The sequence below is a fragment of the Marivita sp. genome (assembly GCF_020055635.1).
Lineage (GTDB): Bacteria > Pseudomonadota > Alphaproteobacteria > Rhodobacterales > Rhodobacteraceae > Marivita.
The window spans coordinates 172045-227843 of record NZ_JAIPUT010000001.1; the positions used below are offsets into that span (position 1 = coordinate 172045).

Here is a 55799-nt window from a genome sequence, read left to right on the forward strand (position 1 = left end):
CTACGTGAACACGCGCAACGACAAGATCGAGGCGATCACGCTGGAAGACATCAAGCGCGTCGCGGCCCGAATTCTCAAACCCGAGGCGCTGCGCTTTGTCGTGGTGGGTCAGCCGGAAGGGTTGGAGTCCTAAAGTTTCCACTGTCGGAAAAAGCAAGGCCGTGCTGACGATCCAGCACGGCCTTTGTCGGTTCGGTGACTGTCTGAGAGTATGTCACCGACACTCTTTTCGAAGCCAAGGTCCGTCTAGTTCAACAGGCCCGCATGACGCAGGCCGTTGTCGATCAGGTCGCGGGTCGGCTGCGACACCGGGAACAGCGGCGGGCGCATGTCCTCGTTGCACAGGCCAAGGCGGCTCATCGCGTATTTCGCGCCGCAGAGGCCGGGTTCGACAAAGATGCTGTGATGGAGCGGCATCAGGCGATCCTGCAATTCCAGCGCGGTCATGTAATCTCCGGCCAAGGTGGCCTCCTGCATCTGCGCGCACAATGCCGGGGCGACATTTGCGGTGACCGAGATCATGCCCACACCGCCTTGCGCGTTGAAGCCGTGTGCGGTGGCGTCTTCGCCCGAAAGCTGCACGAATTCCTTGCCGCAGGTCCGGCGCTGCGCACAGACGCGGGCGAGGTCGCCGGTGGCGTCCTTGACGCCGATGATGCGCGGCAGCTTGGCCAGTTCACCCATCGTGAGCGGCAGCATGTCGACAACCGACCGACCGGGAATGTTGTAGATTATGATCGGCAGGTCGCAGGCATCGTGCAGCATGGTGAAGTGCCGGATCAGCCCGTCCTGCGTCGGCTTGTTGTAATAGGGCGTCACCACAAGACCCGCCTGCGCACCGGCCTTCTCGGCGTGCTGGAGAAAGCGGATGGCTTCGTCGGTATTGTTCGATCCGGCCCCGGCGATCACCGGGATGCGGCCAGCGGCGGCTTCGACCACGAAGGAGACAACCTCCTCGTGTTCGGTATGGGTCAGGGTCGGACTTTCGCCCGTGGTGCCAACCGGGACCAGCCCGTGGCTTCCCTGATCCACATGCCAGTCGACCAACTGTTTGAGCGTGTCAAAATCCACTGCACCGTTCTTGAACGGTGTGACCAGTGCAGGCATCGACCCTTTGAACATCGTCACGCTCCTTTGGTTGTCGGCAGACTTGCCGTTGCGCCCGTGTCGCGAATGTGAGTTGAACACCACACGGCACGAGTTATCCTTTTGACGTGCGGTCTATCCTGTTTCAGTGGGGAAAATGCAAGTCATGTTTCGGCGTATCGCGATCCTGACGATGGTTCTGCTTGGCCTGCCTATGGCTGTGCTGGCGCAAGGCGGGGACCGGCCGCTCGAACGTGCGATGGACCTCATGCGGCAAGGCAACTGGGCCGCTGCCCAGATCGAGGCGCGGGGAGACGGGCAGGCGGCGCTGGACGTGATCCTGTGGCATTACCTGCGGGCCGGCCAGGGATCACCGCGCGAGGTTCAGGATTTTCTGACGCGCAATCCGGATTGGCCGGGCCTTCCTTACCTTCGTGAAAAGAGCGAAGCCGCGATGACCTCGGCCTCGGCGGAAGACATCCGCGCCTTCTATGCCGATCACGTTCCAGAAACCGGGGCGGGGGCGCTGTCGCTGGCGCGTGCGTTCCTGACGGCGGATGATCGCGAAGCGGCGAATGCGGTGGTCCTGCAAGCGTGGCAGACCCTGAGCCTGACGGCCGAAGAACAGGCGGCTTTCCTCGAGACCTATGGCGAGGTGTTGCGGCCGCACCATTCTGCGCGGTTGGACGCGATGCTTTGGCGTGGATATGCACAGAACGCCCGCGCCATGCTGCCCCTCGTGGATGAAGGCTGGCAGGCCCTGGCCCAGGCGCGCATGGCGCTGCGATCCGACGCACCCGGTGTCGACGTGCTGATCGAGGCGGTTCCGGGAAACCTCGGGGCCGATGCCGGGCTTGCCTACGAGCGGTTTGCCTGGCGCGCCCGCCGCAACCGGACTGACGACGCGATCGAACTGCTTCTGGCGCGGTCGACTTCGCCCGGGTCTCTGGGTCGGCCCGATATCTGGGCGCGGCAACGCGACGACCTAGTGCGGCAACTGATGCGGGCGGGGCAACACCATGTGGCCTACGACATCGCCTCGTCGCATCACCTTGACGAAGGGTCCGCCTTTGCCGATCTGGAATGGTTGTCGGGATACCTGTCGCTGCGGTTCCTGGAGGAACCAGAGCGCGCCGCAGGTCATTTCCGGGCCTTGCGCGGCGGCGTGGAAACACCGATTTCGCTGGGCCGCGCCGGGTATTGGCTGGGCCGCGCGCAAGAGGCTGCGGGCAATTCCGACGCCGCGGCGCAGGCCTATGCGTTCGGCGGCCAGTACCAGACGACGTTCTATGGATTGCTGGCCGCCGAGGCCGGGGACATTCCGCCCGATCCGCGTCTTGCGGGGGACGAGTCGTTTCCGGATTGGCGCGATGCGCCGTTCACGCGGTCGTCGGTCTTTACCGCGGCGATCCTGTTGCTGGATGCCGAAGAGCCGGTGCTGGCCGAACGGTTCCTGACACACTTGGCGGAATCGCTGGACCGGACGCAGATCGGGCAGATGGGCCAGATGCTCGATCATCTGAGGCTGCCGCATGTGCAGGTGATGCTGGGCAAGCGCGCGGCCCAATATGGCCACGAAGTTCATGCGCCCTACTACGCGCTGCACCCGCTGGCCGAGGTAGCGCATCCTGTCCCGACCGAGCTTGTGCTCGCCATCGCGCGGCGGGAATCCGAGTTCGACCCCCGGGTCGTGTCGCCCGTCGGTGCACGTGGCCTGATGCAGGTGATGCCTCGGACCGCGCAAGAGGTCGCCGGATGGCTGAACGTGGAGTATTCCGAAACCCGGCTGCTTGGCGATCCGGTCTATAACGCCGTGCTGGGAGCGGCCTATCTGGAACGGCTGGCGGCACAGTTCAACGGCAACCCGGTGATGATCGCGGCGGGTTACAACGCCGGACCCAGCAGGCCGGCACGCTGGATGGAGGAACGCGGCGATCCCCGGCAAGGCGAGATGGATGTCATCGACTGGATCGAGCACATCCCCTTCACCGAAACCCGGAATTACGTGATGCGTGTCGCCGAAAGCCTGCCGATCTACCGCGCGCGTTTGGGGCGCAATCCGCACCCGGTGCCGTTTTCGCAAGAGCTTGTCGGCTCAACCCTTCTGCCGCTGCCGCCAGAGGGTGAATAGGCCCGCGCCGACGATCAGGCCTGCACCGATCACCACGTTGGACCGGATGCTTTCTCCGAAGATCACGATGCCAAGGCTCGCAGCAAATGGCAGTTGCAGATAGGCAAAGGGCTGCACCGCGCTGGCTTCGGCCACATCGTAGCATTTGATCAGCAGGTAGTGTCCGGTGGCCCCCGTGACGCAAAGCATGGCCATCATGGCCCAGTCGAGCGGTATCATCGGTTCCCAGAACCAGATGCCGATCGCCGTCATGAAGGCCGCGCCAACCGTGCCGGTCCAGAAAAAACTGGTCGCGGCGCTGTCCTTGCGAGCGGCGTAGCGAGTGAGTAGGCCATAAAGCGCGAACATGAAGGCGGCGATGGTCGGGATGATGGCGAGCGGAGAGAACACGCCGAAGCCGGGTTGCAGGATGACCAGAATGCCGATGAAGCCCACGCCGATCGCGGTCCAGCGGCGCCAGCCCACCTGTTCGCCCAGGATCGGACCCGACAAAGCCGCGATGAGCAACGGGTAGCAGGCGAAGATCGCGTGGCTTTCGACAAGGCCCAGATAGGTGAAACCAAGCACCATGACGCAGATCTCGGCCGCCAGAAGAAGCCCGCGAAAGCCTTGCAGCCACGGTTGCGTGGTGGCGGCTGCGGCGCGCAGGCCCCCGGCGCGGCGGCTGGCGACGAACATGACGAAGGCGGCAAAGAACCAGTAGCGGATCATCACGACCATCAACACGTTGTATGCGCTGGCCAGGTGTTGTGACAGCCCGTCCTGAAGGGCGAAAACGAACGTGGTCGCCACCATGAGCCAGATGCCCAGGCGGTTGTTGGTCTCGGTCATGTCAGACGTCTTTCCGGGCGAGGGTCATGTGGCGTTTACGGCCAAAGCCGGGAACGCGGGTGGTGATGAGGCCCGCCGCATCCAGCGCGCGGCGCACGTGGCCTGCAGCGCTATAGGTGGCGGCGGTGCCGTTCGGGGCTGTCTTCTGCCCAACGAGGGCCAGGAGGTCCGGCTCCCACAGCTCGGGGTTCTTGGCGGGCGAAAAGCCGTCGAGGAACCACGCATCCACCGGTTGCGACAGCCCGTGCAGCGTCTTGCGCGCATCGCCCTCGACAAGGGTGAAGCGCAGGTCGGGCAGGGCGATCCGGCGGGCGCCGTCGGCCCAGAACGGAGCAAGCTCGTCGGCGATGGGTTTGAGCTCCGGGAAGGCCTGTTGCGCGCGGATCATGTCGTTGGCATTCATGGGGAACGCTTCGAAACTTGTGAAATGCAGCGTGCCCGTCTGCCCGCTGGACCGCCAGAGGTCGAGCGCCGCCAAGAGGTTCAGCCCGGTGCCGAAGCCCAGCTCTGCGATGTGGAACCCGTCCCTGAACCGTGCGGGCAGGTCGTTGCCCGCCAGAAACACGTGGCGCGTTTCGGCCAGCCCGTTGTCGAGCGAAAAATAGGGATCGTCGAACCGGCGGGAGACGGGAACGTCCCCGTCGCGCCAGTCGAGCGGTTCCGTCTGGAGTTCCATGATGACATACCTTAGCGACGGCGGCGACCTTGGCGAGGAGTAACCGGAATGGCAATGCCCGAAATCGCACCCGACATCACCGTGCGCGGAGCCGGAATTTTCGGCCTCAGCATCGCGTGGGTCCTGACCCGACGTGGCGCGCGGGTTCAGGTGGTCGATCCCCATGGCGCGGGGTCCGGGTCCAGCGGAGGGCTCGTGGGCGCTCTGGCGCCGCATGTGCCGGAAAACTGGAATGACAAGAAAGCGTTTCAGCTCGACAGCCTGCTGATGGCCGAAGCCTTCTGGACGGATGTGCAGGCGGCGGGGGGCGGTGATCCGGGTTATGCGCGGACCGGGCGGTTGCAGCCGATTGCCGATGATCACGGCTTGGCCTTGGCACTGGCACGGACCAAGGGCGCAAGAGACCTGTGGCAGGGGCACGCGGTGTGGGAGGTGATCCGCGCCAAGGAGGCCGGGGATTTCGCTCCGTACTCGCCAAGCGGTTACCTGATCCGCGATACGCTGACGGCGCGCATGCATCCGCGCCAGGCATGCGCGGCTTTGGTCGCCGCTTTGCAGGCAAAGGGTGTCGAGGTTGTTCCAGAAGCCCCGGATCGCGGCTCAGTGATCTGGGCCACGGGCTGGCGCGGGTTGCTGGAGGTGTCCGAGCAGGTCGGCAAATCCATCGGGGCCGGGATCAAGGGACAATCGGCGGCGCTGGCCCATGACGCAGGGCCGGTGCCGCAGGTGTTTGTCGACGGGTTGCACATCATCCCCCATGCCAATGGCACGGTTGCCATCGGATCGACCAGCGAACGGGAATTCGACACGCCTGACGGGCTGGACGGGCAGTGCGATGACCTGATCGCCCGGGCTGTTGCCGCGATGCCGGTTCTGGCGGAGGCGTCGGTGGTGGACCGCTGGGCCGGGGTGCGCCCCCGTGCCCGGTCCCGTGCGCCGATGCTGGGCGCGTGGCCGGGCCGCGACGGACATTTCATCGCCAATGGCGGGTTCAAGATCGGCTTTGGCATGGCGCCCAAGGTGGCCGAGGTCATGGCGGATCTCGTGCTGGACGGGAACGACGGCATCCCCGAGGGCTTTCGCGTCGAGGCGTCTATGTAGCGTCGATCGACCTGGCGATTTCGGCGACACCCGGGTCGATGCGTGCCTGCTGGATCGAACTGTAGGCAAGCCGGTAGAAATTGCGCGGCGGGGTCCGGTCGGCAAAGAACGCGGTGCCCGGTTCGATAAGCACGCTCGAGGCGCGCAGCCTTTGGGCGAGATCCTCGCAATCGACATGTTCGGGCGCGCGCATCCAGAAGCTCGATCCGCCATGGGTGCCTTTGCCGGCGAGGCTGAGACCGTGCTTGCCGATCGCGTGTTCCATGATCACGCGCCGGTCATGCAGGGCTTTGCCGATTCTGCGGATCAGGCTGTCGTAATGCCCGAGACTGAGGAAATAGGCTGTGGTGCGCTGGGTCAGACCCGGAGGGTGGCGCAGGACGGATGCCCTGAGCGCGCGCGCCTCACGGATGAAGGGCGCGGACCCCACGAGGTAGCCAAGGCGCAGACCAGGGAAGAGCGATTTGGAAAAGCTGCCTACGTAGATCACCCGTCCATCTGCATCGAGACTCTTGAGGGCCGGCATCGGTGGCTTCAGGTAGGCCAGCTCGAATTCGTAATCGTCTTCGACAATGAGCGCGTTCAAGTCCCGCGCGCGATCCAGCAACGCCTGCCGCCGTGCCAAGGGCATGGTGTGAGAGGTGGGGCATTGATGGCTGGGTGTCGTGAAGATCACGTCGGTGGTTTCGGGAATATCGCCGGGGGGCAAGCCGTCTTCGTCGACGTCGACGGCGCTCAGATGGCAGCGAGACCGCGTAAGGACATCACGCAGCGCCGGGTAGCAGGGGTTTTCGATCACGGCCTTGCGCCGTTGGGTCAGCAGAACCTGCGATGTCATCCAGAGCGCATTCTGCGCGCCCATGGTGATCAGGACTTCCTCGGGGTTGGCCGTGATGCCCCGCCGGGGCAGGGTATGCCGCAGAAGGAATTCCACCAGCTGAGGATCATCCTGGTCGTAGTAATCGCGCGTCAGCGCGGCGAAATCCCGCGCGCCCAGGGCCTGCAACGCGCATTGCCGCCAATTGGCATGGTCGAAAAGCTGCGGATCGGTCTGGCCATAGAGAAACGGATAGCGATACTGCGCCCAATCCGTCGGTTTGACCAATGTCGCGCCACCGGTAAATCTTTGCCCCAGCGCCCGTGTCCAATCGACCGCGTCTTCGCGCTGGGCGGATTTTTCGAAGCGGGGGGGCTCTGGCGCGTCGGGGGACACAAAATACCCGGAACGGCCTTTCGAGCTGAGAAAGTCGTTTGCAAGCAGTTCGGTATAGGCCAGCGTCACGGTGATCCGGCTGACCCCGAGATGCTGCGCCAGGCTTCGGGTCGAGGGCAGCTTTTCACCGCGCCGGAACCGTCCCGACAGGATGCCCTCGGCCACCATCTGCTGGATTCGCGATTGCAACGTGCCCTTGGTGTCGGGCTTGAGAAAGAAGGTTTCGACCGGAATTGCCATCGGGTGAGCCTAGGCTGGACTTATGCGCTTGGCAATCTGGTCTTACCTGCGCCAAGCCGCTTCGAAGCGGCTTGGTTGAAGGTCTTTCGAAAGACCTTTGGAACGCGATTTCGAAATCGCGTTTAGAAAGCGGTTTCGAAACCGCTTGCGCCCCTACTCGGACCAGCGCACGCCAGTCAGGTCCGTCGCCTGGGTCGGAGCGTTCTGCCAAAGCCCCTCGATCCGCGCATCCGCCACGGTGGGGAACGCCAGCTGGAACAGGTAGCCGTTGACGTAATCATCTGCGATCATCTTCTGGGCCTGTGCGATGAGATCGGATCGCGCCGCCGGATCGCTGGTCTCTCCCAGCGTGGACATCAGGTCCTGGAACTCCGGATTGTCATACTGGAAATAATAATCCGGACGCGCATAGATTCCGATGTCGAAGGGTTCGGTATGGCTGACGATGGTCAGGCCGAAATCCTTGCCGCGGAACACTTCCTCGAGCCACTGGGCCCATTCGAGATTGGTGATCTCGGTCTCGATACCCACGGCGCGCAGCTGCGCCGCGATGATCTCGCCGCCGCGCCGGGCATAGGAGGGCGGGGGCAGCTTGAGCGTCGTGGTGAAGCCGTCGGCAAAACCGGCCTCGGCCAGCAGCGCTCTGGCGGTTTCGACATCATGGGCGGATTGCCCGGTCAGATCGACGTAATCGGGATTGTGCGGTGCGAAATGTGTGCCGATCGGGGTGCCAAGACCGAACATCGCGCCGTCGATGATCGTCTGGCGGTCGATGGCATGGGACACGGCCTGACGCACCAGCAAATTGTCGAAGGGCGGTTGCTTGTTGTTCATCGCAAGGATCGTTTCGCCCTCGGTCGATCCGACAAGCACCTGGAAGCGCGGATCGGCTTCGAACTGGGGCAGGTTTTCCGGCGCCGGGAAACCCGCGAAGGCGTCGATATCCTGTGCCATCATGGCGGCGAAGGCGGCGGTGGGATCGGAGATGAACTTGAAAGTGGCGCCTTCGAGCGCGGGCGCGTCACCCCAATAATCGGGATTGCGGGCAAGCTCGATCCGGTCGCCCTGCACCCATTCCTCGAAGGTGAAAGGGCCGGTGCCAATCGGCGTCTGCTTGATGCCCTCGATGCTTTCGGGTGCCACGATCACCGCGTCGCCCCAGGCCATGTTGAAGAGGAAATTGCCATCGGGCGCGGAAAGTTGCACCTCGACCGTGGTCGGGTCGAGGACCGTCACCTCTTCGATGCCTTCGAAAAGCGCCTTCTGCGCGTTCGCGCTGTCTTCGGCGCGGGCGCGGTCGAGGCTGAACTTGACGTCTTCGGCGTCCATCGTGGTGCCGTCATGAAAGGTCACGCCATCGCGCAGGGTGAAGGTGTAGGTGGTGCCGTCTTCGCTGATGTCCCAGCTTTCGGCGAGGCCGGCCACAACCGAGCCATCCGACATGAAGCGCGTCAGGCCTTCGAACACGTTGGCATAGAGCACCGAGTCGATTGCGCCCGCGGCGGCACTGGTCGGATCGAGATGTGGCGGTTCAAGTTGCAGCGCGATGGTGAGGTCGGTTTGCTGCGCCAGTGCAGGCGTCGTCAGCAGCGCGGCCAAGGCGGCCCCGCGAAGAAAATGAGCGGTCATGGTATCCCTCCAGTTGTCGGAAGGAGTGTCAGGGCAAAACCCGCCGTGATCAAGTCTCTGCTTTTCGGTCGCGGGATGCGCGTTTGACTCGGGTCGGAGCGAGGAGCATTGCCCAAGGTGCGTGAGCACATGACGAACATCGTCCAATCCCTCGCGCGGTCCGGGATATTTATGAACCAGAGAAGCCTAGGGCAGCAGCAAGGTTTCGAGCGCGCGGCCCATGACCTTGGCGCTGTCGAGCATGTCGGTGATGCCGATCCATTCATCCGGTTTATGCGCAAGTTCCAGCACACCGGGTCCGTAGGCGATGCAGTTTTTCAGCTTGCCGATCCGGTCGATATGTTTCTGGTCGTAGCTGCCGGGTGACGCCACATAGGTCGGGTCATGGCCCAGCACATCGCGGATGGCGTCATGCACGGTGGTGACGATGGCCGCGGTCTTGTCGGTCATCGACGGGATCACGCGGTTGATCTCGCGGATTTCGTAGTCGAAGTTTTCACGCCGCGCCTTGAGGTCTTCGAGCAGGTCGATCACCTCTTGCCGGACCGCGTCGATGGGTTCTTCCATCAGGAAGCGGCGGTCGATGACGATGCGGCAGCTGTCGGGCACGCAATGGGCGGGCAGGCCGGTATAGTCGGTGGCCTGCTCGTGCTGGCCGCCATGCACCGAGTTGATGTTCATGGTCGATTGGCGCGCGCCTTCGGGGACCACGGGCATCTCGGTCCAACGCGACGCCATGGCGGGAAACAGCGAATCCTCGAAGGCTTGCAGCACGGCACCCATGTGGCGGACCGCGCAATCGCCGAGAAAGGGCATGGAGCCATGGGCGATCTCGCCTTTGGTTTCGATCTCGGCCCACCAGCCACCGCGATGACCCAGGCAGATGCGGTCCTTGTTCAGCGGTTCCGGGATGATCACGTGCTGCACGCGGTCAGGCGCGAACCAGCCCTGTTCGGCCAGATGGGCGACACCGCCATAACCGCCGGATTCTTCGTCTGCGGTGCCGCTGATCTCGATGGCGCCGGCATAGTCCGGATGCTGGGCGATGAACGCTTCGGCGGCGATGATCGAGGCGGCGAGGCCGCCTTTCATGTCACAGGCGCCGCGCCCGTAGATCCTGTCACCTTCCACCGCGGCCTTGAACGGATCGCGGGTCCACCCATGGCCGACCTCGACCACATCGGTATGCGCGTTGAAATGAACGCAGGGACCGGGGCGGGCGCCGTCGTGGCGGGCCACCAGGTTCCAACGGGGATAGCGGTCGCTGTCGCCGGGGGCGCCTTCGGCCCGGACCCAGGTGGTCTCGAAACCCGATCGGGTCAGCCGCGCATCCAGCAGGTCGCAGATCGCGGCATAGTTTTCGCCCGGCGGATTCAGCGTCGGGATGCGGATCAGTTCCTGCGTCAGTCCGATCAGATCATCGCGCGCGTCATCAATCCGTTGGAAGAGCCCGTCGCCCATGAGTCACCTCGTGTTTTCGGCCCAGTGTCGCGGCGTGCGGCAGGGTTTGCAAGGCTCAGCGCCACGATAGCGGCGGCAGTTTTCCGACCGGGACCGGGCCCAGCAGCACTGTGCCCCGCTCAAGACCCAGGGTCACATCGAGACTGTCCCGCGTTCCGTTGAACATGGCGAGCATGGAGAGCATTTCGGCCAGGAGATCGACCATTTCGGCAGGCAGGTCGCCGTTTTGCCGGGCAGCCTCAAGACCCTCGCGCCAGTTGTCCGCCGCGATATCGATTTCGCCGGTGGCGCGCCCCTGGTCATCGAATGTTGCAGCGCCCGTCACCTGGAACGTCACGGGCCCGTAGCTGATCTCGGACCGGGTCAGGTCCACCGAGCGAAGGCGGGGCGTCGGGTCGGCCAGGCCGTCGAGTGTCAGCGGGTCCTCGAACGTGACGTTCATCTGAGCGCGCAGGGAGCCGAGCGAGTCGGGGCCGATATCGGCGGACACCCGCGGTGTCGTTGCGGCGATGCTGCCGACCGATACCGCCAGACGGTAGCTGGACTGCGACAGGTCGATTCTTTGCAGGGCTGCGTTGACCTCGGCCATTGCGACCGCTTGGTCGGGGCCGGTGATGTTGAGAACCGCCGCTTCGACATTGCTGCGCACCAGCGCATCGTCGTCATGGATGACGCTGGCGCGCAGGCCGTCCGACGTCACCGTGGTCTCGCCAGCAGGGGTTGTGATCGTCTGGGTATCCGGCCATGCCACGATCACATGACCCTGCCGGTAGCTCAGGCCAAGCACCTGGAAAAATGGCGCGCGCCACCCGAGCGATCCGTCGGGCGAAATCAGGACCGGCTCGGTGATCGTCAGATCGGTCCGGTTCGGAAATCCGCGCACGGTCAGGTCGGCATAATCGGCCTGCCAGCCCTTGGCGCGCTGGTCAGCAAACCAGGCCGCGGTCTCGGTGCGCATGGCGTGCGCGGCATAGAACCACCATCCGCCATAGGCCAGCGCCGCCACGATGATCACAACCAGCAAACGTTTCACCGCGCCCCCCTTTTTTCTGCCGCGCCTTTGGTGTTTACCGCGCCCATGACAACAGGACCAGCAGCATGACACTTTGGGTGTTCGGATACGGATCGCTTTTGTGGAACCCGGGCTTTACCCCGGTCGAGACCGCGCATGCGCGGCTGGAAGGCTATGCGCGCAGTTTCTGCATGCGGTCGATCCATCACCGGGGCACCGATGACAAGCCCGGCCTCGTGCTGGCCCTTGATGCGCAGCTCGGAAGCACCTGCGACGGCTTGGCGATGCTGATGCAAGAAGCCGAACTGGACGCCACCATGGCGTATCTGCGCGAACGGGAACTGGTGTCGTCGGCCTATCTGGAAAAGACGCTGCCGCTGAGACTTGCCGATGGGCGCGACGTCACGGCGGTGACCTATGTGATCGACCCGGAACATGTGCAATATTGCGGTTCGCTGGAACTTGAGGAACAGGCGCAGATCATCGCAACGGCCATCGGCGGGCGCGGACCGAACAGCGAATACCTGTTCAATACCGCGGCACATCTGTCGGAACTGGGCATTCCGGATGCGGAACTCGACTGGCTCTGTGCCCGTGTGCGCAGCTTGATCGCTTAACGGCTTGGCGATTGGCGGCGAACCGCCTAGTGTGCCTGCGAAGAAAAAGAAACGCGTCAGGAACTGTCCGAATGGATCAGCCGGACATCGAGGCCGAGCCACATTTCTCCCAGCCTGTTCGACAGGTGCTGATGATGCTGCTTGTCCTGGGCCTTACGGGGTTCGGGGGATTTCTGGCGTTGCCGCGGGTCTTGCCCGTGTTCGAGGCGAACCCCTATCTCAATGGGTTCATTGGCTTTGTGTTCGTGATCGGGGTGCTGGCCTGTTTCTGGCAGGTCTGGCAGCTGATCCAGTCCGTCCGCTGGATCGAGCAATTCGCCCAGGAGCGCGAGCGCGGCGTCCAGAGCAAGGCCCCGCTTCTGCTGGCCCCGTTGGCCACGCTCTTGAAATCGCGTGGCCGTCGCATGCAGATCAACACGGCCTCGACCCGGTCGATCCTTGATTCCGTTGCGACGCGGATCGACGAAGCGCGCGAGATCACGCGGTATATCGTCAATTTGCTGATTTTTCTCGGCCTTCTGGGCACGTTCTACGGTCTGGCCACCACGGTCCCGGCGCTTGTCGATACGATCCGCGGCTTGGCGCCCGAAGACGGCGAAAGCGGCGTCGAGGTGTTCGCCCGGCTCATGGACGGGATGGACAACCAGCTGTCTGGCATGGGGGTCGCCTTTGCGTCTTCCCTGCTGGGGCTGGCCGGGTCGCTGGTGGTTGGATTGCTCGAACTGTTCGCCGGGCACGGGCAGAACCGGTTCTACCGCGAGCTTGAGGAATGGCTGAGCTCGATCACCAAGCTGGGTTTTGCCAGTGGCGAGGCCGATGGCGGCGGCGACATGGGGATGACCGGTGTCGTGCTGGATCAGCTTGTCGAGCAGATGGAGGCGATGCAGCTTCTGTTCGCGCGATCCGAAGAGGGCCGGTCCGAGGTGGAATACCGGCTTGGTCAGCTGAGCGACTCGCTCGAGCGGATGACCGAACGCATGGAGGCCACAGCCCCGAGTGCCACCGCCTTTGCGCGCATTGCCGACAGCCAGGATCGCCTGATCGACGTGCTGACGCAGAAGTCCGAGAATGAGGGCCTGGATGCGGAAAGCCGCATGCGGCTGAGGTCGATCGACGTTCAGATGCTGCGCATCCTCGAAGAGGTGGCGGCGGGGCGTCAGGAAACCATGGCCGAGTTGCGAACCGATCTGTCCACGATCGGACGCGCGCTGGAGCGCATGGCCCGCAGCGCTGGCCGCCCCAGCGACAAGAAGGGCGAGGGCTAGGCCATGGCTCTGTCGCGGCGCACCGGATCCCGGTTCCAGGCCTCGATCTGGCCCGGGTTCGTGGATGCAATGACCGGACTTCTGCTGGTGCTGATGTTCGTTCTGACCATCTTCATGGTGGTGCAGGCGGTGCTGCGCGATACCATCACCGGGCAGGAAAACGAACTCAACTCGCTGTCCTCCGAGATCGCCGAACTGGCCCGTGCGCTGGGGCTCGAGCAGCAGCGCTCCACATCGCTGACCAACCAGCTCGGCGCGCTGAATGCGACGCTGGAAGACACCCAGGCGCGGCTGACCGAACAGGAGGCGATCATCGAGTCGCTGTCGGCCACGCGCGACCGGCAGGCGGCTGCGCTCGACGCGGCGGATGCGCGGATCGCGTCTTTCGAGGAACAGGTGGCGGGCCTCTTGGCCGAACGCGATACCGCGCGGGATCGGGCGGACACACTGCTTTCGGAACGCGATACCGCGCGGGTCCAGGTCGCGGATCTGGAGGCGGCTCAAGAGCGGTTGATGTCGGAGCAGGATGCGCTGAACCTGGCGCTTGCAACGGCCCGCAGCGAAGTCGACGAACAGGCCGAAGCGGCGCGCTTGGCAGCGGCACGGCGCGAGGCGCTCGAGGCACTGGTTGCCGATCTGCGCGCCGATAACGCCGAGGCGACGGAGCAGGTCAGTTCGCTGACCGCACAGGTCGATACGCTCGAAACGGAACTGAGCGAAGAGGAAGCCGCCAAGCTCGCCGAAGCCGCGGCGGCCGAGGCCTTGCGCGAACGTTTGGAAAACGCGGATGCCGAGCTGACCGCGATGACCATGGCGCTCGAAGAGCAGCGTGCGCGGGCGGAGGAAACGCTGACCTTGCTGGCTGCGGCGCGTGACGCCGAGGACGATCTGAACGCACGGCTGGCGGCGGCTTTGCTTGAAGGCGAAGAAACAGCGTCGGCCTTGCAGGCGCGGCTGGATGCACAGGCCGACCGGATCGAAGGGCTGCAGTCCGAACTCGATGGGGCAGCGGTCGATCAATCCACATTGTCGTCGCTGGAGGCGCAATTGTCCGCCGCCTTGAGCCGCGTTTCCGAGGCCGATGCGCTGGAAGCGCGGCTAGAAGACTTGCGCGCCGAGAACGCCAACCTTTCCGCCGACCTGACCGAATCCGAACAGACCACCGCCGAGATGCAGGCGTCGTTAGAGGCGCTGCGTCAGGCTTTGGCCGAGGCTCAGGCAGACGCGGCGGCGCGGACCGAGACCGAGCAGACCCTGGAGCAACGACTGGCCGCAGCCCTGGCGCAGCAAAACTCGACCGAAGCGACGCTGGACGAGACGCGCGACCAGCTTGCGGCCGCATTGGCAGCGCAGGTGGCGGCAGAGACCGCCCTCCAGGACCGCCTGTCCGATGCGGAGCAACGGCGTGTTCTGCTTGAGCAGGCGCGGGAGAGGTTGGAAGAGGAGACACAACGTGCCAGCGAGGCGCAGCAGCAGACGGAACTGCTGAACCAGCAGGTTGGCGCGCTGCGCAGACAATTGTCATCCTTGCAGGGGCTTCTGGACGAAGCCGCAGCAAAGGATGTGGAAGCGCAGATCCAGTTGGAGAGCCTGGGCAGCGAGTTGAACTCCGCGCTGGCGCGGGTTGCGTCAGAGGAACGGCGGCGGCGGCAGCTTGAGGAGGCCGAACGCCAACGGCTCGAGGAAGAGCGGCAGCGCCTGGAGGAGGAAAGGCAACGGCTGGCCGGTCAAAACCAGGATCTCGAACGTTATCGGTCCGAGTTCTTTGGCCGCCTGCGGGAAGTCCTGGGCAACCGGGAAGGCGTGCGCATCGAAGGGGACCGGTTCGTGTTTTCGTCCGAGGTGCTCTTCCCGCCTGCCGAGGCCGGGCTGTCGCCGGGAGGCCGCGCGCAGATCGCCAACGTTGCGGAAATCCTGCGCGATGTGGCCGAGGACATTCCCGCCGGGATCAACTGGATCATCCGCGTCGACGGGCATACCGACAACCTGCCGCTTTCGGGCCAGGGGGTCTATGCCGACAACTGGGAACTGTCGCAGGCGCGGGCGCTTTCGGTGGTGCGCTACATGATCGAAGAGCTGGAGATCCCGCCGCAGCGGCTCTCGGCCAACGGGTTCGGAGAATACCAGCCGGTGAACACCGCTGACACAGCCGAAGCCCGGGCACAGAACCGGCGGATCGAGTTGAAGCTGACCGAGCAGTAAGCGCTATTCGACGGTGACATCCGCATGGCGCACCGCGACGATCACGTCACCCCGGATCATCCGCGCATAGCCGCGATAGGCGCCCTTGGGCCAACCCTCGCCGGGCGCACGACGCCCGTAGGCACGCATCAACTGGGCCTGATCGACATCAAGACGCGCGGTGTGTTCGAAAATCATCCCATCGGGGCCGAACATCTCGAAGTCGATCCGGTCGTATCTGTTGCCATGAAAGGCGTGGGCGTAGAGAACCAGCGCATCCGCCGGTGACAGGGTCGTTCGACGCGCCGCGCCGGATTGAACCGCGTCCAGTTCCGGCACGCCATCCGACACACCGACGGTGAAGAGACCGGCATCGGTGTATTTCGGCGTATCGACCCAGAGGGTTTGCAGCGGTGTGCTGCAGGCATTGTCCTGTCCCGGTGCGAAGGGGTCCACAAGTGCGTCGCCCTGCGTGATGGTCAGGTGAAGATGCGGGTAATTGGTCAGACCGCTCAGCCCGACCTCCCCGAGGAGTTGCCCCTTGAGCACGCGTTGCCCCGGTGTCACGCGGACCGAGCCAAGCTTCATGTGGCAGTAGACCGACTGGTAGCCGTTGCCGTGGTCGATCCGCACCGCGTTGCCGCATTCCTGACCGTGCAGATCCGTGCCGGGCACATAGGGCTGATCGGGGCGGGAGTTGCGGATGGCTTGAACCCGTCCGGCGGCGGCGGCGATCACGCGCACGCCCTGGTCCATCTGGTCAAAGTCGATAAGGGCAAAGTCCGTGCCACTATGGCCGTCGCGCGTTTTCAGGCCGCAGTGGTAATCCGAAAACGCGTCGGTCGGATCGACATCCGGGTAGTCTTCGATCACGCAGGTTTCGCCCAGTACGCAATCAAGCGGCATGCCCAGAAAAGAAACGTCCGCCACAACAGGTGTGGCGGACGCGAGGATCAGTGCAAGGGCGCGGCGAATCACTCCGCCGTCAGAAGAGGGGGTTTCTTGCTCGACAGGCGCGGATTATCCGGCCCCGCGGTTTCGAGCAGGAGTTTGCCATCCTGCATCGAGACCCGGACGACGCCACCCTTGGCAAGCTTGCCGAACAAGAGTTCTTCCGCGAGCGGTTTCTTGATCTCTTCCTGGATGACCCGGCCCAGCGGCCGCGCGCCCATCTTGTCGTCATAGCCCTTTTCGGCCAGCCATTCGGCGGCAGGCTGGGTCAGTTCGATGGTCACGTTGCGATCCATCAGCTGAGCCTCAAGCTGAAGCACGAACTTTTCGACCACTTGCAGGATCACCGACTTCGGCAGCGGCGCGAAGGAAATAACCGCGTCCAGACGGTTGCGGAATTCCGGCGTGAACGTGCGTTCGATGGCCGCCGTATCCTCGCCCTCGCGACGGTCACGACCAAAGCCGATGGCCGCTTTCGCCTGTTCGGTCGCCCCGGCATTCGAGGTCATGATCAGCACCACGTTGCGGAAGCTGACGGTGCGTCCGTTGTGATCGGTGAGCGCGCCGTGATCCATCACCTGCAACAGGATATTGTAGACATCCGGGTGCGCCTTTTCGATCTCGTCGAGCAAGAGCACGCAATGCGGGTGCTGATCCACGCCATCGGTCAGCTGACCGCCCTGGTCGAACCCGACATAACCCGGAGGTGCACCGATCAGACGGCTGACCGCGTGTTTCTCCATGTATTCGGACATGTCGAAGCGGAGCAGTTCCACACCCAGCGTATCCGCCAGCTGTTTCGCCACCTCGGTCTTGCCGACGCCGGTCGGACCCGCGAACAGGTAGTTGCCGATCGGCTTTTCGGGTTCCCGCAGGCCGGCCCGCGACAGCTTGATCGCCGAGGACAAGGCGTCGATCGCCGCGTCCTGACCGAAGACCACGCGCTTCAGGCTGCCTTCGAGATCCTTGAGCACCTCCGCATCGTCCTTGGAGACGTTCTTCGGCGGGATGCGAGCAATCTTGGCGACCACGGCTTCGATCTCTTTCGCGCCAAGCGATTTGCGGCGCTTGGATTCAGCGACCAGATGCTGTGCCGCACCGGCTTCGTCGATCACGTCGATGGCCTTGTCGGGCAGCTTGCGGTCATTGATGTACCGCGCCGACAGTTCCACCGCCGTCTTGATCGCATCAGCCGTGTATTTCACGCTGTGATGCTGTTCGAAGTAGGGCTTCAGACCCTTGAGGATCTTGATCGTGTCTTCCACCGACGGCTCGTTCACGTCGATCTTCTGGAACCGGCGCGACAGCGCGCGATCCTTCTCGAAGTGCTGGCGGAATTCCTTGTAGGTGGTCGATCCCATCGTGCGAAGCTTGCCCCCCTGAAGCGCGGGCTTCAGCAGGTTGGATGCATCCATTGCGCCGCCCGAGGTGGCACCGGCACCGATCACGGTGTGAATCTCGTCGATGAACAACACGGCGTCGGGGTGTTCCTCGAGTTCGTTCACCACCGCCTTCAGCCGCTCTTCGAAATCACCGCGATAGCGGGTTCCGGCCAGAAGCGCGCCCATATCGAGCGAGAAGATCGTCGTGTTCTTGAGCACATCCGGCGTTTCACCGGACACGATCTTGCGCGCCAGGCCCTCGGCAATTGCGGTCTTGCCCACGCCGGGATCCCCCACGAGGAGCGGGTTGTTCTTGCGGCGGCGGCACAGCACCTGGATGCAGCGCTCGACCTCGGAATCGCGGCCGATGAGCGGGTCGATATCGCCTTCGCGCGATTTGGCGTTCAGGTCGACACAGTACTTGGCCAGCGCCGATTCCTTCTGTTCGCCTTGCGGTTCCTGCGCCTGCGATTCTTCCTCGTGGTCGGTGGACCCGCTGACCGGGCGGCTTTCGCCATAGGCGGGATTCTTCGCGACCCCGTGTGCAATGAAGTTGACCGCGTCGTAGCGAGTCATGTCCTGGTCCTGAAGGAAATAGGCCGCGTTGCTTTCGCGTTCGGCAAAGATCGCGACCAGAACGTTGGCCCCGGTCACTTCGCTGCGGCCCGAGCTTTGGACATGAATCGCGGCGCGCTGGATCACCCGCTGGAACGCGGCTGTCGGCACCGCTTCGGAGCCTTCGATGTCCGTGACGAGGTTGGACAGGTCGTCGTCGATATAGTCGACCAGCGTGGTGCGCAGTTCTTCGGTATCGACAGAACATGCCTTCATCACGCGCACGGCGTCCGGTTCATCGATCAACGCCAGAAGAAGATGCTCCAGCGTTGCGAATTCGTGTGATCGGGAATTGGCCACCGCCAATGCCGAGTGGATGGCCTGCTCAAGGGTATTCGAGAATGAAGGCACGGTTGAGTGCTCCTTCTTTTTGCGTTGCGCCGCAGGGTACGGAACAACTGTCATCTTAGTATTAAAGTTTGGTCGTTAACGACGAAGCTTCAAGTTTTTTCTTGCTCTTGACAGGTCACATCCGTCCGATTGGTCGCAAGTTCTTGTGAATTTGCCTCAGAAGCGATCCTTGCGGGCGCGAATTTCGGCAAAGACATCAACCGGCTGTGCGCCGATCATGTCGAGATGGGCCTGTATGGCGGGGTCAGTGGCGCGCAGGAAGGGGTTGGTCGCCACTTCTTCGGAGAGTTTGCTGGGAACCGTCGGTTCATTGCTGTCACGAGCAGAATTTATGCGTTTGATGCGGGCTTTCAAGGCGTCATTGTCAGGATCGACGGTGATCGCGAATTTCGCGTTGGCCTGGGTGTACTCATGGCCCGAGCAGATCAGCGTCTCGGGATCGAGCGCGGCAAGTTTCTGCAAGCTCTCCCACATCTGTTCCGCACTGCCTTCAAACAGGCGGCCGCAACCCAGTGCCATCAGGCTGTCGGCGGTGAAGGCATAGCCGGAATCCGGCACGACGAAGGCGATGTGTCCAACCGTGTGGCCCGACACGTCAAGCACCTCGACCCGTTCACCGCCGAATTCGAACGCGTCGCCATCGCCGACCTCGCGGTTGAGCGATGGCAGCCGGTGCCGGTCTGCGCGGGCTCCCGTGACCTTGGCGTCGTGCTTGTGCAAGAGATCGTCGACGCCGCCGATATGGTCGTGGTGATGATGCGTCAGCCAGATGTCGGTCAAGGACCATCCCCGGCTGGACAATTCGCTCAGGATCGGTGCGGCCTCGGGCACGTCGATACAGGCCGTGTCGCCGCTGTCGCTGTCATGCAGGAGAAAGGTGTAATTATCGGACAGGGCCGGGATCGTGACAAGTTCAAGGGGCATGGCGTTTCTTTCCGTGGTCGTTACATTCAAATCAACTTAGGCCAAAACAACCGGAGGCCAAAATGCATCTCGATGTGCAGCGGCTGCACAGTTTTTATTACCGCAGTGCCATCGGACGTGTGGCGCAGCGCGTGGTGCGGGACAAGGTCAGGACATTCTGGCCTGAAGCCAAGCAACAGTCCGTCGGCGGCTTCGGCTTCGCGGTGCCCCTGTTGCGGCCATACCTGCACGATGCGCGGCGGGTCATCGGCTTGATGCCGGCGCAGCAGGGGGTGATGCAATGGCCGGCCGGCATGCCCAACGTGTCGGTCCTGTGCGAAGAGACGTTGTGGCCGATCGAAAACGGACGCTTCGACAAGCTGGTCCTGATGCACGGGCTGGAAACGTCCGAGCGGCCCTCGGCGCTGCTCGAGGAATGCTGGCGGGTGCTGGGGCCGGGGGGCAAGGCCCTGTTCATCGTACCGAACCGCTCGGGCCTTTGGGCGCGATCCGACGCGACGCCGTTCGGTTATGGGCGCCCTTATTCGATGGGACAGCTTGAAGCGCAGTTGAAAGCGCATAATTTCGAACCTCAGCGTCACACTGCGGTCTTGTATCAGCCGCCATCGACGCGCCGCTTCTGGATGAAAACCGGGCCGTTCTGGGAACAGATGGGGCGCAGCGTTTCTGCGCTGGTGGCGGGAGGCGTGCTGATGGTGGAGGTCACCAAGACGAGCCCGACCCCGCGTGGCACGCGCGCCGAAAGCCGCGTTCTCAATCCGCTGGGCATCCTCGTGCCCAAACCCGCCAAGCCCGCGCGGGCGCGCGTCGAAGGCAGTCGGCCGGCCTGACTACGGCATCAGCGCGGAGAGATCGGCGGCGCGCTGTCGCGAACGCGGACAATTCAGGCAGGTTTCGGGGCTTTGCTGACAGGCCGTAGAAAAGGAATTGTCCGACCAAAGACGCGGGTTGGCGCTAACAGGAATCGGCAAAGGTGACCTATGCATAGATAAATGCAGCAATTTTCTTGCGCGCATTAGGTCGCACTTGGCGTTAACGCCTTGTAAACAAGGGGGATGGCGCGGTTTTCAAAATCACCATACCGTGTTGCGGGCTGAGGAAGCCTCTGCTACATCCGCGCTGATTTCTATGCCTTGCGGCATTTGCCAAACTGAAAACGCCTCTGACCACCGGACTGCGGGGGATCGGAGGCAGAATAGCGGAAGGGTGGACGTGTCTGAAACAGCATCCATTTCCTCTGGCATCGCGGATCGCTATGCCACGGCGGTCTTTGATCTCGCCAAAGAGGGTAAAGAGCTCGACAAGCTCGAAGCCAACCTCGACGATCTGTCGGCCGCGCTCTCGAGCAGCCCGGAACTGACCGACCTGATCCACTCTCCGGTCTACAGCCGCGACGCGCAATCCAACGCGATCACCGCAGTAGCCGCCAAGATGGGCCTGACCCAGACAATGCAGAACGTTCTGGCGCTGATGGCGTCCAAGCGTCGCCTGTTTGTCCTGCCGCAGATGATCAATCGCCTGCGGGACCTGATTGCCGAAGAAAAGGGCGAAGTGACCGCGGATGTGGTATCCGCTGTCAAGCTGACAGCCGCCCAGTCGAAAGACCTTGCCAAGACGCTCAAGGAAAAAGTCGGCAAGGACGTCAAGATCAATGCCACCGTTGATGAAAGCCTCATCGGCGGTCTAATCGTTAAAGTGGGTTCGAAGATGATCGACACGTCGGTCCGCTCCAAGCTCAACTCCCTGAAAAATGCTATGAAAGAGGTCGGATAAATGGGTATCCAAGCAGCCGAGATTTCTGCGATCCTGAAGGAGCAGATCAAGAACTTCGGGCAGGACGCCGAAGTCACCGAGGTGGGCCGCGTCCTTTCCGTTGGTGACGGTATCGCGCGCGTTTACGGCCTCGACAACATCCAGGCCGGCGAGATGGTCGAATTCCCGGGTGGAATTCGCGGCATGGCGCTGAACCTCGAAGCCGACAACGTCGGTATCGTGATCTTCGGTTCCGACCGCGACATCAAGGAAGGCGACACGGTCAAGCGCACCAAGGCCATCGTGGACGTGCCCGTGGGCGACGAACTGCTGGGCCGCGTTGTCGACGGTCTGGGCAACCCGATCGACGGCAAGGGTCCGATCAAGACCTCCAACCGCTCGATCGCGGACGTGAAGGCACCGGGCATCATCCCGCGCAAATCGGTTCACGAGCCGATGGCGACCGGCCTCAAGGCCGTGGACTCGATGATCCCGATCGGCCGTGGCCAGCGCGAACTCATCATCGGTGACCGTCAGACCGGCAAGACCGCCGTGGCCCTGGACGCGATCCTGAACCAGAAATCCTACAACGACGCCGCCGGCGACGACGAGAGCAAGAAGCTTTACTGCATCTACGTCGCGGTGGGCCAGAAGCGCTCCACCGTTGCGCAGCTGGTGAAGAAGCTCGAGGAAAGCGGCGCGATCGAATACACGATCGTGGTCGCGGCCACCGCGTCCGACCCCGCTCCGATGCAGTTCCTCGCGCCCTACGCGGCGACCTCGATGGCCGAGCATTTCCGCGACAACGGCCGTCACGCGCTGATCATCTATGATGACCTGTCCAAGCAGGCCGTGGCCTATCGCCAGATGTCCCTGCTGCTGCGCCGCCCGCCGGGCCGCGAAGCCTATCCGGGTGACGTGTTCTATCTCCACTCGCGCCTGCTCGAGCGGTCGGCCAAGCTGAACGAGGACAACGGCTCCGGGTCGCTGACGGCACTGCCGATCATCGAAACCCAGGGTGGCGACGTTTCGGCGTTCATTCCGACCAACGTGATCTCGATCACCGACGGCCAGATCTTCCTTGAAACCGAACTCTTCTATCAGGGCATCCGTCCCGCCGTGAACACCGGTCTGTCGGTGTCTCGTGTGGGGTCGTCCGCGCAGACCAAGGCGATGTCCTCGGTGGCGGGCCCGGTGAAGCTGTCCCTCGCCCAGTACCGCGAAATGGCGGCCTTCGCGCAGTTCGGCTCCGACCTCGACGCCTCGACCCAGCAGCTGCTGAACCGGGGTGCGCGTCTGACCGAGCTGATGAAGCAGCCGCAATATTCGCCGCTGACCAACGCGGAAATCGTCTGCGTCATCTTTGCCGGCACCAACGGGTATCTCGACAAGTTCCCGGTCGACCGCGTCAAGGATTTCGAGCATGGGCTTCTGAACCACATGCGCGGAAAGCGGAAGGATATCCTCGACTGGATCACCAACGAAGATCCGAAGATCAAGGGCGATGCCGCCGATAAGCTCAAGGCTGCAATCGACGAATACGCCGCCGACTTCTCGTAAGGAGACGAGGCCATGCCAAATCTCAAGGATTTGAAAACACGGATCGCGTCGGTCAAATCGACCCGCAAGATCACCAAGGCCATGCAGATGGTGGCCGCCGCGAAACTGCGGCGGGCACAGGATGCTGCCGAAATGGCGCGCCCCTATACCGAGCGGTTCAACGCCGTGATGGCGGCCCTGGCGTCAAGCGTCGGGGACAGCGACAGCGCGCCGAAACTGCTCAGCGGCACCGGCAAGGAAGACGTGCATCTGCTTGTCGTCCTGACGGCGGAACGCGGCCTGTGCGGCGGCTTCAACGCGAATATCGCGAAGCTCGCCAAGCAGAAAGCCCGAGAGCTCAAGGGTCAGGGCAAGACGGTGAAGATCCTCACCGTCGGCAAGAAAGGCCGTGACGCGATGAAGCGTGACTATGGCGATCTGTTCGTCGGTCACATCGACCTGAGCGACGTCAAGCGGATCGGGTACGCCGATGCGCAGGGCATCGCCAAGGACGTCCTCGGTCGTTTCGATGCGGGTGAATTCGACGTTGCGACGATCTTCTTCGCGGAATTCGTCAATGTCGTGAGCCAGATCCCGACGGCGCAGCAGATCATTCCCGCAGCCTACGAGGCCGATGAGGATGCGTCCGACAGTGCCAGCACGCTCTACGATTACGAGCCGGACGAGGAATCCATCCTCGCCGATCTTCTGCCGCGTGGCGTGGCGACACAGATTTTCGCCGCCCTGCTGGAGAACGGTGCGTCCGAACAGGGCGCCCGGATGAGCGCGATGGACAACGCGACGCGCAACGCGGGCGAAATGATCGACAAGCTCACCATCGAATACAACCGTTCGCGTCAGGCCGTGATTACCAACGAACTGATCGAAATTATCTCGGGCGCCGAGGCGCTCTAAGGACCGGAGACGAAACATGGCAAACGCAAAAGGCAAAATCACCCAGGTGATCGGTGCCGTCGTGGACGTTCAGTTCGACGACCACCTGCCGGCTATCTTGAACGCGCTGAACACGGACAACAACGGCAAGAAGCTTGTGCTCGAAGTGGCGCAGCACCTTGGCGAAAACACCGTGCGCACCATCGCGATGGACGCGACCGAGGGCCTCGTGCGCGGTCAGGAAGTTGTCGACACCGACGGACCGATTTCCGTGCCGGTCGGCAACGCAACGCTGGGACGCATCCTCAACGTCGTGGGCGAGCCCGTCGATGAAGGTGGCCCGGTCGAAGCAGACGAATATCGCCCGATCCACGCTCCTGCGCCGGAATTCGACGAACAGTCGACCGAGTCCGAGATTCTCGTGACCGGCATCAAGGTGATCGACCTGCTCGCGCCCTACTCCAAGGGCGGCAAGATCGGCCTCTTCGGCGGTGCCGGTGTCGGCAAGACCGTTCTCATCATGGAACTGATCAACAACATCGCCAAGGTGCACTCCGGGTATTCGGTGTTCGCGGGTGTTGGCGAACGGACCCGTGAAGGCAACGACCTGTATCACGAGATGATCGAATCCAACGTGATCAAGCCGGACAACCTCAAGGACAGCCAGGTGGCCCTGGTTTACGGCCAGATGAACGAGCCTCCGGGCGCGCGTGCCCGTGTGGCCCTGACCGGTCTGACATTGGCCGAACAGTTCCGCGACCAGTCCGGGACCGACGTTCTGTTCTTCGTGGACAACATCTTCCGCTTCACGCAGGCTGGCTCCGAAGTGTCCGCCCTGCTGGGTCGTATCCCCTCCGCCGTGGGCTACCAGCCGACGCTGGCCACCGACATGGGCCAGATGCAGGAACGCATCACCTCGACCAAGGCCGGTTCGATCACCTCGATCCAGGCCGTATACGTGCCTGCGGACGACCTGACCGACCCCGCACCTGCGACGACCTTTGCGCACCTCGACGCGACAACGGTTCTCAACCGGGCGATTTCCGAGCTGGGCATCTACCCGGCCGTGGACCCGCTCGATTCCAACTCGCGCCTGATGGATCCGCAGATCGTCGGCGAAGAGCATTACCAGGTCGCGCGCGACGTGCAGGGTATCCTGCAACGCTACAAGTCGCTTCAGGACATCATCGCGATCCTCGGCATGGACGAACTGTCCGAAGAGGACAAGATGACCGTGGCCCGTGCCCGCAAGATCCAGCGTTTCCTGTCGCAGCCGTTCGACGTGGCGAAGGTCTTTACCGGGTCTGACGGTGTCCAGGTTCCGCTGGAAGACACGATCTCGTCCTTCAAGGCGGTTGTTGCCGGCGAATACGACCACCTTCCCGAAGGCGCCTTCTACATGGTTGGCGGCATCGAGGAAGTGAAGGCCAAGGCCGAAAAGATGGCTGCCGACGCTGCATAATCCGGGCGCTCATCAACTCTCGCGGGCTTCCTCGCGAGGGTGCCCGTAAGGGCCGACGAGCGCGCCACCCAAAAGGAGATCACACATGGCAGAGACCATGCAATTCGATCTGGTCAGCCCCGAGCGCAGCCTGATGTCGGCGCAGGTCAAATCTGTGCAGATCCCGGGTGCCGACGGCGACATGACGGCGATGCCGAACCATGCGCCGCTGATCACCACGCTGCGTCCCGGTATCCTGACGGTCGAAACCGACAAGGGAACCGAGGAATTCGTCGTGACCGGCGGATTCGCGGAAATGGGCGAAGGACTGTCGGTTCTGGCCGAGCGCGCGGTTCCCACCAAGGACGTCGACCAGACGACGTACGAGACGATGGTCGACGAGGCACATGCGGCCTACCAGCAGACCAAGGAAACCTTCCAGAACGAGCCGGGCCCCGTCGACGATGCGGCCAAGCTTCTTGCGGACATGGTCGCGGTGGGCGGTCGTATCGGCCTGTCTCCGAAGCAGCCGAACCTCTGACCGGGCGATCCCGTCGCTTCCTTCAAGGCCCCGCAGGCTTGCGGGGCTTTTTTCGTTTGGCCGGGCCCTGTGCTGGGGTAGAAGGGCCGGACTACATGAGACGGCGAAATGCAGATCATCAAAAGTTCACGACTTGGAATCGCGCAGGGCTCTGTCGATCTTTTCTCGGATTACGAGGAAGGCGGAGAGATGTGGACCGGCGAGGGCACACGCGCCCGAAGCCAGTGGATCGCGTTCGAACAGCCCTTCGCGGTGCCGCCGGTCGTCCATGTTGCGCTGTCGCTCTGGGACATGGACAGCGCCCATAACGTGCGCGCGGATCTGGTGGCGGACAAGGTCGGCACAGACGGGTTCGAGGCGGTGTTCCGGACATGGCTGGATACGCGGGTCGCCCGGGTTCGGATTTCCTGGATCGCGATGGGAGCGATGTCTGACGAAGATGCCTGGGACGTCGACTGAAAGTCGACACCGCAGCCGATTCATATCGGCGCCTATCGACTGGGGCCGTCATCCCGGCTTTGGAATGGGTTAGCGATGCCCGACCCAGCCGCGGTCATCGGTGAACGCGCGGCCCTGTGGGAGAGACACGATGTCGTACCCGCGGGGCAAATCCTCCAGCGCAGGCAGCGGCGTGTCAGAGGCCGCAAGCAGGATGTTGGCGCGCCCGCGCCCGCTGACCGGTCCTTGCACGGCGCGCACATGGGGGTAAAGTTCAGTCAGGATCGCGTGCAGCCCGCGCGCCAGTGACCCGTCCGGAGCGTCGATCAGGTTTACATAGACCGGCCCGTCGACGATGGACCTGAGGCGTTTGTATGTCTCCGACGTCGCCAAGTGGGCAGGCACCGACGCCGACGAGAACGCATCCATGACGGCGGCGTCGAACCGCCGATCGGTTTCGTTGAGATAGACCCTCCCGTCAGCGTGCACGATGCCCAGTCGGCCCTCCCGTGCGCCGGTCGATCCATCCTGCGCTGCGTCAAAGCCCGTCTGTTCGATCATCGAAGCCGCGCGCGGCAGGTTGTCCCGGACAACTGCGGTGACAAGCGGATCGATCTCGACCGCCACGGCCTGCGCGGACGGGCGCGAGGCAAGCAACCGAGTGGGCAGGGTATAGCCTCCGCCACCGATGAACAGAATCGACGGTGAAGGTCCAAGATCGCGATCCATGCGCGCCCAGATCCATTCGGCATATGGCATGACCAGTCCGGGAAGATCGGCGCCTTCGTCATCGGTGCCGCCGATCCGTTCCGCGGCCTGCGGGGTGCGGTCGGAATACAGGTGGACCGTGCTGCCCTGTCGCACGACGTCGATGCAGGACAGACCGGATTCGTATTGGCAGACCGGTCCGCCAAGCAGGCTCAACGCCACGACGGCGGCGGCCGGACCGATCGACCCGTTGGACCCGTTATCGTCCTGGGATTCTTCGGTGGCATCCCGATCTTCGGGTGGGTCGCCTTTGAGGAAGGGCATGCACAAAAGCGCCACCGCCCCGCATCCGGCAAAGGTTGCCGCCGATCCGATCAGGGGGAGGGCGACGAACCCGGCAAGGATGGCGCCCGCGATGGCCCCTAACGAGCCAGCCGCAAGCACGAGGCCAAGCGATGATCCTTCCCGCCCCGGTCGCGCCTCGACGGCGCATTTGGCAAGGAAGGGCGTCGGGAGTGTGACCAGCACCGAAGCCGGGAAAAACGCCACGAAAACGGTGAGCAGCATCCCCCCAAGCCCCCGCGCGCCAAGGGCATAGATCGCACCCAGGATCGTCGGCGACAGGGCCATGAGCACGGCTGTTGCAATCAACGCAGCCCGAACCTGGCGCACGGCCTTGGCGCGCGGGCGCTCCGCAACCAGCCCGCCCAGGGCGCTGCCAAGCGAAAACCCGGCAAGGACCGTTGCGATGACGGCTGTCCAGGTCAGCAAGGACGTGCCGAAGAACGGCGCCAGCACGCGACCAGCCGCGATCTCGTAGGTCAGCCCGACAATGGACAGAACAAGGATTAGGTTGATCGTTGTCCAGAACCGCATGGTGGCCTTTCCGTTAGGTGCCTCTGGACGGTCCGGAACCGTCCGTCAGTGTTGTTCCCTGGGGAACGACATGTGGCACAAAACGATCAGGTCACGCGCCGGCACGAATTTCGCGCCTTGGGTTCGGCAGACATGCATGTCGCCGGGTCAGAGGATCCCCTCGTAGATCGGTCCAAGCGTGTCGGTTTCGAACAGCGACGAGACCGAGGTGCCATTCCAGATGTTCAGGATCGCCTGCGCGAACATCGGGGCCGTCGGCACGATGCGGATGTTCGGCGCGTCCGCGACGGATGCCGTGGGCTGAATGGAATCGGTGATGACCAAAGATTTCATCACGGATTTGGTGATCCGTTCGACCGCCGGCCCCGACAGCACCCCATGCGTGATATAGGAATGAACTTCGGTCGCACCATGCTCCATCAGAACCTCGGCGGCCTTGCACAAAGTGCCGGCGGTGTCGCAGATGTCGTCGACGATGATGCACTTCTTCCCCGACACGTCGCCGATCACTGTCATCTCTGCAATCTCGCCCGGCTTTTCGCGGCGCTTGTCCACGATGGCCAGCGGCGCTGTAATCCGCTTGGCCAGCTCACGGGCGCGGGCCACGCCACCGACATCCGGCGACACGACCATGACGTCGGTCGTGTCGCGATTGAATTGCTCGAGGATATCCAGCGCGAAGATCGGCGAGGCATAGAGGTTGTCGACCGGAATATCGAAAAAGCCCTGGATCTGCGCCGCGTGCAGGTCCATCGTCAGAACGCGTTCGATGCCCGCCTCGACGATCATGTTGGCCACCAGCTTGGCGCTGATCGGCGTGCGCGCCTTGGAGCGGCGATCCTGACGCGCATAGCCGAAATAGGGGATCACGGCGGTGATGCGCGCCGCCGACGACCGGCGCAACGCATCGGACATGATGAGAAGTTCCATCAGGTTGTCGTTTGCCGGGTTCGAGGTCGGCTGGATGATGAACATGTCCTCGCCACGGACGTTCTCGTAGACCTCGACAAAGATTTCCTGGTCGTTGAAGCGTTCGACGCGGGCATCGACAAGGCCGACATTCATGCCGCGATACATCGTCATGCGTCGGGCGATGCCCTTGGCCAATGGCATGTTCGCATTGCCGGAGATCAGTTTGGGTTCAACAATGCTGGGCATACAGGGGGGCTCCGTGGCGGTCAGGTATGACAGATTCGTGACGTTGCGCTCGCCTTAGCATGGGCCTACCGTCGCGCAAAGTGACACGCGCCCGGAGGGACCAAATGGCTCACATTGACTACTTTTTCTCAACACTGTCGCCCTATGCCTATCTTGCGGGCACCCGGATGGAAGAGGTCGCGGCCAAACATGGCGCGACCGTGACTTACAAACCGCTGGACCTGGTCACACTGTTCGGCCGCACCGGGGGGGTGCCCCCGAAAGAACGGCATCCCAGCCGGCAGGAATTGCGCGCGCAAGAACTCACCCGGCAATCGAAAAAGCTGGGAAAACCCCTGAACCTGAAACCCGCCTTCTGGCCGACCAATGCCGCGCCCTCCGCCTATGCGATCATATCGGCGCAGAATGCTGGCGGGGGCGATCTTGGCAAGCTGGTGCACGGGTTCCTGCGGGGGGTCTGGGCCGAGGACAAGGATATCGCCCAGGACGAAGTGGTGCGCGAGACCCTCGAAGCCGCCGGATTTGACGCCTCGCTGGCCGATAGCGGCCTTTTGACGGGCGCTGAAACCTATGCCGCCAACCTTGAAGAGGCAGCGTCGCGCGGTGTGTTCGGGGCGCCGTTCTACATCACCGACACGGACGAAAGGTTCTGGGGACAGGATCGGATCGAGGATCTGGATCTGCATCTCGCCGGCAAGCTCTGATGGTCGAGGACGCTCTGGTGGATGACCGCGTCTTTACGCGCCGCTTCGGCACGGGGCCCGACCGTGCGGTCTTGCTGCACTGTGCGCTGGCGCATTCCAAGGTCTGGACGCGGCTGGCCGAGGCGCTGTCGGACCGGCTCTGCATGGTCGCGCCGGACATGCCGGGACATGGGCGCAGTGCCGCGCCTGAACCCGGAGGCGACATGCACGATCAGGTGGCCGCGATCGCTCTGGAATGTCTTGGCGACGAAGGACATCTGATCGGCCACAGTTTCGGTGCGACCGTGGCTCTGCGGATTGCCATTCAGGCACCAGAGCGGGTGAAGACCGTGACACTGATCGAACCCGTCCTGTTCGCAGCCGCCGGTCAGAGCGCGCCGCAGGTGCTCCGTGACTATGTCGAGGCCTCCGAGGAGTTCGGTGCGGCGATGGACCGGGAGGACTGGGTCGCCGCGGCTCGGGATTTCATCGGCATGTGGGGTGACGGGCGACCGTGGGACACCCTGAGCGAACGGGAACAGACGATGTTCGCATCGCTGATGCCCTTCATCAAGGAAACCGAGCCGGCCTTGCTGCAGGACGCCAAGGGGCTGCTGCGCGAGGGTAGCCTGGAGGCGATCTCCAGCCCTGTGCTTCTCGTGCGGGGGCGGGACAGCGAGCCCGTGATCGCCGCCATCCACGACACGCTGGAGCGGCGCATCCCCGCCGCAAGGGCTGTCGTCGTCGACGGTGCGGGGCACATGGTGCCGATCACCCATCCCGGCCCGGTGGCACATCATATCCGTGCCTTGCTCGACGCGGCAGGCCACTGACCCCTTGCAACACGCGAATGTGTGCGCCATCTACGCGGGGACACCAGCGTAGCGGCGACAGGAGAACGACATGATCGAGCTTGGACAAGGCCCGGCACAAACCGACCTGATCAAGGACGTGCCCCAGGAGGCCTTCATGGCCGACGTGGTCGAGGCGAGCATGGAGACCCCGGTCATCGTCGATTTCTGGGCGCCGTGGTGCGGCCCCTGCAAGACACTGGGTCCGCAGCTCGAGGCCGAGGTCATGGCGGCGCGCGGTGCCGTCAAGATGGCCAAGGTCAATGTCGATGCGGCCGAGGGGCTGGTCCAGGCACTGGCCCAGCAAGGCCTGCCTATCCAGTCGATCCCGACGGTCGTGGCCTTCGTCAAGGGCCGCCCGGTGGACATGTTCCAGGGCGCGCAACCGGCGTCCGAGGTCAAGGCCTTTGTCGAACGCGTCGTCAAGGCGGCGGGCGGCGATGCGAGCGGCGGTCTCGACGACGCGGTGGCAGCCGCCGAAGAGATGCTCGACACCGGGGCGGCGGCAGACGCGTTGCAGACCTTCGCGGCGGTGCTCGAGGAAGACCCCAACCATCCGCGGGCCTATGCCGGCCTTGTCAGCGCAACGCTTGCGCTTGGCGATCTTGAACAGGCCGAGGCCATTCTGAACGGAGCGCCCGCCGAAATCACCCAGACTGCCGAGATCGAGGCGGCGCGGGCGCAGATCGCACTGGCCAGACAGGCCAGCAATTCCGGGCCCGTGGCCGACCTTCAGGCAGCGGTCGACGCGGACGAGAACGACCATCAGGCGCGCTTCGACCTTGCCCAGGCGCTTTATGCCCAGGGTGAAGCACAGGCTGCGGTGGATCATCTGCTCGAGCTGTTTCGCCGTGATCGCGAATGGAACGAGGGTGCGGCAAAGGCGCAATTGATGACGATTTTCGACGCGCTCAAGCCGAACGATCCGGTGGCGCTGAACGGTCGTCGTCGGCTGAGTTCAATGATATTTGCCTGATCGTCCGGTCAGGCTAATTCAACCGACATGACAAGAGTCTCCGAATTGCCGGGATCAATCCCCGTGTTCCCGTTGCCTGGGGCGCTGCTTCTGCCTCGGGCACGGCTTCCGCTGCATCTGTTCGAGCCGCGCTACCTGCAAATGCTTGAAGACGCCATGAAAACGCCCTCCCGCCTGATCGGGATGGTGCAACCGAATGTTCGTCCGAACGGCGACAAGGATGCCCTGCACCGGATCGGGTGTGCCGGGCGCGTGACCCAGTTTTCCGAAACGGAAGACGGGCGCTACATGATCACCCTGACCGGGATATCGCGCTTCCGTGTCGGCGACGAGGTCGAGGGCTTCACGCCGTATCGCAAGTTCGACGTGAACTGGGACGGGTTCGACCGGGACCAAGGCGGCCCGGAGCACGATCGCGGCTTCGATCGTGACGGCTTTCTCGACCTGCTCGACCGCTATTTCGCGGCACGCGACCTTTCGGCGGACTGGCCGACGCTCAAGGATGCGGATGATGAATTGCTGATCAACTCGCTGTCGATGCTTCTGGATTTCGAACCCGAGGAAAAGCAGGCGCTTCTGGAGGCGCCATCGCTGTCGACGCGGCGGGAAACCTTGATCACGCTGCTCGAATATGCCCTGCGCGGCGGCCAATCCGAGAACATCCTTCAATGACGGACGTGACCGAACCGACCGGACCGGGCTTTGATCGCAAGATGCTCGAAGCACTTGTCTGTCCCCAGACCCAGGGACGCCTGGAATACGACTTCGCGCGGCAGGAGCTGATCAGCCATACAGCGCATCTGGCCTATCCGATCCGAAACGGGATCCCCGTCATGCTGATCGACGAGGCGCGCGAGATCGACTGATCCTTCGCGGAATTGACAGGCCGTGACCCCTGCGATACCTCGCCGGTCTTCTAGACATGCGAGGGTGACATGGGACGCAAACGCAAAGGCCGCGACATTTCCGGCTGGCTGGTGGTGGACAAGCCGGCGGGCATCACCTCGACCGCGGTGGTGAACAAGGTGCGGTGGGCCTTTGATGCCAACAAGGCCGGCCATGCCGGAACGCTTGACCCTGACGCGACAGGCGTTCTTGCCGTTGCTTTGGGCGAGGCCACGAAGACAGTGCCCTATATCACGGACGCGCTCAAAGCGTACGCGTTCACCGTCCGGTTCGGACAGGCGACCCGTACGGATGACGCCGAGGGCGACGTGATCGCGTCGTCGGACCTGCGGCCCGGCGACGATGAGATCAAGGAGGCGCTGCACGCCTTCGTCGGCGACATCATGCAGGTGCCGCCGCAATTCTCGGCCGTCAAGATTGATGGAGAACGCGCCTACAAGCGCGCGCGGGACGGCGAAGAGATGGAGATCGCCGCGCGACCGCTTTTTGTCGACGAACTGACCCTGCTGGACCGCCCGGACCCGGATCATGCCGAACTGATGCTGGTCTGTGGCAAGGGCGGCTATGTGCGGTCGATCGCCCGTGATCTGGGCGAGGCGCTGGGATGTCTGGGCCATGTCCTGCGGTTGCGCAGGGTCTGGTCCGGCCCGTTCGATGCAGAGGACGGGTTGAGCCTCGAGCGGATCGACGCGATGGCGCGGACACCGGAGCTCGACAGCTTTCTCAGGCCGCTGGAAGAGGGGCTGACCGACCTGCCAGAGTTGCCCTGCGGCCCGGAATCGGCCGTGAAGCTGCGAAACGGGAACCCCGCGATGGTGATCGCCTCGGGGGTCGACTACGGGGACGAATGCTGGGTTTCTCATGACGGCGTGCCGATTGCGGTGGGCCGCTACAAGTCAGGCGAAGTGCATCCGTCGCGGGTCTTCGTCACCCCGTGACGGACCTGCCGGCAAAGCTTCACGACGCGATGGTTTTCCGCGCTCACGAATCGGACGGCTGCCTGTCGCGCGTGTGGTATTCCGAGTGCGACCGGTATCGGTACGGGCTGTCGCGCGTCTGGAACAAGGAGCGGCCTGCGGTTCTGTTCCTGATGCTGAACCCGTCCACGGCAGATGAGCATCGCAACGATCCGACGGTGGCGCGATGCGAGACGCGGGCGCGGACGATGGGGTTCGGCGGCGTGATGATTGCCAACATCTTTGCTTTCCGCGCGACCCGGCCTGCGGATCTCAAGAAGGCTGACGCGCCCGTCGGGGACCAGAACGATGCGCTTCTGGATATCTGGATCGCCCAAGCCGGAATGACCGTCGCGGCCTGGGGCGTGCATGGCAATTTTCAGGGCCGGGGCAGGCTGGTGGCGCAGCGATGCGCCGGAGCCCTGCACCACCTCGGCCTGACCAGGGACGGCCATCCGCGTCATCCGCTCTACGTGCCATTCGGAACCGACCCCACGGAATGGCCTCCGCAGAACCGCTATCCGATGCGGTGATCGGTAAAAATTTCATGGTTTTTCCCGATTGTGCAGAGACCGCGCCAATCAGTTCTTTACGGTTGGGCGGCAGGATCACGGCACTGCACTGACGGCTTGATCCCATGTTTCTCCTTCTTGCTCTCTTCGGCCTGACCGGCGTTTCGCTTCTGACGTTTCTTGTACCCTTTCCGCAGGGGCGACAGACGCGCGACTCCGGTCGGGCCGTATACGCAAGCCCGCCTGCGGATTGGCCGGACATTCCGGTCGCCGCCCTGCGCCTGTTCGACCGGGCGGGGCAGATCAATACGCCGGTGCTGATCGCCCGGCCTCCTGTCCGGGTGACAAGCTTTGCTGCGGCGCAGGATATCCTGCTGGCGCAGGTGCGATCGCGTTCCGCAGACCGGCCCGAAATCGCGTTGCGCCTGTCACCCGATGATGGGGGGTGGACAGATGTGCTTCTGGACGGGGCGGTCCTGGCTCAGGTCCCGACCTCTGCGATGATCGCGCACGGGTCTGGTGGGTCGCGCGCTGCCTGAACTTGCGCAGGGTCGGCCGCTGCGCTCGGAGGGGCTTTCCAAGGCCGGTTTTATCGCCTATACGCCCGCATCCGCATGACGTGCGGAGATTCTCCATGGGCCCTGCTGGACGACATCCCGGCTTGCGCCATTCACACAAACCTTCGAAAGGAGACCCCGATGTCGATCACCGTCGAAGAAAAGAACCGTCTGATCAAGGAATTCGCGACCAAGGAAGGCGACACCGGTTCGCCCGAAGTCCAGGTTGCCATCCTGACCAGCCGCATCGGCACCCTGACCGAGCACTTCAAGACCCACAAGAAAGACAACCACTCGCGTCGTGGTCTGCTCAAGCTTGTGGCGCAGCGTCGTAAACTGCTGGATTACACCAAGGCCAAGGATGAAGCGCGCTATCAGGATCTGATCAAGCGTCTGGGCATTCGCCGCTAAGGCACGCCGCTATCCGGTTTCAAAGGGCTCGCTATGCGGGCCCTTTTTCGTTCCGGGGCCGCGTGCTGTGCCGGAATCCCGGACGGGAGCCTGATTTTGGGCTCTGCATGCGCATCTGGTTCACGGGCCGGAAAGGCGACAAAACGAACGGTTTTCTTTGCTGGAAAATTCCTGTAAGGCGCAAGGATCTGAGACGTGACGCTTTGACCCCGGCGCATGGAACGATGAAAGGGGTCGGCGGCAATGGGGCCGCCATGAAAACGGGAGACCCGGAGGGCCGGGAGTGCTCCCTTACAGGATACGAAGATGTTCAACATTTCGAAGAAAAGCATGCAGTGGGGCGAAGAGACGCTCACACTGGAAACGGGCAAGGTTGCCCGTCAGGCCGATGGCAGCGTGATTGCCACCCTCGGCGAAACCTCGGTCATGGCCAACGTGACGTTTGCCAAGCAGCCGAAACCCGGTCAGGATTTCTTTCCGCTGACCGTCCACTACCAGGAAAAATACTATGCTGCCGGCAAGGTGCCGGGTGGCTTTTTCAAGCGCGAGGCACGTCCGACCGAAAAGGAAACGCTGACTGCGCGCCTGATCGACCGTCCGATCCGTCCGCTATTCGTGCCCGGCTTCAAGAATGAAGTTCTGGTGATGTGCACCGTGCTGTCGCACGATCTGGTCAACGATCCGGATATCGTCGCTATGATCGCGGCTTCGGCGGCGCTGACAATTTCCGGCGCGCCGTTCATGGGTCCGATCGCGGGCTGCCGCGTCGGCTATGCAAATGGCGACTACATCCTCAACCCGGATGTCGAGGATATGGACCGGCTGCGCAACAACCCCGAGCAGCGGCTCGATCTGGTTGTCGCAGGCACCAAGGACGCCGTGATGATGGTGGAATCGGAAGCTTACGAGCTGACCGAGGACGAGATGCTGGGCGCCGTGACCTTTGCGCATGAGCAGATCCAGCCGGTGATCGACCTCATCATCGATCTGGCGGAATCTGCGGCGAAAGAGCCGTTCGACTTCCAGCCGCCGGATTATTCCGCCCTCTACGAGGCCGTGAAAGCCGCCGGCGAAGACAAGATCCGTGCTGCCTATGCGATCACCGACAAGCAGGAGCGCACCACCGCCGTGTCCGAGGCGAAGGCTGCGATCCAGGAAGCTCTGAGCGAAGAGCAACTGGAAGATCCGAACCTCGGCTCTGCCCTGAAAAAGCTGGAAGCGTCCGTTCTGCGCGGCGATGTCGTCAAGACAGGCAAGCGGATTGACGGGCGTGCGCTGGACAAGGTGCGTGACATCGTGTGCGAAACCGGCTTCTTGCCGCGGACACACGGCTCGGCGCTTTTCACCCGTGGTGAGACCCAGGGCCTTGTCGTGACCACGCTGGGCACCGGCGATGATGAACAGATCATCGACGCGCTGCATGGCAATTACCGCTCCAACTTCCTGCTGCATTACAACTTCCCGCCCTATTCGGTTGGTGAAGCCGGTCGCGTGGGCCCTCCGGGACGGCGTGAAATCGGCCACGGCAAGCTCGCGTGGCGCGCGCTTCAGGCGGTTCTGCCGGCGGCCACGGATTTCCCGTACACTGTTCGCGTGGTCTCCGAGATCACCGAATCCAACGGCTCAAGCTCGATGGCGTCGGTCTGCGGTGGCTCCCTGTCGATGATGGACGCGGGCGTGCCGCTCAAATCGGCAGTGGCCGGTGTGGCGATGGGCCTGATCCTCGAAGAGGACGGATCCTACGCGATTCTGACCGACATCCTGGGTGACGAAGACCACCTGGGCGACATGGACTTCAAGGTCGCGGGTACCGAGAACGGCATCACGTCGCTTCAGATGGACATCAAGGTCGCTGGCATCACGCCCGAGATCATGAAGAAGGCCCTGGCGCAAGCCAAGGAAGGCCGTCTGCACATTCTTGGCGAGATGAACAAGGCGCTGACCGGTGCTGCGGAATTCAGCGTCCACGCACCGCGGATCGAGACGATGCAGATCCCGACCGACAAGATCCGCGAAGTGATCGGGTCGGGCGGCAAGGTCATCCGCGAGATCGTGGAAGTGTCCGGTGCCAAGGTCGACATCAACGACGAAGGCGTCATCAAGATCGCCAGCCCGAACGGCGAGGCCATCCAGAAGGCGTATGACATGATCTATTCGATCGTGGCAGAACCGGAAGAAGGCCAGGTCTACAAGGGCAAGGTCGTGAAGATCGTCGATTTCGGCGCCTTCGTGAACTTCTTCGGCAAGCGCGATGGCCTGGTGCATGTCAGCCAGATCGAGAACCGCCGCCTGAACCATCCGTCGGATGTGCTCAAGGAAGGCCAGGAAGTCTATGTGAAGCTTCTTGGGTTCGACGACCGTGGCAAGGTGCGCCTTGCGATGAAGATGGTCGATCAGGAAACCGGCGAAGAGCTGGCACCCGAGAAGAAGACCGAAGACGCCGAGTGATCGGTCGGTTCTGAAAACACGAAAAAAGGCGTCCTGAATGGGGCGCCTTTTTTCGTTGGGGCGATGGGCTAGGTTTGATCCATGCGGGTAATCGCACTCATATTTGCTGTGACACTGGCGGGGCAGGCGATGGCGGAGACGACATTCGATGACTTTTCCGGAGATGCCGAGGCGCGCTGGGATTACGTGGCCGACCGCGTGATGGGCGGCGTGTCGTCCGGCCGCGCCGAGGTGATCGGGACGGGCCCGGACTCGGTGCTGCGACTGACCGGCACGGTGAGTACCGCCAACAATGGCGGCTTCCTGCAAGCGCGGCGGAGGTTTTCGGACCCATGGCCCGAGGGCGTGCAGGGGCTGGATCTGCGGGTCCGTGGCAATGGCGCCAGATATTACGTGTTCCTGAAGACGCCAGACCTGTCACGCGTGTGGTATTCCTATCGCGCGTCCTTTGTCGCATCGCCGGACTGGACCGATGTACGGCTTGCCTTTGCCGCCTTCGAGGCGTCGCATGACGCCATGCCAACCCGCTTCGATCCGTCCGAGGTGCGCAGCATCGGGATCGTCGCCTATGGCGATGATTTTCAGGCGGATGTGACGGTGGCGCGGATCAGTCTCTACTGAGAAAAAAAGACCCGGGCAAAAGCCCGGGCCAGGTCCAACAGGGAGGTGCATATGATAACCCGCATATGCGACGGGAACTGTTGTGACCCAGATAAAAGATGCGCTCGGCATGTTTCTTTGATCTGAATCAAAATAGACTAAGGTCCTATGAGACCAGCCGATAGCCCCCGGACTCTGTAACAAGCAAACGCGCGTTCGAGGGATCTGGTTCAATTTTTTGACGCAAACGATAAATATGCGTTTCGAGCGTGTGCGTCGTCACCCCCGCATTGTAGCCCCAGACCTCGTGCAGCAGCGTATCGCGCGGCACCACGCCCTCGGTCGAGCGGTAGAGGAACTTGAGGATGTTTGTCTCTTTCTCGGTCAGGCGGATTTTCTTGTCGTCTTCGGTGACAAGCAATTTCATCGACGGCTTGAACGTATACGGCCCAAGCGTGAAGACGGCATCCTCGGACTGTTCATGCTGGCGCAGCTGCGCGCGGATGCGGGCCAGAAGCACCGGGAATTTGAACGGTTTCGTGACGTAGTCATTTGCTCCGGCATCCAGACCCAGGATGGTGTCGGCGTCAGAATCGTGTCCCGTCAGCATCAGCACCGGGGCCTTCACGCCCTGTTTGCGCATCAGGCGGCAAAGCTCGCGCCCGTCGGTGTCGGGCAGCCCCACGTCGAGGATGATCAGGTCGAAAAGCTGTTCCTTGACGCGGCCCATGGCGGCGGTGCCGCTATCGGCTTCGAAAACTTCGAAATCTTCCGTCATCACGAGCTGCTCGGCCAGAGCCTCGCGGAGGTCGTCATCGTCATCGACCAGAAGAATATTCTTCAACTGTGCCATAAGCTTGTCTCTCCATTGGTTTAACGACACATGGTCGGGGCGTTGCACGGCGACAAGAATTGCTGCAAGTGTCTCACGGCCTCGTGTATGCAGGGGCCGAATGTTTCATGAATCGGGGCCTATTGTTGCAGAACGCCCCTATCGGAGTTCCCGGACAACATGAGCCTGTCGCCGGACATCACTGACCTTCTTGCCCGCGCCCGTGCCGATTTGCGCATGGGTGTGCCGGTTGTTCTGGGGCGCGGGCAAGGGCTTCTGATCCTGGCGGCCGAGACCCTCAAGGCGGCGCGGCTGGCCGAGGTGATCGCCCTGGAGGGCGTGTCCGATCTCGTGTTGACCGGGCGCCGGGCGCAGACATTGAAGGCGCGCGCCTATGATGGCGATGTCGCGCGGGTGGTCCTGCCCCGGGATGCCACGGTGCGTTGGGTGCAGGCGCTGGCGGATCCGGCGGATGACCTGACCCATCCGATGAAAGGCCCCTTGGAAACCCGGCGCAGCGGGGATGCCACGCTGCACCGGCTTGCCGTGGCGTTGGCAAAGTCTGCGCGGCTGCTGCCCGCCGTGGTCGCCCTTCCGGTCAAGGAGGCCTCGGTCTTTGCCGACCGGCATGGCCTGACCTGTCTGGACGCGGACGCGGCGGGGCCGCGGATCGGCGCGTCGATCGTCTTTGACGAGGTGATCTCGGCCCGGGTGCCGCTGCGCGCGGCCGAGGATGCGCGCCTGCACGTGTTCCGGCCCGAGGACGGGTCGGAAGAGCATTACGCCATCGAGATCGGCCGCCCGGACCGGGCTGCGCCTGTGTTGGCGCGGTTGCATTCGGCCTGTTTCACCGGCGATCTCCTGGGTAGCCTGAAATGCGATTGCGGGCCGCAGTTGAACGGCGCTCTGACCGCAATGGGCGCGGCGGGCGAAGGCATCCTGTTATACCTGAACCAGGAAGGGCGCGGGATCGGTCTGGCCAACAAGATGCGCGCCTACGCGTTGCAGGATCAGGGCTTCGACACGGTCGAGGCCAATCACCGCCTGGGCTTCGAGGATGACGAGCGGGATTTCCGCATCGGGTCGGAATTGCTGCGCAGGCTCGGATTTTCGGCTGTGCGGCTGATGACGAACAACCCGGCCAAGATCGACATGATGACACGCAACGGCATCGAAGTGGCAGAGCGTGTGCCGCTGCGCGTGGGCGAGAACCCGCACAACGCCGCCTACCTGGCGACGAAGATGCGCAAGTCCGGGCATATCCTGTGAGCGCCGCGTCGAGCATGGTTCTCACCCGGCAGGGAATGCGCTTCATGGGGCGGATGTGGCCCTGCACCATCGGGCGCGGCGGCGTGCGCGCTGACAAGCGCGAAGGCGATGGCGCGACGCCGGTCGGGGTGCACCGCATCGTCGGCCTGCTGTACCGGCCCGACCGCATGGCGCGGCCCACCGACTGGGCGGTGCCGATCCGGCCCGGTGACCTGTGGTCCGACGATCCGGCGCACGAGGATTACAACCTGATGGTCCGCGTGCCCTATCCGCACAGTCACGAGGCGCTGCGCCGGGGGGATCCCTTGTATGACCTGGTGCTGCTGACCGACTGGAACTGGCCCGATGCTCAGCGCGGCAAGGGGTCGGCGATCTTTCTTCATCGCTGGCGCAGGCCGGGCTTTCCGACCGAGGGCTGCGTGGCGTTTCGACCTGACCATCTGCGCCGGATCGCCGGGCTGATCCGCTACGAGACAAGATTGATCGTTCCCGCCTCTTTGGTTTGAGACAGGACGCATTACATGTCGGCGCATGACTGTTCATGACCGCCTCATGGCCTGCACGTTGTGCGCCGACCGCTTTGCCGCAACCGCCACGCGCCACCGTCCCAAACCCGTCGTCTGGTTCCGGCCCGGCGCGCGGCTTCTGATCTCGTCTCAGGCGCCGGGATTGCGCGCGCATACCAGCCGTATTCCCTTCGATGATCCGTCGGGCGACCGTCTGCGCGACTGGCTTGGCCTGGACCGCGCGGCATTCTACGACCAGAGCCGCGTCGCGATCGTGCCGATGGGCTTCTGCTTTCCCGGCTATGACGCGGCGGGATCGGACCTGCCGCCGCCAGCGATCTGCCGGCAGACGTGGCATCCCGAAGTGCTGGATCATGTCGGGGACGTGCCGTTGAAGCTTGTGATCGGCGGGTATGCGCAGAAATACCACCTCGGCACCAAGGCCGGTGTGACAGAGATCGTGCGCAACTGGCGCGACCATTGGCCGGGATGTCTGCCCTTGCCCCATCCCAGCTGGCGCAATACCGCTTGGCTGAAGAAAAACCCGTGGTTCGAGGCCGAGGTGCTTCCGGTTCTGCGCGCGCGGGTGAAAGAGGTGATGGCATGAGTTTGCAAACCCCGCTGGACCACGCGCATGCGGCGATGGAGGCGGCCCCCGAGGCTGATGCTCCGCGCCTGCGGTTCTATGACCGGCTGGCCGAGGCCGAGTTGTTCCTGATGCTGGCGCGCGAGGCCGAGGGGGATCAGGCGGAACCCGAACTGTTCGATCTGGGCGATGCCCGGTTTGTTCTGGTCTTCGACACCGAGGACCGGTTGAGCCAGTTCGCCGGGCGGGCGGTGCCCTACGCGGCCTTGTCGGGTCGGTCGGTCGTGGGGATGCTGGCCGGGCAAGGGATCGGCATCGCCTTGAACCCCGAAGTTGCACCTTCCTCGATCCTCTTGCCCTCCGAAGCGGTGGACTGGTTGGCGGAAACCGTGGCGCAGGGACCATCGGAAGCCGAAGCGCGGCCCGAGGAGTTTCGGGCCCCGCGGGCTTTGCCGGACGGGCTGTTGGAGGCGATCGACGCCAAGCTGCGCACCGCGACCGGGTTGGCCCGGCGCGGCTATCTCGCCGAGGTGCTCTATGACAGCGGCGTGCGTGGTCATCTGATCGGCTTTACTGGGGCTGTGCCGGGGGCCGAGGGCGCCCTGGCGCGGGCGATACAAGAGGCGCTGGTGTTCTCGGGGCTGGAGGCCGCGGCGCTCGATGTGGTGTTCCTGCGCGACAGTGATCCGGTGACGGCCCAGCTCGCTCGTGTCGGGTTGCGCTTCGATCTGCCGGAGTCGGAGGCGCCTGCGCGTGTCGAACGGATGGCTCCGGGAAGCGATCCGGAAAAACCGCCGATCCTGCGGTGAGAAAAATCCGATGACGGATTTTGCAAAACTGCAAAGTCAGTTTTGCAACCGCGCCCGACGAAAGGTCGGCAAGGCGTCACCGTCGCTGGGCGTTGCCTCCCAGATCGCGCGGGCAATCGCGCGGGCCATGCAGACGGACGCGAAGTGACCAAGCATCGGCATCACCTCGTCTGACGGCGGGCCGCGCCGCGCCGTGCTGGAGGCGAAGATCAGGTCGCCGTCATAAGGCGTGTGCGACGGTACCAGCGCGCGGGCGAACCCGTCATGCGCGGCGGTGGCCAGACGTTTGCACGCCGCCTTGTCGAGCGTTGCATCGGTCGCCACCACGCCGATCGTGGTGTTGCCATGCCGCGCCATCGCCGCGGCTTTGCGGCTGGGAGGCAAGGGTTGAAGGCCCGCCGTCGGGTCCGGACCAAGCCCCCCGAATTCCGCGCCGATCTCGAAGGGGGCGGCCCAGAAATGTTTTCCTGACGGCGTGGTCGCGCTGCCCAGAGCGTTCACCACTACCAGGGCGCCGATCGTGGTGCCGTCGGGCAGGAGGAGGGAGGCCGAACCAAGCCCACCCTTGTGCTGCGCGTCCGTTGCGCCGGTGCCCGCGCCTGTGGTGCCGAGGGCGAAGTCGTGGCGTGTTTGCGCAAGCGCCTGACGGCCAAGCCCCGGATACGGGTTTTGTGACCATCCCTTGTCGCCATTGTTGAGCAGATCGAAAATGATCGCGGCCGGCACGATGGGAACGCGGGCGGAATGGATCCGGAACCCGCGCCCCTGTTCGGCAAGCGCCTCCATCACGCCTTGTGCTGCGGCCAGACCGAAGGCCGATCCGCCCGAGAGCACGAGGGCATCGACGCCGGGCACGGTCTTGTCCGGCTCCAGCAGATCGGTGTCCCGGGTGCCCGGCGCGCCGCCCATCACGGCGTAGCTGCTGGTCATGGGACCGTTTTCGGACAAGAGGACGGTTGTGCCGGATTTCAGGTTTGCGTCTTGGGCATTGCCGACGGCGAGGCCCGGAACATCCGTGATCAGGTTGCGGGGACCGGGTGTCACAGGGACATCTCGCTTTGGCTGGTGGCGGAGTGAGGGGCCAGCCCCTCACACTCCCCGGGATATTTTCGAACCAGAGAAGATCGGGTCATATGCAGCGGCCTCCATCCACTTCCATGCAGACGCCCGTGATCATGCTGGCCTCGTCCGAGCAGAGGAAGGCTGCGGCGTTGCCCAGGTCTTCGGGGTGCGAGAAGCGGCCCAGCGGGATGGTGGAGAGAAATTTCGCGCGGATCTCGGGCGTGTCCTCGCCCATGAAGCTTTTGAGCAGCGGCGTTTCGCCTGCCACCGGGTTGAGTGCGTTCACCCGGATGCCGTCGGGGGCGAGTTCGACCGCCATGGTGCGGGTCGCGGTGATCATCCAGCCCTTGGAGGCGTTGTACCAGTTCAGGCGCGGGCGCGGCGAAACACCTGCGGTGGAGGCGATGTTGAGGATGTTTCCTGACCTGCGGTGCTTGAAATGCGGAACAAGGCTGCGGGCGCTCAGGTAGACGGATTTGCAGTTCACGGCGAAGACGCGGTCGAAATCGTGTTCCGTCACGTCTTCCATCTGTGCGGGCAGGTGGGTGATGCCCGCGTTGTTCACCAGGATGTCGACATGGCCCATCTGGCGGATCGCCGTTTCGATCATGGCGGCCACCTGATCGCCGTTGGACACATCCGTCCTGTGGGCGATGCCGCCGATTTCATCTGCGATGCCCGTGGCTGCGTCGGTGTTCAGATCAACGACCATCACGGTCGCGCCTTCGGCGGCGAATTTGCGCGCGATGCCTGCGCCAAAGCCGGAGGCGCCCCCGGTCACGATTGCGGTTTTGCCGTTGAGCCTCATGTGTTTCCTCCCGATTTATCCGTGTTTCGCGGCGACGGTTTTCAGGGTCGAGAAGCCGTACAGCGCCTCGAACCCCTTTTCGCGGCCATGGCCGGATTTGCCAACGCCGCCGAAGGGCAGTTCGACCCCGCCGCCCGCACCGTAATTGTTGAGGAAAACCTGCCCGGTTTTCAGCGCCTTGGCCAGCCGCATCTGGCGTGCGCCATTGGCGGTCCAGACACCGGCGACAAGGCCATAGATCGTGCCGTTGGCGATGCGGATCGCCTCGTCTTCGGTATCGAAGGGGATGAGCACCTGCACCGGGCCGAAAAGCTCGTCCTGCGCCATCGGGTGATCCGGGGGCACAGGGCCGTAGAGGCGTGGTTGGACATAGGCACCGCTTGGGGGCAGGTCTTCCGGCATCGGGGTTTCGGCAATGCAGGGCAGTTCGTGGGCCGCTTGGAGCAGGCTTTCGAAGCGGGCCTTCTGTGTGACAGAGATCAGCGGACCGATATCTGGGTCGCTGCTGGCCGGACCGATGGTCTTGGCGCGGTAGGCGTCGGCCATGCGGCGGGCGACCGTTTCGTAGACGCCGCGCTGGATCAGGATGCGCGAGGCGGCGGAACAGGTCTGGCCCGCGTTCTGGAGGCCTGCATTGACGAGGAAGGGCAGCGCGTCGTCCAGATCGGCATCGTCGAACACGATCTGGGGAGATTTGCCGCCAAGCTCCAGCGTGACGGGCACGACGTTTTCTGCGGCGAGCGTCTGGATCGTCTTGCCGGTCTCGACCGAGCCGGTAAAGCTCAGGTGTTGAACGCCGGGATGGCGGGCCAGCGCGGCACCCGCTTCGGACCCCAGGCCGGGGACCACGTTCAGCGCACCATCGGGAAAGCCAGCCTCCCTGGCCAGATACGCAAACATCAGCGCGGTCAGGCACGCATCCTCGGCGGGTTTCAGAACGCAGGCATTGCCCATGGCAAGGGCTGCCCCGACAGACCGGCCGATGATCTGCATCGGATAATTCCACGGCACGATATGGCCAGTCACCCCATGTGGTTCGCGCAGCGTGTAGACGGTGTAGCCGTCGAGATAGGGGATGGTCTGCCCATGTACCTTGTCCGCCGCGCCGCCGTAGAATTCGCAGTAGCGCGCAAGGGCGATTGCATCTGCGCGGGCTTGGGTCACAGGTTTGCCGACGTCGATGGTTTCCAGCGTTGTCAGCAGGTCGGCCTGGTCCAGAACAAGCTGCCCCAGACGGGTGAGGCAATGGCCCCGTTCCAGCGCGGTCATCTTGCCCCAAGGGCCGTCCAGCGCGGTCTGGGCGGCAGTGACGGCGTCGTCCACATCCGTTTCGGTGCTGCGGGCGATGTGGCACAGCGTGTCGCCATCGGAGGGGTTGATGAGTGGCAGAGTGTCGGACGTGGCGCGCCATGTGCCGCCGATCAGGACGTGGCCGGGGTCAAAGGGCAGGGTGGGGAGCATCTTGGGCCTCCGGGAGTTCAGGTAATTTCGGCGCGGCTTCCATCAGGGCCCGCGTATAGGGATGTCGGGGGGCGTCGAAGATTGCTTCTGTGGGACGGTCTTCGACGATCTCGCCGGCGCGCATGACCATCACGCGGTCGGTGATGGAGCGCACGACGCTCAGGTCGTGGCTGATGAAGAGATAGGTCAGGCCGTAGGCGCGGCTGAGGTCAGCCATCAGGTCGAGGATCTGCGCGCGCACCCGCACGTCGAGCGCCGAGACCGCTTCGTCGAACACGATCAGCTCGGGCTTGATGATGAGTGCGCGGGCGATGGCGATGCGCTGGCGCTGGCCGCCGGAAAAGGCGTGGATGTGACGGTCGGCATCCTCGGGTTTCAGTCCGACGGCGGTGAGAGCCTCTGCGATGGCATTGCCACGGGCGCTGCCTTTGGGCGGGTCTTGCAACAGGTGGAAGGGTTCGGTGATCAGGCGCGCAACGCGGTGGCGGGGGTTGAAACTGCCATAGGGATCCTGAAACACCACCTGCATCTTGCGCCGCACGGTGAGGTTCGGGTGGCCGCCCTGCCACACCGGATCACCGTCAAGGGTGATCTGGCCTAGCTGGGTTGGCTCCAGCCCGAGGATCGCGCGGGTGAGGGTGGATTTGCCACAGCCGCTTTCGCCCACCAGCCCGACGCGTTCCCCGCGCCGGATGTCGAAGCTCACATGGTTGACGGCGCGAAACGTCGGGCGGGGGCCAAAAAGCGTTTTGCGCGGCAGGGGGTAGTCGCGGCTGACGTTCTGGACCGACAGAAGCGGCGCATCGGCCTTGGCGTCGCCCAGATCGGCCTGATGGCGGGACGCTTCGAAGAGTTGCCTTGTGTAGGGGTGGCGCATTTCGCGCAGCACGTCTGCGGTCGGGCCGGACTCCACGATCTCTCCGTGGCGCATGACGTTGAGCGTGTCGGCCATGTCGCTGACCACGGCAAGATCATGGGTGATCATCATCAGCGCCATGTTCTGTTCGCGGACAAGTCCCTTGAGAAGCTCGATGATCTGCGCCTGTGTTGTCACATCGAGCGCGGTTGTCGGTTCATCCGCGATCAGCAGGCGGGGCCGCAGGGCGATGGCCATGGCGATCACCACGCGTTGGCGTTGGCCGCCGCTGAGTTCGTGGGGATAGCGCGACAGCGCAAAGCGGTCAGGAGGCAGGCCGACGCGGTCGAGAACTTCGCGGGTGCGCTCTTCGGCGCGTTCGGGCTTCATCGCCTTATGGACAAGGATGGTTTCCATCACCTGCGCGCCGATGGTCTGAACCGGGTTCAGCGCGGTCATGGGTTCCTGAAACACCATGCCGATTTCGCGGCCGCGCAGGTCGCACAATTGTGGTTCCGGCAGGGTAAGCAGGTTGGTGCCGTCGAACCGGATTGCGCCGCTGGTCGTCGCACCCTTGGGCAACAGGCCCATCGTCGCGAAGGCGGTCATGGATTTGCCCGACCCGCTTTCGCCGGTCAGGGCCGTGATCTCGCCTTCACCGATCCTTAACGAGATCCCGTGCAGGATCGGACTGTCGTGAATGGAAAGGGACAGGTTCTCGATGCTCAGAAGGCTCATGCGCGCGCCACCTTGAGGCGGGGATCAAGCGCGTCGCGCAGCCCGTCGCCCAGCAGGTTGAGCCCCAGCACCATCGCCACGATGGTCAGGCCGGGGATCAGCGCCACATGCGGGGCCAGCGAAACCATCGTTTGCGCCTCCGCCAGCATGCGCCCCCAGCTTGGGATCGGGGGTTGTGCCCCTAGGCCGACATAGCTGAGCCCCGCTTCGGCGAGGATGCCAAGGCTGAACTGGATGGTGCCCTGCACGATCAGCAGGTTGGCGACATTGGGCAGGATATGTTCTGCGCTGATACGTGTGCGGGTCTTGCCCGCCACCTGCGCCGCCATGATGAATTCGCGTTTCCAGAGGCTGAGCGCGGCACCGCGCGTGATGCGAGCAAAGACCGGGATGTTGAAGATGCCGATGGCGATGATCGCGTTGGTGGCCGAGGGACCGAACACGGCGGTGATCAGGATCGCGATGACCAGTGACGGGAAGGCAAAGATCAGGTCGTTCATGCGCATGATCACCTCGTCCAGCATCCCTCCGCGTCGCGCGGCAGCGGCAAGGCCCAAAGGCACGCCGAGGCCCATGCCGATGCCCACCGCGACCAGCGCCACGGCGATGGATGTCCGCGCGCCGACCATGAGCATCGACAGGATGTCGCGTCCGAAATGGTCGGTGCCCAGCAGATTGCCCGCGCCGGGCGGTTTCAGGCGGTTTGCGATGTTCATCGCCTCCACGCTGTCGGGCGTCCAGACAAAGGACAGAAGCGCCGCAATGACAAAGACGCTGGTGAGCAGCCCGCCAAGGACAAGGTTGCGGCTCATGTGCGCGTCCTGAGCCGGGGATCAACGGCGGCATAGGCCAGATCGACAAGGAAATTCACCATGATCACCGCGAAGACCAAGAGCATCACAACGGATTCCACCACGATCAGGTCGCGCTGGGTGATGGCCTGAAAGATCAACCGCCCGAGACCGGGCAGAAAGAACACCTGTTCGATGATGATGGCCCCCGCCAGCAGGAAGGCGAATTGCAGCCCGATGATCGTCAGCACCGGGATCAGCGCATTGCGCAGCCCGTGTCGCCAGAGCGCCTGCCGCGCCGTAAGCCCCTTGGCGCGGGCGGTGCGCATGAAATCCTCGCCCAGAATGTCGAGCAGGGAGGACCGCATCACACGGGTCAGGATCGCGGCTTGCGGCAGGGCCAGCGCGATGGCGGGCAGGGTCAGCGCCTTTATTCCTCCCCAAAAGCTGTCGTCCCAGCCCGGAAAGCCACCGGCGCTGAACCAGCGCAGGTTGATGGCAAAGATCAGCACCAGCATCATGGCGAACCAGAAGTTCGGAACCGCGACGCCAAGCTGTGTCGCCCCCGTGACCGTCAGATCACCCGGACCTCCGCGTCGTGCGGCGGCGAAGATGCCTGCCGGAAAAGCGATGAACGTCGACAGCGTCAGCGCATAAAGCGCCAACGGCAGTGACACCCACATTCGGTCCGCGATCATCTGCGCCACCGGTGTCCGGTACGTGTAGGACATTCCGAAATCGCCGGTCAGCATGCCGCCGACCCAGCTGAGATAGCGTTCGACTTTGGACTGATCGAGCCCCAGCTCAGCACGCAGGGCTGCGACCGTATCGGGCTGCGCGTTGAGGCCCAGCATGAAGCTTGCCGGATCGCCGGGGGCCACTTCGATAACGACAAAAATGACCACCGAGGCCACGATCAGGCTGATGGCAAGAGAGACCAGTCGTTTGACGATATAGCCCAGCATTGCGCGCAGGTTAGGCCAAGCATCGGGCCAAGGGAACGCAGAAAAACCGGTTCTGCCGTGGGACTGTTGCCCAAGGACAAACCGCGTGACCCACAGCGCCGCCCGTTGGATGGGCCGGTGCGGTTACAGGCTGTCCATCTTTCGGGCAAGCTTGGCATCCAGCGGCGACAGCCCATCGACGTCATGGGTCGTGAGGGTCACCTCGACCCGGTTGTAGGTGTTTTGCCACTCAGGATGGTGGTTCCATTTTTCGGCCCAGAGCGCGGCCCGGGTCATCCAGCCGAAGGCCTCCGTGAAGTCCTTGAACTTGAATGTCTTTGAAATGGCGTCTCGGTCGTCAAGAAGGGTCCACCCGGCCTCAAGAAGCGGGTCCAGCTCGGCCTTGCGCTCGGTGTCGGAAAGTTTCTCGGTCATTCGTGGTCCTCCATCTGGTTTTTGCGGAACGGTCCATAGCCGGTCAGGATCTCGATATCTTCACCCACCGCCTGCGCCTCGGCTTCGAGGTAGCGCGCGACGGCGTCGGAAAACCCCGGGTCCCCCATCCAGTGCAACGAATGGGTATATACCGGCAAATAGCCCCGCGAAAGCTTGTGTTCACCCTGCGCGCCCGCCTCGACGCGGGCCTGTCGATGCGCAATCGCGTAATCCATCGCTTGGTAGTAACACAGTTCGAAATGCAGGCAGGGGTGGTCCTCGACACAGCCCCAGTACCGTCCGTATAGCGTGTCGCGCCCGATCACGTTGAGCGCCCCCGCCACCCACTGACCGTCGCGTTCCGCCAAGACGAGCAGGATGTCGTCGCGCAGCCGCTCCTGGGCGATGTCGAAGAATTTCCGCGTAAGATAGGGAGTGCCCCATTTGCGCGCGCCGGTATCCTGATAGAAATCCCAGAATGCCTCGAGATGTTCGGGTTGGATCTGGTCCCCGGTCAGTTGATGGATCGTGCCGCCGAAATCCTGCGCGCGGCCGCGTTCCTTGCGGATGGATTTGCGCTTTCGCGAACTCAGGTCCGCCAGGAAACCATCGAAATCGTCGTATTCGCGGTTGACCCAATGGTATTGCTGCGTGCGGCGGCGCAAGAGGCCGATCTGTTCACCGGCAATCGCCTCGGCCTCGGTACAGAAGGTGATGTGGAGCGACGACAGCTCGTTATCCGCGGCCACTTGGATCGCGCCTTGCACCAGTGCGCTGATGCCTTCGGCCTCGAATCCCGGTCGGGTCAGAAAGCGGCGGCCGGTGGCGGGGGTGAACGGTACCGCGATCTGAAGCTTGGGGTAATAGCGCCCACCCGCGCGCTCCCAGGCATGCGCCCAGTTGTGATCGAAGATGTATTCGCCCTGGCTGTGGCTTTTTGCGTAAAGCGGCGCACAGGCGATGATCTGCCCGTCCATTTCGGCGGTCAGGTAGCGCGGGTCCCAGCCGGTGCCGGTGCCGACGGACCGGCTGTCCTCGAACGCCTTGAGGAAACGATGCGTGGTGAACGGGTCGAAGGCGCGCCCGCCATCAGCGATTTCGGGGCAGGCACAGGCGTCCCAGTCCTCCGCCGCGATCTGCGCGATGGAGGAATGCATGGTGATGGCGATCGTGGGCGCTTCGGCTGTGTCCGACATGACCTGTCCTTGGATATGCCTAGGTACTTGGTCCGCATCGCGTGGCGTTCAAGCGGCGTAGCCCTCAAAGGTGATATTGTCCGCAATCTTGCGGGCCTGGCTTTCCTGGCTGGCGCTGCGCACAGTCCAGCATAGGATCGGCACGCCGCGCGCCTTGATCTGTTCCACGCGTGGGGCATCAAGGTTGGTGACGTCATGGCTGATGAAAGCAGCGCCGACGCGGTCGAAATCCGGGATGCCCGCCAGCCGGGCGCGCGTATCGACCGGCACCTGCGGCTCGTCGACAGTGCGCCAGGCCGAGGTGATCAAGCCACGTGGCCGCTCGGGCGCCAGTTCGGCAAGCCGGGCCACCATATGCGGATTGAACGACATCAACGCGACCGGTCCGGAATAGGACGACAGGGCCCCGAGTGTAGCTGCCTCAAGCGCGCCATCGGTCTCGCCCATCTCGCCATGCTGGTCTTTCAGCTCGATCAGAAGCGGGACCGCGCCGTTCACCTGTTCCAGAACCTGACCCAGCGTCGGGATCGTATCTCGACCGCCGGTCAGCGTCATGTCCTGCAACTCTGCCGCGTCACGGTCGCGCACGGCCCCGGTTTCGGAAGTCAGCCGGTCAAGCCGTGCATCGTGAAAGACCATCGCCACGCCATCTCGGGACAGTTGAAGGTCCATCTCGATCCCGTATCCGGCCGCGAGTGCGGCGGCAAAGGCGGACGGGCTGTTTTCGATCCGTCCATCGGCCTTGTCGTGATAGCCGCGATGCGCGATTGGCCGGTCCAGAAAAACCTGTGGCAGCGCGGTCATGACAGTTCGAAGATGCCTTCGATTTCCACCGCGACGCCGAAAGGCAAAGATGCCGCCGACACCGCAGAACGCGCGTGGCGCCCCTTGTCGCCCAGCACCGCGACCATCAGGTCCGAGGCACCGTTGACCACCTTGGGCTGGTCGCCGAAATCGGCGGTGGAGTTCACGAAGCCGACAAGCTTGACCACGCGCACCCGGCTCAGGTCACCTCCGGCCGCCTTGCGCGCCTGCGACAGCAGCGCCAGGGCACAATGCTTGGCGGCCTCGGCGCCGGCTTCGGCATCCAGATCGTCGCCGAGCTTGCCCTTGATCAGGCCATCCGGGCCGTTCGGAAGCTGGCCAGACACGTAGACCTGGTTGCCGGTCTGCACGAAGGGCACATAATTGGCCGCCGGGGCCGGAGCGTCCGGCAGTGTCAGTCCAAGTTCTTCAAGCCGTGCGTCGATGGCGTTTGTCATGGTGTCTCCCTCGTGTTTGGCGGCGACGCTATTGCTCGTGTCGGGAAATGGAAAGGGGGTTTCTTGCCGGGATGCGCGGGATCAGTTGCCGCCCAGAATATCCCTCAGAAGCTGGTTCAGCGCGTTTTCCAGCGCGTTGCCGCCGCCTTGGTTGCGCTGCGGCGCCTGTTGCTGCTGTTGCGGTTGGGGCTCGGCCACCCGGCGGGGCGCCGTGGGTTCGTTCATCGGAAGCGGTCTGGCCGGCAGGCCTTCGTGCACGCGAAGCATCGCCTCGTGCCAGATCTCGGCTGGCAGGCCGCTGCCCGTGACGCCGGCCAGCGGCGTGTTGTCGTCATATCCCATCCAGACGCCGGCCACGTAATCGGCCGTGAAACCGATGAACCAGGCGTCCCGCGCCTCTTGCGAGGTGCCGGTCTTGCCGGCCGCGGGCCGGTCAGGCAGCTTGGCTCGGCCACCGGTGCCCTGGGTCACCACTTTTTCCATCATCCAGATCAGCTGCCGCGCGGCCTCTTCGTTGATCACCCGCTCACCGATCCCGCCGCTTGTGCCCATCGTCGGCTCGGGTTCGCCGACCAGGCGCAGTTCCCGAAGCCCGTAGGGTGTGACCGAGGAGCCGCCGTTGAGGATGCCCGCATAGGCCCCGGTCATCTCGAGCAGCGACGCCTCGGAGGCACCGAGTGCCAGCGCCGGGGTATCGGTCAAAGTGCTTTCGATGCCGAAATCCTCGGACACCTTGCGCACCAGGTCGCGCCCGACGGATTCCGAGATCTTGACCGCCGGGATGTTCAGGCTTTTGGCCAACGCATCGACCAGGGTCACCTGGCCGTAATGCTGGTTTGAATAGTTTGACGGACACCACCGGCCCGAACCGGGAATGTTCATGCAGAAGGGTTCGTCCTGAACCGTGTCATAGGGGCTGTAACCCAGTTCCAGCGCGGTGGCGTAGACAAAGGGCTTGAAGGCCGATCCGGTCTGTCGGCTGGCCTGTGTGGCGCGGTTGAACACGCCGGACACATTTGTCTGGCGACCGCCCACCATGCCGCGCACCGCGCCATCGGCGGACATCACCACGATCGCCGCCTGTGCCTTGGAGCCCTCCCGGACCTTGGTGGCGAAGACCGTCTTGATCGCGTCCTCGGCCGCCTTCTGAATCCGTTGGTCCAGCGTGGTCGAGATGATCACGTCCTCGGTCGTGTCGCGGGTGAAGAAATCGGGTCCGGACTGCATCACCCAGTCGGCGAAATACCCGCCCGTCTGGGTCTTGGCCTTGTCCGACAGGTTCGCCGGATTGGCCTGCGCCGCGCGGGTCTGTTCGTCCGTCAGGTAGCCCTGTTCGTTCATCAGGCGCAGCACGGTGGCCGCCCGCGCCTGCGACCGTTCGATGTTGGAGGTCGGAGCCAGCGTCGACGGGGCGGTGAGCAACCCCGCGATCATCGCGCCTTCCTGCGGTGTCAGGGCCGATGCCGGTTTCGAGAAATACCGCTCTGCCGCGGCTGCCGCGCCATACGCGCCACCACCCATATAGGCGCGGTTCAGGTAGATCGAAAGAATCTCGTCCTTGGTATACTTGATCTCCATCGCCAGCGCGTAGATCGCTTCCTTGGCCTTGCGCGCCAGGGACCCGCGCCGACAATCCGAGATGTATTCCGCCTCGGTCTTCCACTCGTCGGGGTCATAGGTCACGCCCAGGCAAAGAAGCTTCGCGGTCTGCTGCGTGATCGTCGATCCGCCGTGGCCCGAAAGCGGCCCGCGGCCTTCGGACAGGTTGATGCGCACTGCCGAGGCGATCCCGCGCGGGGACAGGCCGAAATGATTGTAGAACCGCCGGTCTTCGGTCGCGACCACCGCGTTCTTGAGATGCGGCGACACCGTGTCCGCCGTCACGACGCCGCCGAACTGGTCGCCGCGCCAGGCGAAGGCAACGTCGTTGCGGTCCAGAAGCTGAACCGACCCCCGTGCACGTCCGTCGAGCGCTGCCGACACCTCGGGCAGCCGGCTGTACTCGACCGCGACAAGCCCGGCGACGATCAGGGCGACGATGATCCCCACCCGCAGGAACAGGCGCAGGAAAAAGCGCATGATCCCTCGGATGATCCCGGTGAAGAACCCGATGATCCCGCCGCGCCGGGCTTTCGCTCTGGCTGGCTTGCGCTTTTTGGGCGCAGCTTTGCGCGGCTTCGCGGCCCTGGATGCTGTCTTGGGATAGCGCCGGTCTGCGACCAGACGGCTTTTCCCGCGTCGTGAATCAGTCATGCTTCCGACCGCCTGTGATACTGCTCGTTCAAACCAATTTAATCGGTTTCTCCGTCGATGTGGACCGCAGACAAAGTGACAACATGGTTTTTTAACTGACTAATTTATGTGCATCAGCGTCAGATTGTGCAAAATTTGTGCAACTTGTCGTTCTGGCGGCTGGCCTGCCCCCCGTCTCACCTTTCCTTCCGACAGCCCGTGCCTCTTTTCTGCGCTTGCAAACAAAGATCGACCTGCAAGGGAAAGGGACCAAGGTGAAGTTCATCATAGCGACAATCAAGCCGTTCAAGCTTGAAGAAGTCCGAGAGGCGCTCACAGACATTGGCGTCCGCGGCATGATGGTAACCGAGATCAAGGGGTTCGGCTCTCAGTCGGGCCACACCGAGATTTACCGTGGCGCGGAATACGCGGTGAACTTCGTGCCGAAAATCAAACTCGAAATCGTGGTCTCCGCCGACATGGCCGATCAGGTGATCGAAACCATCACCAAGACAGCCCGCACCGGCAAGATCGGTGACGGCAAGATCTTCGTGCTCGATGCGCAGCAGGCCATTCGCGTGCGCACAGGCGAAACCAATGGGGATGCGCTCTGAACCGGCGCTGTGACAGAGATAGGGGACACAAACAGATGAAACTACTCAAGACACTCCTGCCCGCTGCCGCGCTGATCGCGCTGCCAGTCATGGGCATGGCTCAAGAGGCCGAGGCCGCCGCGCCGACCATGGACGAGGTTGGCCCGTATATCTTCACCACGCTGCTGTTCCTGATGGCAGGATTCCTCGTGTTCTTCATGGCTGCCGGTTTTGCCATGCTCGAAGCGGGCCTCGTGCGGTCCAAGAACGTGGCGATGCAGCTGACCAAGAACATCTCGCTCTTCTCGATCGCGGCGATCATGTACTGGCTGGTCGGCTTCAACACGATGTATCCCGGCGACTTCAACGGCTATTTCGCCATCGGCGGGCAGACCGTGCTCGACGCGGTGGGCGTTTCGGCGGCCGACGCCGCGCTTGACTATGCGTCGGTCGGGTCTGACTTCTTCTTCCAGCTGGTCTTCGTCGCCGCAACCGCGTCCATCGTGTCCGGTGCCGTGGCCGAACGCATCAAGTTGTGGCCCTTCCTTGCCTTCGTGGTTGTTCTGACCGGCCTCATGTACCCGATCTCGGGTTCCTGGCAGTGGGGCGGCGGCTGGCTGTCCGAGATGGGCTTCTCCGACTTCGCCGGTTCGACCGTCGTGCACTCCGTAGGTGGCTGGGCTGCTCTGGCAGGTGTGATCGTGCTTGGTCCGCGTCTGGGCAAGTACAAGGACGGACGTGTAAACCCGATCCCGGGGTCCAACCTGGCGCTCGCAACCCTCGGCACGTTCATCCTGTGGCTCGGTTGGTTCGGCTTCAACGGTGGCTCGCAGCTTGCGATGGGCACCGTGGGTGATGTCTCGGACGTATCGCGCATCTTTGCCAACACCAACATGGCGGCGGCTGCCGGTGCGGTAACGGCTCTGATCCTGACCCAGATCCTCTACAAGAAGGTCGATTTGACCATGGTTCTCAACGGTGCTCTGGCCGGTCTCGTGTCTATCACGGCTGAACCGCTTGCTCCGACGCTGTTCGGTGCTCTGTGGATCGGTGCGGTCGGTGGTGTGATCGTGGTCTTCGCCGTGCCGTTCCTCGACAAGCTCAAGATCGACGACGTTGTTGGCGCCATCCCGGTCCACCTTTTCGCCGGTATCTGGGGCACCATCGCCGTGATCTTCTACGGTGAGGCAAACCTGATGACCCAGCTGACAGGCATCGTCGCCTACGGCGTGTTCACCTTCGTGGCCAGCCTGATCCTGTGGTACATCCTCAAGCTGACCATCGGTATCCGCGTCAGCGAGGAAGAAGAGATCAACGGTCTCGACATGGCGGAACTGGGCATGGAAGCCTATCCCGAATTCTCCAAAGGCTGATCTCCTCCTTCCAATCAGTCTTTCGTGACCAACTGCCCGGGCGTTCGCGCCCGGGTTTTTTTCTTGCGCCGTGATCGGCGATGATGCGTTCGCGCCCGGGTTTTTTCGTGCGGCCGACGGGTCAGCCGCTGCC

General features: G+C 63.4%; 55 protein-coding genes (2 of these 55 only partly in view). 30 read left to right on the forward strand and 25 right to left on the reverse strand.

Annotated features, from left to right (window positions below):
• A protein-coding gene (locus tag LCF60_RS00765; RefSeq protein WP_292289096.1) for a pitrilysin family protein crosses the window boundary here: on the forward strand, positions 1 to 133 show its 3' portion. Its footprint begins 1175 nt before the window's first position; the window shows 133 of its 1308 coding nt (coding positions 1176–1308); its start codon lies off the left edge, out of view; it ends in the stop codon at positions 131 to 133.
• Between the two features lie 113 nt (positions 134 to 246).
• On the opposite strand, the gene dapA is transcribed toward LCF60_RS00765, so the two are convergent.
• Positions 247 to 1122: a 4-hydroxy-tetrahydrodipicolinate synthase gene (gene dapA, locus LCF60_RS00770; protein ID WP_292289097.1), complete on the reverse strand. Its 876-nt coding sequence runs from the start codon at positions 1120 to 1122 to the stop codon at positions 247 to 249.
• Positions 1123 to 1252: 130 nt separating this feature from the next.
• Between dapA and LCF60_RS00775 the strand changes: the two genes are divergently transcribed.
• Positions 1253 to 3217 (forward strand): lytic transglycosylase domain-containing protein, encoded by a 1965-nt coding sequence (locus LCF60_RS00775; RefSeq protein ID WP_292289098.1) that lies wholly within the window; start codon positions 1253 to 1255, stop codon positions 3215 to 3217.
• On the opposite strand, the gene LCF60_RS00780 is transcribed toward LCF60_RS00775, so the two are convergent.
• A complete protein-coding gene (locus tag LCF60_RS00780; protein WP_292289099.1) occupies positions 3182 to 4048 on the reverse strand; it encodes a DMT family transporter in 867 nt (288 codons plus the stop codon). The two genes, LCF60_RS00775 and LCF60_RS00780, sit on opposite strands and share 36 nt — an antisense overlap.
• 1 nt (position 4049) lies before the next feature.
• The gene (gene mnmD, locus LCF60_RS00785; RefSeq protein WP_292289100.1) at positions 4050 to 4724 is read right to left on the reverse strand and encodes a tRNA (5-methylaminomethyl-2-thiouridine)(34)-methyltransferase MnmD; all 675 of its coding nucleotides are present in this window, start codon (positions 4722 to 4724) and stop codon (positions 4050 to 4052) included.
• A 54-nt stretch (positions 4725 to 4778) separates the two neighbouring features.
• Here mnmD and LCF60_RS00790 point away from each other — a divergent pair, with 54 nt between their 5' ends.
• Positions 4779 to 5825: an FAD-binding oxidoreductase gene (locus tag LCF60_RS00790; protein WP_292289172.1), complete on the forward strand. Its 1047-nt coding sequence runs from the start codon at positions 4779 to 4781 to the stop codon at positions 5823 to 5825.
• Here LCF60_RS00790 and LCF60_RS00795 read toward each other — a convergent pair.
• The 4 genes from LCF60_RS00795 to LCF60_RS00810 form a co-directional block, all read right to left on the reverse strand.
• Positions 5818 to 7278, reverse strand: a complete 1461-nt coding sequence (locus LCF60_RS00795; protein ID WP_292289101.1) for a PLP-dependent aminotransferase family protein — start codon at positions 7276 to 7278, stop codon at positions 5818 to 5820. The two genes, LCF60_RS00790 and LCF60_RS00795, sit on opposite strands and share 8 nt — an antisense overlap.
• Before the next feature lie 153 nt (positions 7279 to 7431).
• The gene (locus tag LCF60_RS00800) at positions 7432 to 8907 is read right to left on the reverse strand and encodes an ABC transporter substrate-binding protein (protein WP_292289102.1); all 1476 of its coding nucleotides are present in this window, start codon (positions 8905 to 8907) and stop codon (positions 7432 to 7434) included.
• 186 nt (positions 8908 to 9093) lie between these two features.
• Positions 9094 to 10368: an acetylornithine deacetylase/succinyl-diaminopimelate desuccinylase family protein gene (locus LCF60_RS00805; protein WP_292289103.1), complete on the reverse strand. Its 1275-nt coding sequence runs from the start codon at positions 10366 to 10368 to the stop codon at positions 9094 to 9096.
• A gap of 55 nt (positions 10369 to 10423) precedes the next feature.
• A complete protein-coding gene (locus LCF60_RS00810) occupies positions 10424 to 11401 on the reverse strand; it encodes a DUF2125 domain-containing protein (RefSeq protein ID WP_292289104.1) in 978 nt (325 codons plus the stop codon).
• A 65-nt stretch (positions 11402 to 11466) separates the two neighbouring features.
• Here LCF60_RS00810 and LCF60_RS00815 point away from each other — a divergent pair, with 65 nt between their 5' ends.
• The 3 genes from LCF60_RS00815 (at position 11467) to LCF60_RS00825 (ending at position 15464) form a co-directional block, all read left to right on the forward strand.
• Positions 11467 to 11997: a gamma-glutamylcyclotransferase gene (locus LCF60_RS00815; RefSeq protein ID WP_292289105.1), complete on the forward strand. Its 531-nt coding sequence runs from the start codon at positions 11467 to 11469 to the stop codon at positions 11995 to 11997.
• Between the two features lie 71 nt (positions 11998 to 12068).
• Complete coding sequence (locus LCF60_RS00820; RefSeq protein ID WP_292289106.1) at positions 12069 to 13262, forward strand: biopolymer transporter ExbB; 1194 nt, start codon at positions 12069 to 12071, stop codon at positions 13260 to 13262.
• 3 nt (positions 13263 to 13265) lie between these two features.
• A complete protein-coding gene (locus LCF60_RS00825; protein WP_292289107.1) occupies positions 13266 to 15464 on the forward strand; it encodes a peptidoglycan -binding protein in 2199 nt (732 codons plus the stop codon).
• 3 nt (positions 15465 to 15467) lie between these two features.
• On the opposite strand, the gene LCF60_RS00830 is transcribed toward LCF60_RS00825, so the two are convergent.
• From LCF60_RS00830 to gloB, 3 genes are all read right to left on the reverse strand, one after another.
• Positions 15468 to 16373, reverse strand: a complete 906-nt coding sequence (locus LCF60_RS00830) for a M23 family metallopeptidase (protein WP_292289108.1) — start codon at positions 16371 to 16373, stop codon at positions 15468 to 15470.
• 44 nt (positions 16374 to 16417) lie between these two features.
• Positions 16418 to 18742 carry an ATP-dependent Clp protease ATP-binding subunit ClpA gene (gene clpA, locus LCF60_RS00835; RefSeq protein ID WP_292289109.1) on the reverse strand — a complete coding sequence of 775 codons (2325 nt, stop codon included), beginning with the start codon at positions 18740 to 18742 and terminating at the stop codon, positions 16418 to 16420.
• Between the two features lie 156 nt (positions 18743 to 18898).
• A complete protein-coding gene (gene gloB / locus LCF60_RS00840; protein ID WP_292289110.1) occupies positions 18899 to 19666 on the reverse strand; it encodes a hydroxyacylglutathione hydrolase in 768 nt (255 codons plus the stop codon).
• 62 nt (positions 19667 to 19728) lie between these two features.
• Between gloB and LCF60_RS00845 the strand changes: the two genes are divergently transcribed.
• The 7 genes from LCF60_RS00845 to LCF60_RS00875 all read left to right on the forward strand — a co-directional run bounded on the left by LCF60_RS00845 (position 19729) and on the right by LCF60_RS00875 (position 26292).
• Positions 19729 to 20496 (forward strand): class I SAM-dependent methyltransferase, encoded by a 768-nt coding sequence (locus LCF60_RS00845; RefSeq protein ID WP_292289111.1) that lies wholly within the window; start codon positions 19729 to 19731, stop codon positions 20494 to 20496.
• 376 nt (positions 20497 to 20872) lie between these two features.
• Positions 20873 to 21439, forward strand: coding sequence for a F0F1 ATP synthase subunit delta (locus LCF60_RS00850; RefSeq protein WP_292289173.1), 567 nt, complete (start codon positions 20873 to 20875; stop codon positions 21437 to 21439).
• A complete protein-coding gene (atpA, locus tag LCF60_RS00855; protein ID WP_292289112.1) occupies positions 21440 to 22978 on the forward strand; it encodes a F0F1 ATP synthase subunit alpha in 1539 nt (512 codons plus the stop codon).
• Positions 22979 to 22990: 12 nt separating this feature from the next.
• Positions 22991 to 23872 (forward strand): F0F1 ATP synthase subunit gamma, encoded by an 882-nt coding sequence (locus LCF60_RS00860; protein WP_292289113.1) that lies wholly within the window; start codon positions 22991 to 22993, stop codon positions 23870 to 23872.
• Positions 23873 to 23888: 16 nt separating this feature from the next.
• The gene (gene atpD / locus LCF60_RS00865) at positions 23889 to 25313 is read left to right on the forward strand and encodes a F0F1 ATP synthase subunit beta (protein WP_292289114.1); all 1425 of its coding nucleotides are present in this window, start codon (positions 23889 to 23891) and stop codon (positions 25311 to 25313) included.
• 85 nt (positions 25314 to 25398) lie between these two features.
• A complete protein-coding gene (locus LCF60_RS00870) occupies positions 25399 to 25833 on the forward strand; it encodes a F0F1 ATP synthase subunit epsilon (protein ID WP_292289115.1) in 435 nt (144 codons plus the stop codon).
• Between the two features lie 108 nt (positions 25834 to 25941).
• Complete coding sequence (locus tag LCF60_RS00875) at positions 25942 to 26292, forward strand: H-type lectin domain-containing protein (RefSeq protein WP_292289116.1); 351 nt, start codon at positions 25942 to 25944, stop codon at positions 26290 to 26292.
• Positions 26293 to 26361: 69 nt separating this feature from the next.
• On the opposite strand, the gene LCF60_RS00880 is transcribed toward LCF60_RS00875, so the two are convergent.
• On the reverse strand, positions 26362 to 27855 hold the full coding sequence (locus tag LCF60_RS00880; RefSeq protein ID WP_292289117.1) for a fused MFS/spermidine synthase: 1494 nt from the start codon (positions 27853 to 27855) through the stop codon (positions 26362 to 26364).
• Between the two features lie 147 nt (positions 27856 to 28002).
• Positions 28003 to 29013: a ribose-phosphate pyrophosphokinase gene (locus tag LCF60_RS00885; protein WP_292289118.1), complete on the reverse strand. Its 1011-nt coding sequence runs from the start codon at positions 29011 to 29013 to the stop codon at positions 28003 to 28005.
• Positions 29014 to 29117: 104 nt separating this feature from the next.
• Between LCF60_RS00885 and LCF60_RS00890 the strand changes: the two genes are divergently transcribed.
• The 11 genes from LCF60_RS00890 to LCF60_RS00940 all read left to right on the forward strand — a co-directional run bounded on the left by LCF60_RS00890 (position 29118) and on the right by LCF60_RS00940 (position 37934).
• The gene (locus LCF60_RS00890; protein WP_292289119.1) at positions 29118 to 29717 is read left to right on the forward strand and encodes a 2-hydroxychromene-2-carboxylate isomerase; all 600 of its coding nucleotides are present in this window, start codon (positions 29118 to 29120) and stop codon (positions 29715 to 29717) included.
• Positions 29717 to 30529, forward strand: a complete 813-nt coding sequence (locus tag LCF60_RS00895) for an alpha/beta hydrolase (RefSeq protein WP_292289120.1) — start codon at positions 29717 to 29719, stop codon at positions 30527 to 30529. Before LCF60_RS00890 ends, LCF60_RS00895 begins: the two co-directional genes overlap by 1 nt.
• Before the next feature lie 70 nt (positions 30530 to 30599).
• A complete protein-coding gene (locus tag LCF60_RS00900) occupies positions 30600 to 31523 on the forward strand; it encodes a tetratricopeptide repeat protein (protein WP_292289121.1) in 924 nt (307 codons plus the stop codon).
• A 27-nt stretch (positions 31524 to 31550) separates the two neighbouring features.
• Positions 31551 to 32195 (forward strand): LON peptidase substrate-binding domain-containing protein, encoded by a 645-nt coding sequence (locus LCF60_RS00905; RefSeq protein ID WP_292289122.1) that lies wholly within the window; start codon positions 31551 to 31553, stop codon positions 32193 to 32195.
• The gene (locus LCF60_RS00910) at positions 32192 to 32389 is read left to right on the forward strand and encodes a Trm112 family protein (RefSeq protein ID WP_292289123.1); all 198 of its coding nucleotides are present in this window, start codon (positions 32192 to 32194) and stop codon (positions 32387 to 32389) included. Before LCF60_RS00905 ends, LCF60_RS00910 begins: the two co-directional genes overlap by 4 nt.
• Before the next feature lie 69 nt (positions 32390 to 32458).
• A complete protein-coding gene (gene truB, locus LCF60_RS00915; RefSeq protein WP_292289124.1) occupies positions 32459 to 33367 on the forward strand; it encodes a tRNA pseudouridine(55) synthase TruB in 909 nt (302 codons plus the stop codon).
• 29 nt (positions 33368 to 33396) lie between these two features.
• Positions 33397 to 33918 carry a DUF1643 domain-containing protein gene (locus LCF60_RS00920; protein ID WP_292289125.1) on the forward strand — a complete coding sequence of 174 codons (522 nt, stop codon included), beginning with the start codon at positions 33397 to 33399 and terminating at the stop codon, positions 33916 to 33918.
• A gap of 104 nt (positions 33919 to 34022) precedes the next feature.
• Positions 34023 to 34436 (forward strand): hypothetical protein, encoded by a 414-nt coding sequence (locus LCF60_RS00925; RefSeq protein WP_292289126.1) that lies wholly within the window; start codon positions 34023 to 34025, stop codon positions 34434 to 34436.
• Between the two features lie 159 nt (positions 34437 to 34595).
• Positions 34596 to 34865, forward strand: a complete 270-nt coding sequence (rpsO, locus tag LCF60_RS00930) for a 30S ribosomal protein S15 (protein WP_292289127.1) — start codon at positions 34596 to 34598, stop codon at positions 34863 to 34865.
• 306 nt (positions 34866 to 35171) lie between these two features.
• The gene (gene pnp / locus LCF60_RS00935) at positions 35172 to 37313 is read left to right on the forward strand and encodes a polyribonucleotide nucleotidyltransferase (RefSeq protein WP_292289128.1); all 2142 of its coding nucleotides are present in this window, start codon (positions 35172 to 35174) and stop codon (positions 37311 to 37313) included.
• Positions 37314 to 37442: 129 nt separating this feature from the next.
• Positions 37443 to 37934 carry a CIA30 family protein gene (locus LCF60_RS00940; RefSeq protein WP_292289129.1) on the forward strand — a complete coding sequence of 164 codons (492 nt, stop codon included), beginning with the start codon at positions 37443 to 37445 and terminating at the stop codon, positions 37932 to 37934.
• Between the two features lie 145 nt (positions 37935 to 38079).
• On the opposite strand, the gene LCF60_RS00945 is transcribed toward LCF60_RS00940, so the two are convergent.
• On the reverse strand, positions 38080 to 38766 hold the full coding sequence (locus tag LCF60_RS00945) for a response regulator transcription factor (RefSeq protein WP_292289130.1): 687 nt from the start codon (positions 38764 to 38766) through the stop codon (positions 38080 to 38082).
• A gap of 159 nt (positions 38767 to 38925) precedes the next feature.
• On the opposite strand from LCF60_RS00945, the gene ribA reads away from it, so the two are divergent.
• Genes ribA through LCF60_RS00965 form a run of 4 tightly spaced genes read left to right on the forward strand, consistent with a single transcriptional unit; the run spans position 38926 to position 41915 of the window.
• Entirely contained in the window at positions 38926 to 40014 is a 1089-nt protein-coding gene (ribA, locus tag LCF60_RS00950; RefSeq protein WP_292289131.1) for a GTP cyclohydrolase II, read from the forward strand.
• Positions 40015 to 40049: 35 nt separating this feature from the next.
• On the forward strand, positions 40050 to 40520 hold the full coding sequence (locus tag LCF60_RS00955; RefSeq protein WP_292289174.1) for a L,D-transpeptidase family protein: 471 nt from the start codon (positions 40050 to 40052) through the stop codon (positions 40518 to 40520).
• Positions 40521 to 40545: 25 nt separating this feature from the next.
• Positions 40546 to 41127, forward strand: coding sequence for a uracil-DNA glycosylase family protein (locus LCF60_RS00960; RefSeq protein ID WP_292289132.1), 582 nt, complete (start codon positions 40546 to 40548; stop codon positions 41125 to 41127).
• The gene (locus LCF60_RS00965) at positions 41124 to 41915 is read left to right on the forward strand and encodes an SseB family protein (protein ID WP_292289133.1); all 792 of its coding nucleotides are present in this window, start codon (positions 41124 to 41126) and stop codon (positions 41913 to 41915) included. Before LCF60_RS00960 ends, LCF60_RS00965 begins: the two co-directional genes overlap by 4 nt.
• A 36-nt stretch (positions 41916 to 41951) precedes the next feature.
• Here LCF60_RS00965 and LCF60_RS00970 read toward each other — a convergent pair whose 3' ends face one another.
• The 11 genes from LCF60_RS00970 to LCF60_RS01020 form a co-directional block, all read right to left on the reverse strand.
• Positions 41952 to 42959 carry a P1 family peptidase gene (locus LCF60_RS00970; protein ID WP_292289134.1) on the reverse strand — a complete coding sequence of 336 codons (1008 nt, stop codon included), beginning with the start codon at positions 42957 to 42959 and terminating at the stop codon, positions 41952 to 41954.
• Positions 42960 to 43044: 85 nt separating this feature from the next.
• On the reverse strand, positions 43045 to 43785 hold the full coding sequence (locus LCF60_RS00975) for an SDR family oxidoreductase (protein WP_292289135.1): 741 nt from the start codon (positions 43783 to 43785) through the stop codon (positions 43045 to 43047).
• A 15-nt stretch (positions 43786 to 43800) separates the two neighbouring features.
• Positions 43801 to 45246 carry an aldehyde dehydrogenase family protein gene (locus LCF60_RS00980; RefSeq protein WP_292289136.1) on the reverse strand — a complete coding sequence of 482 codons (1446 nt, stop codon included), beginning with the start codon at positions 45244 to 45246 and terminating at the stop codon, positions 43801 to 43803.
• The gene (locus LCF60_RS00985; RefSeq protein WP_292289137.1) at positions 45224 to 46840 is read right to left on the reverse strand and encodes a dipeptide ABC transporter ATP-binding protein; all 1617 of its coding nucleotides are present in this window, start codon (positions 46838 to 46840) and stop codon (positions 45224 to 45226) included. Before LCF60_RS00985 ends, LCF60_RS00980 begins: the two co-directional genes overlap by 23 nt.
• The gene (locus LCF60_RS00990) at positions 46837 to 47652 is read right to left on the reverse strand and encodes an ABC transporter permease (RefSeq protein ID WP_292289138.1); all 816 of its coding nucleotides are present in this window, start codon (positions 47650 to 47652) and stop codon (positions 46837 to 46839) included. Before LCF60_RS00990 ends, LCF60_RS00985 begins: the two co-directional genes overlap by 4 nt.
• Positions 47649 to 48596, reverse strand: coding sequence for an ABC transporter permease (locus tag LCF60_RS00995; RefSeq protein ID WP_292289139.1), 948 nt, complete (start codon positions 48594 to 48596; stop codon positions 47649 to 47651). The genes LCF60_RS00990 and LCF60_RS00995 overlap by 4 nt, the downstream gene beginning before the upstream one ends.
• Before the next feature lie 123 nt (positions 48597 to 48719).
• A complete protein-coding gene (locus tag LCF60_RS01000) occupies positions 48720 to 49010 on the reverse strand; it encodes a 4a-hydroxytetrahydrobiopterin dehydratase (protein ID WP_292289140.1) in 291 nt (96 codons plus the stop codon).
• The gene (locus LCF60_RS01005; protein ID WP_292289141.1) at positions 49007 to 50206 is read right to left on the reverse strand and encodes a GNAT family N-acetyltransferase; all 1200 of its coding nucleotides are present in this window, start codon (positions 50204 to 50206) and stop codon (positions 49007 to 49009) included. The genes LCF60_RS01000 and LCF60_RS01005 overlap by 4 nt, the downstream gene beginning before the upstream one ends.
• A 48-nt stretch (positions 50207 to 50254) precedes the next feature.
• Entirely contained in the window at positions 50255 to 51010 is a 756-nt protein-coding gene (locus LCF60_RS01010) for a glycerophosphodiester phosphodiesterase family protein (protein WP_292289142.1), read from the reverse strand.
• Entirely contained in the window at positions 51007 to 51468 is a 462-nt protein-coding gene (locus tag LCF60_RS01015; protein ID WP_292289143.1) for a RidA family protein, read from the reverse strand. Before LCF60_RS01015 ends, LCF60_RS01010 begins: the two co-directional genes overlap by 4 nt.
• Before the next feature lie 81 nt (positions 51469 to 51549).
• Entirely contained in the window at positions 51550 to 53721 is a 2172-nt protein-coding gene (locus LCF60_RS01020; protein WP_292289144.1) for a PBP1A family penicillin-binding protein, read from the reverse strand.
• 254 nt (positions 53722 to 53975) lie between these two features.
• Here LCF60_RS01020 and LCF60_RS01025 point away from each other — a divergent pair, with 254 nt between their 5' ends.
• On the forward strand, positions 53976 to 54314 hold the full coding sequence (locus LCF60_RS01025; RefSeq protein WP_292289145.1) for a P-II family nitrogen regulator: 339 nt from the start codon (positions 53976 to 53978) through the stop codon (positions 54312 to 54314).
• A gap of 35 nt (positions 54315 to 54349) precedes the next feature.
• A complete protein-coding gene (locus LCF60_RS01030) occupies positions 54350 to 55666 on the forward strand; it encodes an ammonium transporter (RefSeq protein ID WP_292287446.1) in 1317 nt (438 codons plus the stop codon).
• Between the two features lie 121 nt (positions 55667 to 55787).
• Here the strand turns inward: LCF60_RS01030 and mbfA are convergent, their stop codons facing one another.
• Positions 55788 to 55799, reverse strand: partial view of an iron exporter MbfA gene (gene mbfA / locus LCF60_RS01035; protein ID WP_292289146.1) — the end only. Its footprint extends 963 nt past the window's final position; the window shows 12 of its 975 coding nt (coding positions 964–975); the start codon falls outside the window, past its right edge — the gene reads right to left on this strand; its stop codon occupies positions 55788 to 55790.

What these genes read in the sequence shown, in the direction of transcription:
- LCF60_RS00990 (WP_292289138.1), bottom strand. Translation starts at nt 47,652, where the DNA reads ATGAGCCGCAACCTTGTCCTTGGCGGGCTGCTCACCAGCGTCTTTGTC.
- truB (WP_292289124.1), top strand. Translation starts at nt 32,459, where the DNA reads ATGGGACGCAAACGCAAAGGCCGCGACATTTCCGGCTGGCTGGTGGTG.
- mnmD (WP_292289100.1), bottom strand. Translation starts at nt 4,724, where the DNA reads ATGGAACTCCAGACGGAACCGCTCGACTGGCGCGACGGGGACGTTCCC.
- LCF60_RS00880 (WP_292289117.1), bottom strand. Translation starts at nt 27,855, where the DNA reads ATGCGGTTCTGGACAACGATCAACCTAATCCTTGTTCTGTCCATTGTC.
- LCF60_RS00925 (WP_292289126.1), top strand. Translation starts at nt 34,023, where the DNA reads ATGTTTCTCCTTCTTGCTCTCTTCGGCCTGACCGGCGTTTCGCTTCTG.
- LCF60_RS00820 (WP_292289106.1), top strand. Translation starts at nt 12,069, where the DNA reads ATGGATCAGCCGGACATCGAGGCCGAGCCACATTTCTCCCAGCCTGTT.
- LCF60_RS00960 (WP_292289132.1), top strand. Translation starts at nt 40,546, where the DNA reads ATGACTGTTCATGACCGCCTCATGGCCTGCACGTTGTGCGCCGACCGC.
- LCF60_RS00825 (WP_292289107.1), top strand. Translation starts at nt 13,266, where the DNA reads ATGGCTCTGTCGCGGCGCACCGGATCCCGGTTCCAGGCCTCGATCTGG.
- LCF60_RS00940 (WP_292289129.1), top strand. Translation starts at nt 37,443, where the DNA reads ATGGCGGAGACGACATTCGATGACTTTTCCGGAGATGCCGAGGCGCGC.
- gloB (WP_292289110.1), bottom strand. Translation starts at nt 19,666, where the DNA reads ATGCCCCTTGAACTTGTCACGATCCCGGCCCTGTCCGATAATTACACC.
- LCF60_RS00955 (WP_292289174.1), top strand. Translation starts at nt 40,050, where the DNA reads ATGCGCTTCATGGGGCGGATGTGGCCCTGCACCATCGGGCGCGGCGGC.
- LCF60_RS00875 (WP_292289116.1), top strand. Translation starts at nt 25,942, where the DNA reads ATGCAGATCATCAAAAGTTCACGACTTGGAATCGCGCAGGGCTCTGTC.
- ribA (WP_292289131.1), top strand. Translation starts at nt 38,926, where the DNA reads ATGAGCCTGTCGCCGGACATCACTGACCTTCTTGCCCGCGCCCGTGCC.
- LCF60_RS01005 (WP_292289141.1), bottom strand. Translation starts at nt 50,206, where the DNA reads ATGTCGGACACAGCCGAAGCGCCCACGATCGCCATCACCATGCATTCC.
- rpsO (WP_292289127.1), top strand. Translation starts at nt 34,596, where the DNA reads ATGTCGATCACCGTCGAAGAAAAGAACCGTCTGATCAAGGAATTCGCG.
- LCF60_RS00985 (WP_292289137.1), bottom strand. Translation starts at nt 46,840, where the DNA reads ATGAGCCTTCTGAGCATCGAGAACCTGTCCCTTTCCATTCACGACAGT.
- LCF60_RS00780 (WP_292289099.1), bottom strand. Translation starts at nt 4,048, where the DNA reads ATGACCGAGACCAACAACCGCCTGGGCATCTGGCTCATGGTGGCGACC.
- LCF60_RS00860 (WP_292289113.1), top strand. Translation starts at nt 22,991, where the DNA reads ATGCCAAATCTCAAGGATTTGAAAACACGGATCGCGTCGGTCAAATCG.
- atpA (WP_292289112.1), top strand. Translation starts at nt 21,440, where the DNA reads ATGGGTATCCAAGCAGCCGAGATTTCTGCGATCCTGAAGGAGCAGATC.
- LCF60_RS00920 (WP_292289125.1), top strand. Translation starts at nt 33,397, where the DNA reads ATGGTTTTCCGCGCTCACGAATCGGACGGCTGCCTGTCGCGCGTGTGG.
- LCF60_RS00980 (WP_292289136.1), bottom strand. Translation starts at nt 45,246, where the DNA reads ATGCTCCCCACCCTGCCCTTTGACCCCGGCCACGTCCTGATCGGCGGC.
- LCF60_RS01015 (WP_292289143.1), bottom strand. Translation starts at nt 51,468, where the DNA reads ATGACAAACGCCATCGACGCACGGCTTGAAGAACTTGGACTGACACTG.
- LCF60_RS00965 (WP_292289133.1), top strand. Translation starts at nt 41,124, where the DNA reads ATGAGTTTGCAAACCCCGCTGGACCACGCGCATGCGGCGATGGAGGCG.
- LCF60_RS00885 (WP_292289118.1), bottom strand. Translation starts at nt 29,013, where the DNA reads ATGCCCAGCATTGTTGAACCCAAACTGATCTCCGGCAATGCGAACATG.
- LCF60_RS00805 (WP_292289103.1), bottom strand. Translation starts at nt 10,368, where the DNA reads ATGGGCGACGGGCTCTTCCAACGGATTGATGACGCGCGCGATGATCTG.
- LCF60_RS00995 (WP_292289139.1), bottom strand. Translation starts at nt 48,596, where the DNA reads ATGCTGGGCTATATCGTCAAACGACTGGTCTCTCTTGCCATCAGCCTG.
- LCF60_RS00900 (WP_292289121.1), top strand. Translation starts at nt 30,600, where the DNA reads ATGATCGAGCTTGGACAAGGCCCGGCACAAACCGACCTGATCAAGGAC.
- LCF60_RS00945 (WP_292289130.1), bottom strand. Translation starts at nt 38,766, where the DNA reads ATGGCACAGTTGAAGAATATTCTTCTGGTCGATGACGATGACGACCTC.
- LCF60_RS00975 (WP_292289135.1), bottom strand. Translation starts at nt 43,785, where the DNA reads ATGAGGCTCAACGGCAAAACCGCAATCGTGACCGGGGGCGCCTCCGGC.
- LCF60_RS00845 (WP_292289111.1), top strand. Translation starts at nt 19,729, where the DNA reads ATGCATCTCGATGTGCAGCGGCTGCACAGTTTTTATTACCGCAGTGCC.
- LCF60_RS01020 (WP_292289144.1), bottom strand. Translation starts at nt 53,721, where the DNA reads ATGACTGATTCACGACGCGGGAAAAGCCGTCTGGTCGCAGACCGGCGC.
- LCF60_RS01030 (WP_292287446.1), top strand. Translation starts at nt 54,350, where the DNA reads ATGAAACTACTCAAGACACTCCTGCCCGCTGCCGCGCTGATCGCGCTG.
- LCF60_RS00815 (WP_292289105.1), top strand. Translation starts at nt 11,467, where the DNA reads ATGACACTTTGGGTGTTCGGATACGGATCGCTTTTGTGGAACCCGGGC.
- LCF60_RS00790 (WP_292289172.1), top strand. Translation starts at nt 4,779, where the DNA reads ATGCCCGAAATCGCACCCGACATCACCGTGCGCGGAGCCGGAATTTTC.
- dapA (WP_292289097.1), bottom strand. Translation starts at nt 1,122, where the DNA reads ATGTTCAAAGGGTCGATGCCTGCACTGGTCACACCGTTCAAGAACGGT.
- pnp (WP_292289128.1), top strand. Translation starts at nt 35,172, where the DNA reads ATGTTCAACATTTCGAAGAAAAGCATGCAGTGGGGCGAAGAGACGCTC.
- atpD (WP_292289114.1), top strand. Translation starts at nt 23,889, where the DNA reads ATGGCAAACGCAAAAGGCAAAATCACCCAGGTGATCGGTGCCGTCGTG.
- LCF60_RS00775 (WP_292289098.1), top strand. Translation starts at nt 1,253, where the DNA reads ATGTTTCGGCGTATCGCGATCCTGACGATGGTTCTGCTTGGCCTGCCT.
- LCF60_RS00910 (WP_292289123.1), top strand. Translation starts at nt 32,192, where the DNA reads ATGACGGACGTGACCGAACCGACCGGACCGGGCTTTGATCGCAAGATG.
- LCF60_RS01010 (WP_292289142.1), bottom strand. Translation starts at nt 51,010, where the DNA reads ATGACCGCGCTGCCACAGGTTTTTCTGGACCGGCCAATCGCGCATCGC.
- LCF60_RS01000 (WP_292289140.1), bottom strand. Translation starts at nt 49,010, where the DNA reads ATGACCGAGAAACTTTCCGACACCGAGCGCAAGGCCGAGCTGGACCCG.
- LCF60_RS00895 (WP_292289120.1), top strand. Translation starts at nt 29,717, where the DNA reads ATGGTCGAGGACGCTCTGGTGGATGACCGCGTCTTTACGCGCCGCTTC.
- LCF60_RS00800 (WP_292289102.1), bottom strand. Translation starts at nt 8,907, where the DNA reads ATGACCGCTCATTTTCTTCGCGGGGCCGCCTTGGCCGCGCTGCTGACG.
- LCF60_RS00870 (WP_292289115.1), top strand. Translation starts at nt 25,399, where the DNA reads ATGGCAGAGACCATGCAATTCGATCTGGTCAGCCCCGAGCGCAGCCTG.
- LCF60_RS00890 (WP_292289119.1), top strand. Translation starts at nt 29,118, where the DNA reads ATGGCTCACATTGACTACTTTTTCTCAACACTGTCGCCCTATGCCTAT.
- LCF60_RS00905 (WP_292289122.1), top strand. Translation starts at nt 31,551, where the DNA reads ATGACAAGAGTCTCCGAATTGCCGGGATCAATCCCCGTGTTCCCGTTG.
- LCF60_RS00795 (WP_292289101.1), bottom strand. Translation starts at nt 7,278, where the DNA reads ATGGCAATTCCGGTCGAAACCTTCTTTCTCAAGCCCGACACCAAGGGC.